Annotated in this window: 50 protein-coding genes and 1 pseudogene (1 of these 51 cut by a window edge); 38 read left to right on the top strand and 13 right to left on the bottom strand. The window is 50.4% G+C overall.

What is annotated here, in order from left to right; all coding sequences use genetic code 11:
• Window positions 1-478: 478 nt before the first annotated feature.
• Together alr and B9Z44_RS14800 are read right to left on the bottom strand one after the other, a co-directional pair.
• The gene (gene alr, locus B9Z44_RS14805) at window positions 479-1540 is read right to left on the bottom strand and encodes an alanine racemase (protein WP_108403031.1); all 1062 of its coding nucleotides are present in this window, start codon (window positions 1538-1540) and stop codon (window positions 479-481) included.
• 20 nt (window positions 1541-1560) lie between these two features.
• A complete protein-coding gene (locus B9Z44_RS14800; protein ID WP_108403030.1) occupies window positions 1561-2835 on the bottom strand; it encodes a D-amino acid dehydrogenase in 1275 nt (424 codons plus the stop codon).
• A gap of 233 nt (window positions 2836-3068) precedes the next feature.
• On the opposite strand from B9Z44_RS14800, the gene B9Z44_RS14795 reads away from it, so the two are divergent.
• The 4 genes from B9Z44_RS14795 (at window position 3069) to B9Z44_RS15105 (ending at window position 8988) form a co-directional block, all read left to right on the top strand.
• Complete coding sequence (locus B9Z44_RS14795; protein WP_245912851.1) at window positions 3069-4478, top strand: amino acid permease; 1410 nt, start codon at window positions 3069-3071, stop codon at window positions 4476-4478.
• Between the two features lie 907 nt (window positions 4479-5385).
• The gene (locus B9Z44_RS15110; protein WP_146180647.1) at window positions 5386-7671 is read left to right on the top strand and encodes a fimbria/pilus outer membrane usher protein; all 2286 of its coding nucleotides are present in this window, start codon (window positions 5386-5388) and stop codon (window positions 7669-7671) included.
• A 13-nt stretch (window positions 7672-7684) separates the two neighbouring features.
• The gene (locus tag B9Z44_RS14785; protein WP_146180646.1) at window positions 7685-8440 is read left to right on the top strand and encodes a fimbrial biogenesis chaperone; all 756 of its coding nucleotides are present in this window, start codon (window positions 7685-7687) and stop codon (window positions 8438-8440) included.
• A 212-nt stretch (window positions 8441-8652) separates the two neighbouring features.
• Window positions 8653-8988 carry a hypothetical protein gene (locus B9Z44_RS15105; protein ID WP_211308726.1) on the top strand — a complete coding sequence of 112 codons (336 nt, stop codon included), beginning with the start codon at window positions 8653-8655 and terminating at the stop codon, window positions 8986-8988.
• A gap of 510 nt (window positions 8989-9498) precedes the next feature.
• On the opposite strand, the gene B9Z44_RS14780 is transcribed toward B9Z44_RS15105, so the two are convergent.
• Complete coding sequence (locus tag B9Z44_RS14780) at window positions 9499-10659, bottom strand: DcaP family trimeric outer membrane transporter (protein ID WP_108403027.1); 1161 nt, start codon at window positions 10657-10659, stop codon at window positions 9499-9501.
• A 282-nt stretch (window positions 10660-10941) separates the two neighbouring features.
• On the opposite strand from B9Z44_RS14780, the gene B9Z44_RS14775 reads away from it, so the two are divergent.
• The 9 genes from B9Z44_RS14775 to B9Z44_RS14735 all read left to right on the top strand — a co-directional run bounded on the left by B9Z44_RS14775 (window position 10942) and on the right by B9Z44_RS14735 (window position 21170).
• Complete coding sequence (locus B9Z44_RS14775; protein WP_108403026.1) at window positions 10942-13269, top strand: bifunctional salicylyl-CoA 5-hydroxylase/oxidoreductase; 2328 nt, start codon at window positions 10942-10944, stop codon at window positions 13267-13269.
• Window positions 13266-14063 carry an SDR family NAD(P)-dependent oxidoreductase gene (locus B9Z44_RS14770; protein ID WP_108403025.1) on the top strand — a complete coding sequence of 266 codons (798 nt, stop codon included), beginning with the start codon at window positions 13266-13268 and terminating at the stop codon, window positions 14061-14063. Before B9Z44_RS14775 ends, B9Z44_RS14770 begins: the two co-directional genes overlap by 4 nt.
• A 27-nt stretch (window positions 14064-14090) precedes the next feature.
• Window positions 14091-14945 (top strand): enoyl-CoA hydratase family protein, encoded by an 855-nt coding sequence (locus B9Z44_RS14765; RefSeq protein ID WP_108403024.1) that lies wholly within the window; start codon window positions 14091-14093, stop codon window positions 14943-14945.
• Window positions 14946-14947: 2 nt separating this feature from the next.
• Window positions 14948-16144, top strand: a complete 1197-nt coding sequence (locus B9Z44_RS14760; RefSeq protein WP_245912850.1) for an acyl-CoA dehydrogenase family protein — start codon at window positions 14948-14950, stop codon at window positions 16142-16144.
• A gap of 8 nt (window positions 16145-16152) precedes the next feature.
• Complete coding sequence (locus tag B9Z44_RS14755; RefSeq protein ID WP_108403022.1) at window positions 16153-17811, top strand: AMP-binding protein; 1659 nt, start codon at window positions 16153-16155, stop codon at window positions 17809-17811.
• A gap of 10 nt (window positions 17812-17821) precedes the next feature.
• A complete protein-coding gene (locus B9Z44_RS14750; protein ID WP_108403021.1) occupies window positions 17822-18217 on the top strand; it encodes a RidA family protein in 396 nt (131 codons plus the stop codon).
• A 72-nt stretch (window positions 18218-18289) separates the two neighbouring features.
• A complete protein-coding gene (locus B9Z44_RS14745; RefSeq protein ID WP_108403020.1) occupies window positions 18290-19186 on the top strand; it encodes a DMT family transporter in 897 nt (298 codons plus the stop codon).
• Window positions 19187-19275: 89 nt separating this feature from the next.
• Window positions 19276-19866 (top strand): response regulator transcription factor, encoded by a 591-nt coding sequence (locus B9Z44_RS14740; protein ID WP_108403019.1) that lies wholly within the window; start codon window positions 19276-19278, stop codon window positions 19864-19866.
• 174 nt (window positions 19867-20040) lie between these two features.
• A protein-coding gene (locus B9Z44_RS14735) for an IS3 family transposase (protein WP_425437205.1) occupies window positions 20041-21170 on the top strand; the annotation gives its coding sequence in 2 pieces (ribosomal slippage) (window positions 20041-20296 and window positions 20296-21170; 1131 coding nt in all).
• 276 nt (window positions 21171-21446) lie between these two features.
• On the opposite strand, the gene B9Z44_RS14730 is transcribed toward B9Z44_RS14735, so the two are convergent.
• Both B9Z44_RS14730 and B9Z44_RS14725 read right to left on the bottom strand, forming a co-directional pair.
• The gene (locus B9Z44_RS14730) at window positions 21447-21800 is read right to left on the bottom strand and encodes a RidA family protein (RefSeq protein ID WP_108403017.1); all 354 of its coding nucleotides are present in this window, start codon (window positions 21798-21800) and stop codon (window positions 21447-21449) included.
• A gap of 108 nt (window positions 21801-21908) precedes the next feature.
• Window positions 21909-23312, bottom strand: a complete 1404-nt coding sequence (locus B9Z44_RS14725; RefSeq protein WP_108403016.1) for a replication initiation protein — start codon at window positions 23310-23312, stop codon at window positions 21909-21911.
• A gap of 1386 nt (window positions 23313-24698) precedes the next feature.
• Here B9Z44_RS14725 and B9Z44_RS14720 point away from each other — a divergent pair.
• The gene (locus B9Z44_RS14720; RefSeq protein WP_108403015.1) at window positions 24699-26090 is read left to right on the top strand and encodes an SNIPE associated domain-containing protein; all 1392 of its coding nucleotides are present in this window, start codon (window positions 24699-24701) and stop codon (window positions 26088-26090) included.
• Window positions 26091-26464: 374 nt separating this feature from the next.
• On the opposite strand, the gene dnaB is transcribed toward B9Z44_RS14720, so the two are convergent.
• Window positions 26465-27841 (bottom strand): replicative DNA helicase, encoded by a 1377-nt coding sequence (dnaB, locus tag B9Z44_RS14715; RefSeq protein WP_108403063.1) that lies wholly within the window; start codon window positions 27839-27841, stop codon window positions 26465-26467.
• A gap of 44 nt (window positions 27842-27885) precedes the next feature.
• Complete coding sequence (locus tag B9Z44_RS14710) at window positions 27886-29391, bottom strand: replication initiation protein (RefSeq protein WP_108403014.1); 1506 nt, start codon at window positions 29389-29391, stop codon at window positions 27886-27888.
• Between the two features lie 601 nt (window positions 29392-29992).
• Here B9Z44_RS14710 and B9Z44_RS14705 point away from each other — a divergent pair.
• Both B9Z44_RS14705 and B9Z44_RS14700 read left to right on the top strand, forming a co-directional pair.
• Entirely contained in the window at window positions 29993-31177 is a 1185-nt protein-coding gene (locus tag B9Z44_RS14705; RefSeq protein WP_170108522.1) for an AAA family ATPase, read from the top strand.
• Window positions 31174-32151, top strand: a complete 978-nt coding sequence (locus tag B9Z44_RS14700; RefSeq protein WP_108403012.1) for a ParB/RepB/Spo0J family partition protein — start codon at window positions 31174-31176, stop codon at window positions 32149-32151. Before B9Z44_RS14705 ends, B9Z44_RS14700 begins: the two co-directional genes overlap by 4 nt.
• Window positions 32152-33584: 1433 nt before the next feature.
• Here B9Z44_RS14700 and B9Z44_RS14695 read toward each other — a convergent pair.
• Window positions 33585-35339 carry a phage integrase family protein gene (locus B9Z44_RS14695; RefSeq protein WP_146180644.1) on the bottom strand — a complete coding sequence of 585 codons (1755 nt, stop codon included), beginning with the start codon at window positions 35337-35339 and terminating at the stop codon, window positions 33585-33587.
• A 494-nt stretch (window positions 35340-35833) separates the two neighbouring features.
• Between B9Z44_RS14695 and B9Z44_RS14690 the strand changes: the two genes are divergently transcribed.
• Together B9Z44_RS14690 and B9Z44_RS15500 are read left to right on the top strand one after the other, a co-directional pair.
• Window positions 35834-36409 (top strand): hypothetical protein, encoded by a 576-nt coding sequence (locus B9Z44_RS14690; RefSeq protein WP_108403010.1) that lies wholly within the window; start codon window positions 35834-35836, stop codon window positions 36407-36409.
• A 162-nt stretch (window positions 36410-36571) separates the two neighbouring features.
• On the top strand, window positions 36572-36742 hold the full coding sequence (locus tag B9Z44_RS15500; protein WP_108403009.1) for an HNH endonuclease: 171 nt from the start codon (window positions 36572-36574) through the stop codon (window positions 36740-36742).
• Window positions 36743-36762: 20 nt separating this feature from the next.
• Here B9Z44_RS15500 and B9Z44_RS15100 read toward each other — a convergent pair whose 3' ends face one another.
• Window positions 36763-37098 carry a hypothetical protein gene (locus B9Z44_RS15100; protein WP_146180643.1) on the bottom strand — a complete coding sequence of 112 codons (336 nt, stop codon included), beginning with the start codon at window positions 37096-37098 and terminating at the stop codon, window positions 36763-36765.
• A 308-nt stretch (window positions 37099-37406) separates the two neighbouring features.
• Here B9Z44_RS15100 and B9Z44_RS14675 point away from each other — a divergent pair, with 308 nt between their 5' ends.
• The gene (locus tag B9Z44_RS14675; protein ID WP_245912849.1) at window positions 37407-37811 is read left to right on the top strand and encodes a hypothetical protein; all 405 of its coding nucleotides are present in this window, start codon (window positions 37407-37409) and stop codon (window positions 37809-37811) included.
• A gap of 490 nt (window positions 37812-38301) precedes the next feature.
• Window positions 38302-38760: a type II toxin-antitoxin system PemK/MazF family toxin gene (locus B9Z44_RS14670; RefSeq protein WP_108403007.1), complete on the top strand. Its 459-nt coding sequence runs from the start codon at window positions 38302-38304 to the stop codon at window positions 38758-38760.
• Window positions 38761-39293: 533 nt separating this feature from the next.
• Here B9Z44_RS14670 and B9Z44_RS14665 read toward each other — a convergent pair.
• Together B9Z44_RS14665 and B9Z44_RS14660 are read right to left on the bottom strand one after the other, a co-directional pair.
• Window positions 39294-42431, bottom strand: coding sequence for an AAA family ATPase (locus tag B9Z44_RS14665; RefSeq protein WP_170108520.1), 3138 nt, complete (start codon window positions 42429-42431; stop codon window positions 39294-39296).
• Between the two features lies 1 nt (window position 42432).
• On the bottom strand, window positions 42433-44190 hold the full coding sequence (locus tag B9Z44_RS14660; protein WP_108403005.1) for a hypothetical protein: 1758 nt from the start codon (window positions 44188-44190) through the stop codon (window positions 42433-42435).
• 331 nt (window positions 44191-44521) lie between these two features.
• Between B9Z44_RS14660 and B9Z44_RS15495 the strand changes: the two genes are divergently transcribed.
• Window positions 44522-44593, top strand: a complete 72-nt coding sequence (locus B9Z44_RS15495; RefSeq protein ID WP_425437206.1) for a DUF4113 domain-containing protein — start codon at window positions 44522-44524, stop codon at window positions 44591-44593.
• A 267-nt stretch (window positions 44594-44860) separates the two neighbouring features.
• Window positions 44861-45454 carry a hypothetical protein gene (locus tag B9Z44_RS14650; RefSeq protein WP_108403003.1) on the top strand — a complete coding sequence of 198 codons (594 nt, stop codon included), beginning with the start codon at window positions 44861-44863 and terminating at the stop codon, window positions 45452-45454.
• A 145-nt stretch (window positions 45455-45599) separates the two neighbouring features.
• Here the strand turns inward: B9Z44_RS14650 and B9Z44_RS14645 are convergent.
• Window positions 45600-45833, bottom strand: a pseudogene (locus B9Z44_RS14645) (tyrosine-type recombinase/integrase); the annotation flags it as partial.
• Between the two features lie 300 nt (window positions 45834-46133).
• Between B9Z44_RS14645 and B9Z44_RS15225 the strand changes: the two are divergent.
• From B9Z44_RS15225 to B9Z44_RS14590, 10 genes are all read left to right on the top strand, one after another.
• The gene (locus tag B9Z44_RS15225) at window positions 46134-46508 is read left to right on the top strand and encodes a hypothetical protein (RefSeq protein WP_108403002.1); all 375 of its coding nucleotides are present in this window, start codon (window positions 46134-46136) and stop codon (window positions 46506-46508) included.
• A gap of 3 nt (window positions 46509-46511) precedes the next feature.
• On the top strand, window positions 46512-46805 hold the full coding sequence (locus B9Z44_RS14635; RefSeq protein WP_108403001.1) for a hypothetical protein: 294 nt from the start codon (window positions 46512-46514) through the stop codon (window positions 46803-46805).
• Window positions 46780-47256 carry a hypothetical protein gene (locus B9Z44_RS14630; RefSeq protein ID WP_108403000.1) on the top strand — a complete coding sequence of 159 codons (477 nt, stop codon included), beginning with the start codon at window positions 46780-46782 and terminating at the stop codon, window positions 47254-47256. The genes B9Z44_RS14635 and B9Z44_RS14630 overlap by 26 nt, the downstream gene beginning before the upstream one ends.
• A gap of 1141 nt (window positions 47257-48397) precedes the next feature.
• Window positions 48398-49102 carry a DNA methyltransferase gene (locus B9Z44_RS14620; protein WP_108402998.1) on the top strand — a complete coding sequence of 235 codons (705 nt, stop codon included), beginning with the start codon at window positions 48398-48400 and terminating at the stop codon, window positions 49100-49102.
• Complete coding sequence (locus B9Z44_RS14615; RefSeq protein ID WP_108402997.1) at window positions 49099-49521, top strand: hypothetical protein; 423 nt, start codon at window positions 49099-49101, stop codon at window positions 49519-49521. Before B9Z44_RS14620 ends, B9Z44_RS14615 begins: the two co-directional genes overlap by 4 nt.
• The gene (locus B9Z44_RS14610; RefSeq protein ID WP_108402996.1) at window positions 49514-49795 is read left to right on the top strand and encodes a hypothetical protein; all 282 of its coding nucleotides are present in this window, start codon (window positions 49514-49516) and stop codon (window positions 49793-49795) included. Before B9Z44_RS14615 ends, B9Z44_RS14610 begins: the two co-directional genes overlap by 8 nt.
• Window positions 49792-50181 carry a hypothetical protein gene (locus B9Z44_RS14605; RefSeq protein WP_108402995.1) on the top strand — a complete coding sequence of 130 codons (390 nt, stop codon included), beginning with the start codon at window positions 49792-49794 and terminating at the stop codon, window positions 50179-50181. Before B9Z44_RS14610 ends, B9Z44_RS14605 begins: the two co-directional genes overlap by 4 nt.
• On the top strand, window positions 50178-50402 hold the full coding sequence (locus B9Z44_RS14600; RefSeq protein ID WP_245912848.1) for a DUF6900 domain-containing protein: 225 nt from the start codon (window positions 50178-50180) through the stop codon (window positions 50400-50402). Before B9Z44_RS14605 ends, B9Z44_RS14600 begins: the two co-directional genes overlap by 4 nt.
• A 543-nt stretch (window positions 50403-50945) precedes the next feature.
• Window positions 50946-51554 carry a DUF1281 family ferredoxin-like fold protein gene (locus B9Z44_RS14595; RefSeq protein WP_108402994.1) on the top strand — a complete coding sequence of 203 codons (609 nt, stop codon included), beginning with the start codon at window positions 50946-50948 and terminating at the stop codon, window positions 51552-51554.
• 218 nt (window positions 51555-51772) lie between these two features.
• Window positions 51773-52024: a hypothetical protein gene (locus B9Z44_RS14590; protein ID WP_108402993.1), complete on the top strand. Its 252-nt coding sequence runs from the start codon at window positions 51773-51775 to the stop codon at window positions 52022-52024.
• 396 nt (window positions 52025-52420) lie between these two features.
• Here B9Z44_RS14590 and B9Z44_RS14585 read toward each other — a convergent pair whose 3' ends face one another.
• Window positions 52421-52729: a hypothetical protein gene (locus B9Z44_RS14585; protein WP_108402992.1), complete on the bottom strand. Its 309-nt coding sequence runs from the start codon at window positions 52727-52729 to the stop codon at window positions 52421-52423.
• Between the two features lie 583 nt (window positions 52730-53312).
• On the opposite strand from B9Z44_RS14585, the gene B9Z44_RS14580 reads away from it, so the two are divergent.
• From B9Z44_RS14580 to B9Z44_RS14555, 6 genes are all read left to right on the top strand, one after another.
• On the top strand, window positions 53313-53807 hold the full coding sequence (locus tag B9Z44_RS14580) for a JAB domain-containing protein (RefSeq protein ID WP_108402991.1): 495 nt from the start codon (window positions 53313-53315) through the stop codon (window positions 53805-53807).
• Between the two features lie 493 nt (window positions 53808-54300).
• Window positions 54301-54741: a single-stranded DNA-binding protein gene (locus tag B9Z44_RS14575; RefSeq protein ID WP_108402990.1), complete on the top strand. Its 441-nt coding sequence runs from the start codon at window positions 54301-54303 to the stop codon at window positions 54739-54741.
• 78 nt (window positions 54742-54819) lie between these two features.
• Window positions 54820-55041 carry a hypothetical protein gene (locus B9Z44_RS14570; protein ID WP_108402989.1) on the top strand — a complete coding sequence of 74 codons (222 nt, stop codon included), beginning with the start codon at window positions 54820-54822 and terminating at the stop codon, window positions 55039-55041.
• Entirely contained in the window at window positions 55010-55363 is a 354-nt protein-coding gene (locus tag B9Z44_RS14565) for a hypothetical protein (RefSeq protein ID WP_146180640.1), read from the top strand. The genes B9Z44_RS14570 and B9Z44_RS14565 overlap by 32 nt, the downstream gene beginning before the upstream one ends.
• Window positions 55360-55653 carry a hypothetical protein gene (locus B9Z44_RS14560; protein WP_108402987.1) on the top strand — a complete coding sequence of 98 codons (294 nt, stop codon included), beginning with the start codon at window positions 55360-55362 and terminating at the stop codon, window positions 55651-55653. Before B9Z44_RS14565 ends, B9Z44_RS14560 begins: the two co-directional genes overlap by 4 nt.
• 109 nt (window positions 55654-55762) lie before the next feature.
• Window positions 55763-57671, top strand: the 5' portion of a protein-coding gene (locus B9Z44_RS14555) for a DUF3560 domain-containing protein (RefSeq protein ID WP_108402986.1). The gene runs 140 nt beyond the window's last position; only the first 1909 of its 2049 coding nucleotides appear in the window; the start codon lies at window positions 55763-55765; the stop codon falls past the right edge of the window.

Raw genomic sequence — 57671 nt, 5'->3', positions numbered from 1 at the left:
GTCAGCACCCAAGCGGCTAGCATCTCATGATGTACGTTCTCTATACGAAAGTGGTGCCTGAACTACGCATGATGAATGCTAGCAAGGCGAACACAAACTTTACGGCATAGAGTTGAGCGTTTTCTCGCTCGAATTCGAAACCCCGCATCAAGCGCCGTGTTGCGCACATGGCTCATGCAGCACGCCTTGTCTATTTTTTCCAGGCGAGCGCGATAGGTTCATTGAAACGACTGTAATCGTGAATGAAATTGCGGTCGTGACGCGCAATGTTGCCGATTTCCAAATCACAGGTGGGGCAATTCTCAATCAATGTGAACACCAACTTATCTAGGTGTTGGCGGTCTCCACGTGCTGAACCCCATAGGTTACTTGGATTGCATCCAATTCAAAGCTAGGGCGATGTGCTGGACGCTGGGCTCTAACTTAGAAAAGAGTAGTCTTTTGCATTTTGCGGAAGTTGGCATGCCCGATACCATGTTTATATCGACAAGAAGCTCACCCTCTTAACGTTGCAAAGCAGCTCGTACGGAATTGTTCGGGCGTATTGCGCCACTTCTGCAACACGAATGTGTTTCCCCCACAACTCAACTTGGCTACCCTGACCTGAGTTCTCGAGATCGGTAATGTCAACAGCGAGCATATCCATTGATATCACGCCCAATGTTTTCGTGAGCCGCCCATCAACCAACACCGAACACCCCATCGCATTCCTTGGATAGCCATCTGCATAACCCAAAGCCACAATACCTACTCTAGAGTCTCTACTAACTCGCACGGTGCAACCATATCCGACACCTTCCCCTGCTTTGACATTCTTCACATCAAAGATTTGGCTTTTCAACTCCATTACTGGCTCTAGAGAAAACGAACTACCTGGCACAGGATTAACGCCATACATTGCAATTCCTAATCTGGCCCAATCTGAAGGTGGGCCTTTTGCGCTTAAAACTCCCGCAGAATTGCAAAAGCTCAACTCACAATCGAGCCCCCTCGTCGCATTCATTAGTTTTTCAATTTGCTTGGTTGAAAAGTCATCCCCTTCAACATCTGCACAAGCAAGATGTGTCATGAAACTCACTTTTGCTACCGCCTTGGTCGCGCACAGTCGCGCTATATATTCACACGCCAAAGAACCATCCAGCCCCAAGCGATTCATCCCCGTCTCAAGCTTGAGCCACACATTAAGTCCACGCATTGCACTAGAGCATTGCTCAATCATCTCCAATTGTTCATGTCGACTTACAACAACCCAAAAACCATGATTGGCCGCTTTGCGCAACTCCTTAACGTCAAAAACGCCCTCCAACAAGAGTATGGGCTTTTGGATACCTGCCTCTCTCAACTCGAGCCCTTCTTCCAGAAATGCAACAGCAAATGCATCTGCATCCATTTCTAACTTTCTCGCGCATCGCACAGCCCCATGACCATATGCATTCGCTTTCAAAACAGCAAATGCCTTTCCGCCATGAAACGTTCGCAATTTCTTGTAATTGCTCAAGAGCGCATTTAGGTCTATCAATGCTTGGCTTGGTCGCGTCATTTCTTTGTCTCCCTTTAGATTCAGATCACATTGCGGCTATAACGTCGCATCGATAATCCCTCTTGTCTGATTTGCGTCTCCCTTCCCAGAAGCAAATCCTTCACATACCGACCTGAACCACAGGCCATCGTCCAGCCCAGCGTTCCATGCCCGATATTCAAATAGAGGTTCTGAAAGAACGTTTCCCCCACAATCGGGGGACCATCCGGAGTCATCGGGCGCAACCCCGTCCAAAATTCTGCCTTCGACAAATCCCCACCAGGAAATAACTGTTTGACCACCATCTCTAACGTTTCGCGGCGTTGACTCAGCAACGTACGGTCTACACCTTTCAACTCGGCCATCCCCCCCACACGAATCCGCCGATCAAAACGTGTAATCGCAATCTTGTACGTCTCGTCTAAAACTGTAGATATCGGAGAACGAGAAGGATCAAACACCGGCATCGTCAGTGAATATCCCTTCACGGGGTAAACCGGCACATCTACTCCAACATCCAAAAGCGCTTGTCGAGAGTCAACCCCCATTGCCATTACATAACCATCTGCAGACAGCACACCTCGCTTTCCGCCTTTTTCATACTGAACCCCTGTAATCTTGTCTCCCACATTCAACAACTTCTCGACCCTCATACCAAACTGAAAGCGGACTCCCAACGCTCGCGCCATCCGAGAAAGTTCTTGCGTAAACAAACGGCAATCTCCCGTTTCGTCTTTGGGCAATCTCAACCCACCAGCAATCAGTGCGCTCGCTCCTTCAAGCCCTGGTTCAGCCCGAATCACTCCATCTCGATCCAAAAGCTCGAATGGAACTCCACACTCATGCAAAACACGGATATCTTTTTGTGCAGCATCAACCTGAGCCTGCTCACGGAAAAGTTGTAATGTCCCCGCACATCTGTGTTCATATGAAATCCCCGTTTCTGCTCTGAGTTGTTGCAAACAATCCCTGCTGTATTCCGAAATGCGCATCATTCGTTCTTTGTTACGCGCGTAACTCGACTCGTTGCAATTTGAAAACCATTGCAACATCCAACGCAATTGAAACAAACTGCCATCCCACCTAGCACTCAGCGGCGCATGCTTTTGAAACATCCACTTCAGCGCCTTCAAAGACATGCCTGGTGCTGCCCATGGCGTGGAATATCCAGGTGAGATCTGCCCTGCATTGGCGTAACTCGTCCCCGTAGCGACGTCTGGACCCGCCTCCAGTACGATGACATCAACACCTTCTCTCGCAAGGTAATACGCAGTACATACACCTATGACCCCTCCACCCAAAACAACAACTTGCATTACTTCCCCATTCAAAGTTTGTTCAAAGACTAGGGTAAACACCCCCGCTTATTAGTTTGTATTATTTACTAAATGAAACAATAATGAGTCTAATGGGTTATTTATCGAGTTAGCCTTCGGTCATACCCGTTCGGAGTTCTTCTGCACAAAAAGTGCCTACTGCGACGCGCACCGGTCCACAGGACCGAGCTGTCGCCATCGTTTAGCAATAAAACCTCAAGGAGTGAGACTGCATGAGCAAATCTATGGATAGCTTCCAGCAAATCGTCGAGCAAGAGCAAGGGCTCAAAAAAGTCCTGAGCGCAGGACAAATGGGCATGATTGCAATTGGAGGTGCAATCGGCACCGGTTTGTTCTTAGGAAGTGGATTGGCGATTGGTTTTGCCGGTCCAAGCGTGATCATCAGTTACGCTATTGGCGCGCTCATCGCCCTGATCCTGATGGGGTGCCTCGCAGAGATGACCATTGTTCACCCTACCTCAGGCTCTTTTGGTGCGTACGCAGAACACTACATGGGTCCGTGGGCAGGGTTCATGGTTCGCTATGCATATTGGGCATGCAATGTCTTAGCCATTGGAACTGAAGTAACGGCCATCGGCATTTACATGAAGTTCTGGTACCCAGATATACCGAGTTGGTTCTGGATTTCATCGTTCTCACTTGCCCTAGTGCTGATCAATGCGTTCAGCGTCAATATTTTTGGTCTGGTTGAATATTGGTTCTCGGTAATAAAGATCGTTGCAATCATTGCATTCATTATGATTGGTTCATATGTGGTCTTTGGTCCTGCCACAAGAGTTGGTGACGTAGTTCCTGGGCTCCATCATTACACTGAACATGGGGGCTTTTTACCGCAAGGGTTATGGGGAATGTGGATTGCAGTCATCGTCGCGATATTCGGTTACCTTGGAATCGAGATGATTGCAGTAGCTGCTGGCGAAGCACACGAGCCTGAAAAAGCCATCAAGAGCGCAGTTCGTACAACACTCATCCGCTTAGCGCTCTTTTACCTACTCACAATGGGTCTCATGCTTGCCATCGTCCCATGGACCCAAGCCGGCCATGAAGAAAGTCCATTTGTCAAAGTTATGACTGCGGTCAACATTTCTGGCGCCTCAGGCGTGGTGAATTTCGTTGTCCTTATCGCAGCACTCTCCGCGATGAATAGCCAGCTCTACATCACAACACGAATGATGTTTAGTTTGTCTTGCGCAGGTTATGCACCTAAGCAGTTGGGCCGTCTTAACAAACGTGGTATTCCAATGCTGGGATTGCTGCTCTCCACTGGCGGCGTTGCACTGGCAACCATTCTAAGTATCGTTGCTCCAAAGCAATCTTTCACCCTCATGATGGCCGTTTCAATGTTTGGTGCCCTGTTCACATGGTTCATGATCTTTGTCACTCATTTCTTCTTCCGAAAGAAGTGGGGCAATGAAAACTCACAAGCTTTGCCCTTTCGCATGCCTGGTTTTCCATACCTGACATTTTTGGGTGGAGCTCTCATGCTGGCCATCATGATCACCACCGCATTCACAAAGGAATTCCAAATGACATTGGTCTTTGGCATCCCTGCTTTGATTTTCGTTAGCGTTGTGTATTTTGTCTGGTATGCGAAAAAAACGGACATTTCCCAACACATGTAAACAATTTCACAGCACAGCTTGACTCTGCCTCTCAACCCCATGGCGCTAAAGGAACTACTTTGGAACGGCACACCGCGCCCGGTTAGTTGCAACCTTCGATGCGCAAAATTAAAGATTCTTTAGTATTGTTTTTCTTTCAGTTTGTAATAAAATAGATATGTCTTAACAGGAGTAATCATCATGCATTTCTTGAGAATGAAAGTACCCGCGACTGCGATTTGGTTGGTAGGCGTATGTCTTGCGAACAGCGCAGTGGCTGCCACCGCAACTGCTGACATTGGTATCTCGTTAGCCGTTAGTTCACCATCCTGCAAAGTGACTAATTCGAAAGGTGCCCTCCAATTGCCCACTGCAACAAATTCAACATTGTCACTAGGGAATTATTTGACAGCACATGGCATTACCACTCCTGGAGTTGGCATGTCCAATAGAGTTACGAGCCCAGCTCTAGAGATCACAACAACAATTACTTGTAGTGAGCCCACCGTAATAACCGGATTTCTAGTCGCCCCAGCACCTGGCTCGGTTCCTTGGGCAGCAGGGTGGGTGGCGACACAATTCTTAGTGGATTCATCCACTCCACCCGTCGCATTTTTCGGTGGTGCTGCGATGCTCGAATATGAGCAGGTATCAATTGACAAGGTCCCCGCTGGGTGGAGTTATACCAATTATTCAGGATTGACGAGACCTTATTCAACAGCTTTCTTGGCCAAAACGGCAAGTGCAAGTGAATTTATCTCAGAGGTGACATGGCGACCCACTTTTTACAATTCAAATTCCGCAGCAAAAGTGGGAAAGCCAACTGGAGATGTATTTACGGGAGCAGCAAGGGTTACTGTGGACTACTAAAAGGTGATGTAAAGATTTGAGAAGCTCACGAAGTGAGGGATTAGCGCTTGCTTTCTTAATGATCGCTCAAAGTGCGGTCTCAGAAACAGATATACAAGTTAGTGACAGGCTAATTTATCTCAATGAATCTCTTATGGGTGCATATGCAACATGTGTTCGTCATGGAGATGACTCCCTTTACTTAGAAGGATTGTTCTTCGAGCGCGTGAAACTCCAGAAACTTCCAGATGGACTAATTTGCGAAGGACGCCCATTTTGGAAAGCAAAGGTGAAAATAGAGAGATTGGACGGTAAAAACATAGGAAGGGCTCACGTGAGCCCTTCCGATTATGAGCCACAGGCTCCTAGGGAAACATCCATATCTAGCGAGTTGCGCCAGACTCCTCTTGGATCGCCCATAAACGTGTATGCCCTACAGCATGAAACTGGCTTTTGGTTCGAGCAGACTAAAATGACAAATATAACATTAGGAATAAGTGGGAAAAAATATTCCCCCTTTGGCCTATTCACACTAGACGGATACGCATCCAATGCAAATGGACGATCTTTCGGATTTCTACGTGATGCAAGTTGGAAACGCAGTTTCCCTGAGAAAAGGTTCACGGCCAAGTTCGGATTGAACGTAGTGAATAATACGGGTGCCGCGACTACTTTGTATGGACTGGTATTAGAATCAGAAGAGCATCGTCGCCCTAGAGATGAAGTAAGATCGATACAAGGGTTTGCTGATGTTCCTGGCAGAATTCAGATTCGAGTAAGGGGCGTTTTAATAAAGGAAATCCCAATTTCAGCAGGTTATTACAGCTTGCCTCTCTCCCATCTTACTTCCAACGCTTCTGATAATGGCCAATACGCCCTAACATTAGTCGACGACTCAGGACGTGAGGTTCGGACATGGAATGAATTTATACCAGTAACACCCCAATTGCTACCAACTGGCGAGGCGAACTGGAAGTTGTTTTTCGGGCAAATTAAAAACAGCACAAGATCCAACAATATCCGTTTAACAGAGATAAATAATATTGGAACCGGATTCCTTTATCGATATGGAATCAACAAATATCTAACAGGCGAACTATCAACAACACTTGGGAAGTATTCACATGCGAGGGGTCTTTCCTTCGATCTTATTCCAACGGCTTGGCTATCAATTGGCGCTGGTCAGAATCGTTCTATTGAGAAAGATTTTGTTAATCCTAAGAAAAATGGATATTGGGGAATCAACTTACATTCCGAGCATGCGAGTTGGTATTCCGGCCTTACACAGCAGAGTTGTCCTGCGTCAAATTTTCCAATAGGAGAAGAAAGCATATGCAGAAACATCCGACATAGTCTGCAAGTCCCAGCGGGAAGAGCCGGTCGACTCTCGTTCTTGAGATCATCATCAATCGACTCTCGCCCTATATCTTCGAGCTTCGGATTTAATTGGAGTGTCCCAGTCGCAAAAGGATGGGGAATCTCTTTATATGGAACTGAGCAACGCACAGACAACAACCGATCATTTGTTTTAGGTTTAATAGCAACGATTGCGCTAGATAAGGCTCATCTAATGAATAGTATTAGTCTAAATAACTCTGACAATCACAATGCAATGAGATCTTATTCAACCTCATATACGAATACGGCTAACAACGAAACGCAGTACTCAATGGGTGCGGATATAACGAAGCAACCGTATGGCCAATCTACGACTAATATCAATAGCTCCGTTAATTATTATCCATGGCATGGGGCGTATCAGGCCAATGTACGAATCAAAAATGATGGAAGTTACTCCCTAGGCCTCAATGAGTCTGGTGGTCTGATCTTTTTTGATGAAAATATTATTACGACTCGCACCGTCGAGAATGGCTTGGCCGTTCTTCGTTTGAAAGGGCTAAGCAATAGAACTGTAGAAGATAATAACGGAATCGTAAAATCTGTAACTAATCAGGATGGTTATGCAGTTATCCCAATGTATGGAACAAATATCACCCCTTCATTAAGAGTCGCGGCAGAAGAAATTCCGAACAACATTAAATTACCCAATGTATTGGTAGGAAGAAATCCAGACCCATGGACTGCGACATACTGGGAGCCAGAAGTCAAGAATGTGAGACAAGGGTGGATAAGATTGATTTTTAAGGCGGGTAATGTTGTCCCAACTGGTTCTGTCCTCAATCTTGGTGAACATGTGTACGTTCTAGAAAATGGCGAAGTCTTCCTAGAGGATTTACCTAACGATATTACGTCCATTCTTGTAACGATACCTAGAAGTAGGGAAAGATGTATCGTCCAACTACCAGCGGACCTAGAATTGAGGCCTCAATACAACGCAACGATGTCGACATTACAGTGCAATTAATTACGGAGTTCAAATGAATATTTCTTCTTGGAGATTCAAAATGTCTTGGAAATCTCGAATTTTTGGTCTAGCATTGTACATTTCATATTCTGCATGTTCGGCCTTAGGTGTGGATAAATTAGTTGGCGAGCTCAATGTTACCAAAGGGTTTAATAAAGTAATCACATTCACTCTATTTAACGACCGCGACGATACTATCTTCATCACAAGCAAAGGGCTTGCTTGGGACATGGACAAACTAGGAAATTTGTCAACCGTCCCTAGTAATGATCTAGAAATATTTCCACCAGTGCATAGGGTGAATCCGGGTGATAGTGCTGTCTTCAAAGTCAGATATGTTGGCGACTCGATAGAAGGAGAAGGTTTATATCGAGTTATGTTTAATGAGATTTTGATTCCAACTCCTGAAAAAGAAAATGAAAAACTCGCTGATATTAAAACTGTGACCCCGAATGTTGGAGTTGGTATGGCGATTACAGTCCCAGTCTATGTTTCGGACTTCTCGAAGAAAGAAAAGGAACTTGTGAAAGTCGTTGCATCATATAAACAAAATGGGAGAAAGTTGAGCTTGTTTGTGAAGAATATGGGTGACTCCCGTATTAATATCCGTCAGTATATCTTGAATGGTACTAAAATAAATGGATTAGGGACTGTCCTAGCTCGCCACGAGCGGTTATTCAACATCGATACGACAGAGGCCATCTCCAGCCTTGTTCTCCAAGTAGTCCATCATGACAAAATAGAGAACATCATCGTCATAAGGGAATGAATAACTTGGCTCAAATTGTCTACATTAAGAGTGCCATTTTGGCACAATTGAAACATGCCAGAAATTGTCTCTTTCTCCTAATTATAGATACAATAATACTTCCAAGCACAGCTTCAGCACTGTGTGTGATAGACGCTCCTGTAAGTCAAGTCCGAGCTAATGCATCCCTAATTAAGGGAAGAAATGATAAATTTGAGTTGAAGAACACACCGATGTCTACAAACATTTCTTTTAAATGCGATACTGACACGAATTACCAATTAGTTATCGCCCTGCAAGATTCCGACCCTATTACTAACGCATTGATATTATCTGGGTTTGGCACAGATAAAATACTAGTTCATCCAAAAATTAAAACCGTCAATGGTGGAGTTGTCGATAGGAATTTCAGAGATATGGTTGGTGGCTCTTATTCTGGGAGAGCTGTCTCAGGGGTAATTAACTACGTTCGAATTGAATTCGAACCAGTACAAGTTCATCTCCAAGGTAGTGGTGCAAGATCTAATGGGTATTTTAATGGTCGTGCCCAGTTCTTACTTCAGTATTAGAAATAGAAGATGCTCGGCGTAACTTACGCATTGCCGATTCCGAGCCTGCTCAGTTCGCGCAACAGCACTCGAGTAATTCACCTGTTACCGCAAATATAAACCATCATGTCTTGCAATAATCTTAGCACCTTGGGCTAACTTCTAATTCAGTGGTACGGCTAGTGGGGGCAGGTCAGATCAAGCAGCCAGCGGTGCGATAGCTGCGAGTGGTTTTGCGGTGATTCCGGTGATGCGGGCAATCTCACGCTATGGGGTGTCGCGCTACAGCAGCGTGATGACGGTGGCGCGTTAGTTGGGTTTCAAGACATTCTCCCCTTGGCCTTCCTACGGGGAAAGCCAGAACATGCGTCCTGCCCACAGGTGTCGGCGTTGAGACCCTGCCCCCGATCACTTCAGGTGTGGAAATTTGGGTGGACATCAGGGATATGTCTAAAGATTTGGGTGAGTGCCACTATTGGTAATGATAGAACCGACAGGCCCACGACTCCTTCGAACCGAAGGCCTGTTCTTTCAGAACATTGTTGTTAGTGCAACATTCAATCTCTTCTCTACTCCGTAGTTGTCACCAGTTGGATTCATCAACGTGCGTTTCCCGTAAGCATACTCAACACCAAGCTCTGTATTTTTAGCCACATTAGAAATTAAGTTGACATGCATTTGTGAAAGTTTCTTGTTACTCTCATTTCCAATAGCGTTAGGGTTATTGGCGAAGTTCACAACCGAATAAGCCAAATTAGAGCGTTGCGTTCCTGACCAGTTATGCGTGTACCCAACGTGGGATCCGTGCGATTTGAAAAGACTGATTCCGCTATTGGTCAACACAGCCCCTTGGAACAAAGAACCCCACGCGTAACGCCCCCCACCATTACCTGTAAATGCCCCATACACAAACTTGCCAGTAGGAACAACCGTGGAGCCGCTCAACCCAGCCTGGTAACCACGCGCACTATGTGTCACGCCACTGTTATCAGTGGTGTTGTAACCGACAGAGGCCATACGTGCAGAGACATGCCCCCAATCACCAGACTTGTTCCAGCGCGCAGTGACATCGACCCCCTTATCAAAGTCTGCACCCGAAGCTCCGCTCGTATAACTTCCCCCGTTTTCGACTGCAAAACTCAACTGCGAGGCTGGAAGATTGAACGTGTATCTGACCTGTGCTTGCCTCGGTGCCGCGGCAGTTAAAGAGGGATTGAACTGAACCGTCTCAGGCAAACCAGCAAAGTCTTCATAGTTTGACCATGTTTGTCCGACCAACCAATTATGAATCTCCACGTATGCGTGACGAATTCGCAAACCTGTCCCGTTGTTAGCCGCTCGCCCTGTTTGGCCACCCTCTGCTGTCGTACCGTTGAAATCACCTTCTAATTTGAAGCCTACAGTACCCCCTGCCAATTTGCCATCAAACCCGAATCTTGAAGTCCGCGCCGTTAAGTAGGTACCACCACGTTTCTTCGAGTCGATTGATCCTTCAATTGGTTGACTTTGCAAAAAACTTGCCCAATCACCATTCGCTGTGTTGTTGGATCCTAAATCGTGAGTTCCATCAAAGCGAACAAACCCATAGAACTTAATGTTGTTCTCACTCTGCACTGCCCCCGCTTCATTTGCATATGCAACCAACGGAAACACCAACCCTGTTGCCACTAAGGCTGAACAAAATCTCTTCATGTCATGCTTCTCCTCAAAAAGTGAATTAAAAATGCTTTCTCTTACGACTCAGCATGTTCATTAAGAAATACGAGTTCAAAAAAGACAGCCAAAGAGAGCATAACGAATGCTTTTAAATACGCAATTCGTTATCGATACGACTTTCTAGGTATTTACGAGTGACGAAACAACCGTGCGCCGATATGTAATCTTTTGGCAATCAAATTTCGGGGGTTTCCCATGAACCCTCCATAGCTTGTAGTATTTAATAATTTACTTCTAAAGTCTTATGAGGTAAATGTTATGAATATTGTCTGTCTTGGTGGCGGGCCTGCTGGTTTGTACTTCGGTTTGTTGATGAAGCTTCGTCATCCGCAGCACGACATTACCGTTGTCGAACGAAATCACCCGTACGACACCTTTGGCTGGGGCGTCGTTTTCTCAGATGCGACGATGGAAAACATGCGTGTCTGGGACACAACAACTGCGACTGAAATTCAGCACGCGTTCAATCATTGGGATGACATCGAACTACGATTCAAAGGCCAAACCCTGCGCTCCAGCGGACATGGCTTCGTCGGCATTGGTCGCAAGAAGTTGCTCAACATCTTGCAGAAACGTTGCGAACAACTGGGCGTTAAATTGGTTTTCGAGACCGAAGCCAACTCGGATAACGATTACCCCGACGCAGATCTAATCATTGCAAGTGATGGCATCAATTCGAGAATCCGTGATCTACACGTCGATGTCTTCAAGCCCGACATCGTCACGCGCCCCAATCGATATATTTGGCTCGGCACTAATCGCCTCTTTGACGCATTCACTTTCGATTTTCAGAAAACTGAACACGGCTGGTTTCAAGCGCACATTTACAAGTTCGACAGCGACACCACCACATTCATTGTGGAGTGTCCCGAGCATGTATGGCTCGCTCACGGTTTAGACAAGGCAGACTCAACGGAGTCCATCGCATTCTGCGAAAAGCTCTTCGCAGAATCATTGCAAGGCGCCCCTTTGATGACCAATGCTCGCCATCTTCGCGGCTCAGCTTGGTTAAGTTTCCAGCGTGTTGTCTGCGAACAGTGGTGGTTGAAAAACCAAAACGGTAGCCACGTTGTCTTAATGGGTGATGCCGTTCATACAGCCCACTTTGCCATTGGTTCGGGAACCAAACTTGCCTTCGAAGATGCCATAGAGCTAACCCGCCAATTTGATCAGTACGGCCACGACGCCTCGCAAATTACCAACGTGCTTAACTCATATCAAGAGGCACGTCGAATTGAAACTCTGCGCCTACAAAATGCCGCATGGAACGCCATGGAATGGTTCGAAGTTTGTGATGCTCGTTACTGCGAACAATTCGAACCCGAACAATTCATGTACTCAATGCTCACGCGAAGCCAACGCATTAGTCATGAAAATCTACGTCTACGGGACAAGACATGGCTTGAGAACTATGAGAAATGGTTTGCAGAAAAAGCGAATGTACAAACCGATGTTCCAATCCCTCCAATGTTCACGCCATACCAGGTGCGTTCCGTAGCATTGAAGAATCGCGTTGTTGTTTCTCCAATGGCGCAGTATTCCGCGGTTGATGGCATAGCTGGTGACTATCACCTCGTCCACCTCGGCTCGCGTGCACTAGGCGGTGCGGGTCTGGTAATGGTTGAGATGACGGCCCCATGTCCAGAAGGTCGCATCACACCCTATTGCCCCGGCCTTTGGAATGGCGTCCAACAACAGGCCTTTACCCGCATCGTATCTTGGATACATCAAAACAGTGATGCCAAGATTGGTATTCAACTCGGGCACGCAGGACCCAAGGGCAGCACCAACCGCCCTTGGGAAGGCAAAGGCGCTAACCATCCTCTCGAAGACCACAACTGGCCTTTGTGCTCTGCTTCTACTGAGCCCTATATGCCCAACGGCACTGCACCCGCCGCACTCACGCATGCAGGTCTAGAAGAAATCAGAAATGAGTTTGTACAAGCAACATGTCGAGCAGCTAACGCAGGTTTTGACTGGCTTGAGTTGCATTGTGCGCACGGATACCTTCTTTCTGCATTCATTTCCCCACTCACAAATAAACGCACCGATGAGTACGGAGGTAGCCTAGAAAATCGTTTGCGTTGGCCTCTTGAGATTTTCAAGGCCATGCGCGCGGTTTGGCCTAAGCACCTTCCTATGAGCATTCGCATTTCCGCTCACGATTGGGTTGATGGAGGTATCACACCTACTGATGCCGTCGAAATCGCTAAGGCTTTTAAAGCGGCAGGCGCAGACATGATTGACTGCTCATCTGGACAAGTGAGCGTACAAGAAAAGCCTATCTATGGTCGCATGTTCCAAACTCCCTTTGCAGATCAGATCCGCCAAGAAGCGGGCATCGCCACCATCGCTGTAGGTGCCATCAGCGAAGCTGATCATGTCAACAGCATCATCGCCGCAGGGCGTGCCGATCTCTGCGCCATTGCGCGCCCGCATTTGGCCAATCCTGCATGGACGCTATCTGAAGCCGCTCGTGTTGGTTACTCCAACATAGCTTGGCATAAGCCCTACCTCTCCGCGAAGCGTCAACTCGAAGCTAACTTTGAACGTGCAGCAACTCAATCTAACGCTCAAAAGAAATGACGATATCTATTGACTTATCCCATCAGCACATCGTCATCACCGGTGCTGCCCGCGGCATCGGTGCCGCTATTGCGCAACTACTTGCAACAGCTGATGCAAATTTGACCTTAGTGGGCAGAAACAAAGAAGCACTCCATGCAATGGCAAGCGACCTACCAGGACATGGTCGCAAGTTTGTTCAGTCGGTAGATATCGCCGATTTGCAACAAGTGAAAAGAGGATTTTCAGAAGCAATCCAAGCCATTGGCCCCATTCATGTTCTTGTTAACAACGCAGGTCAAGCAAAAAGCAGCTCCATTGACCAAACCAGTCCTGATTTATGGAACCAAATGCTAGCCGTGAATCTCACGGGAACTTTCAATTGCATACACGCTGCAATTCCATCTCTTCGAACAACCGGGTCCGCTCTCAATCCCTCCCGGATCATCAATATCGCCAGCACTTCTGGATTGCAAGGCTACACACACGTCAGCGCCTACACAGCCGCAAAACATGGCGTCGTTGGATTGACACGATCTCTCGCACTTGAACTGGCAAAAAATCACATCACCGTAAATGCTGTTTGTCCAGGCTATACAGAAACAGCGATCGCCGCACAGGCCATTGAGGACATCGTTCGAAATACGGACAAGACGGCTCAACAAGCATTTAGCTTACTCACGCGTCGCAATCCCCAACAACGCATGATTCGCCCTGAAGAAGTGGCTTCATGTGTTCTCTGGCTTTGCCAAACCGAATCTCGAAGCATTAACGGACAAGCCATTGCCGTTGATGGCGGCGAGTCTGCTGGTTAAACACGCATCGTTCACCAAAGACACTTCATGAAGCACCTACTTGGACAACCTCACTCTTTGCCACGTCATCGACTTTCCCTCTTTGACTACAAAGCACAACACTTTGATTTTTCTTGGCTAGCGCGTGTCGCCACCATCACTCTGAATCGCCCAGAGCGTAAGAACCCCATCTCGTTTGACTCGTACGCAGAACTTCGCGACTTATTTAACTCCATGTGCCTCGCAGATGATGTTGATGCGATCGTCTTGAGCGGAGCTGGAGAGAACTTCAGTTCAGGCGGTGATGTACATGAAATCATCGGCCCACTCACCAAGTTCGATATGCCGGGTCTACTTGCGTTCACTCGCATGACCGGTGATGTGATCAAAGCCATGCGCGCATGTCCACAACCTATCATCGCAGCAGTTGATGGCGTCAGTGCAGGCGCAGGCGCCATGCTTGCGTTAGGTTCTGATCTGCGCTTCGGCACAGCACGCAGCAAAACATTCTTTCTCTTCAATCGCGTCGGCCTCGCAGGCTGCGATATGGGGGCATGCACCCTTCTGCCTCGAACCATCGGGCAAGGGCGAGCCAGTGAACTCCTATTCACTGGTCGCGCCTTAAAAGGCGATGAAGCACAGCAATGGGGATTCTTTAATCGATTGTGCGAACCAGATGTCTTGCTTGAACAGGCACAGCAATTCGCAGTCGAGCTCGCCAGTGGCCCCACTTTTGCAAACGGCATGACAAAGAAAATGCTTAAGCAAGAGTGGAATATGGGCATCGATGAGGCAATCGAGGCCGAAGCTCAGGCTCAGGCCATCTGCATGATGACCAATGATTTTCACCGCGCGTACAACGCCTTCGTCGCCAAAAGCACACCCTTCTTCAAGGGAGACTGATTGTGAGTGCTGTAACACATACAACCTCCGCTTCATGGCAACAAGCGTTGCAGTGGCCATTCTTTGATCAGACACATAGAACATTGCACTCGCAGTTGCATGCCTGGGGACATAAACATTTGCTTAATGTGTCGCATGAAGATACTACAGTTGACAACGCTTGTAAGCAGCTGGTCCAAGTACTTGGACAAGATGGTTGGCTACGTCATGCTGTCGCAGGTACGCAATATGGCGGCATTGCCAATTCAATAGATACACGCAGCGTTTGTTTGACACGCGAAGTTCTTGCGTGGCACCACGGATTGGCAGACTTCGCTTTTGCCATGCAAGGTCTAGGCTCTGGCGCAATTAGCTTATTCGGCACAGATGAACAAAAAGAACGTTACTTACCTCGCGTCACGAATGGCAACGCCATCGCTGCATTTGCCCTAAGCGAACCTCTAGCAGGTTCCGACGTAGCCGCCATGCAATGTCAGGCACACATCCAAGCCGATCACTACGTTCTCAATGGCGAAAAAACTTGGATATCTAATGGCGGCATAGCCAATTTCTATGTGCTGTTTGCGCGCACTAATGAGGCCCCGGGCTCTCGCGGTATTAGTGCATTCATTATTGATGCTCATACGCCAGGCTTTTCTATCGCCGAACGCATAGATGTCATAGCCCCACATCCTTTAGCTCATTTGAAGTTAGACAATGTCTGCATCCCAATCTCGCAACGCTTAGGTGAATCTGGCCAAGGCTTCAAGGTTGCCATGGCGACTTTGGATGTCTTTCGCACTTCCGTTGCTGCCGCCGCGCTTGGCTTTGCTCAACGGGCTCTTGATGAGTCACTGCAATGGGCGAAAACCCGACAAATGTTCGGAACTAACTTGGCCTCGTTTCAACTAAGCCAAGCCAAGCTTGCTGATATGGCCATGCAAATTGACGCGGCTCGCCTCATGACATATCGCGCAGCGTGGATGCGCGATCAAGGTCAGCGCATCACTAAAGAAGCTGCCATGGCCAAATTCACGGCCACCGAAAACGCTCAACACGTCATTGACATGGCCGTCCAATTACATGGGGGCATGGGGGTGAAAAAAGGCTGCATCGTTGAATCCCTCTATCGGGAAATTCGTGCCCTGCGCATCTACGAAGGTGCAAGCGAAGTGCAACAACTAATCATCGCGCGCGAATTGCTCAAAGAAAGCGATTGAACCACACCATGTGTATCAACAACCTTCTCCCCTCCTCGCATGTCGACACATTTGCCCGCGATCGACTCCCGCCCAAGGAACAATGGCCTCTCTTTATCTTTGATCGTCCAGAAATTCAATACGCCGAACAGCTCAATGTCGCCAGCGAACTAGTTGATCGTCATGTTATTGCCGGGAACGGAAAATTGCCTGCACTTCACGGACAAAGTCCCCTCGGGCCATTCACGTGGACTTACGAACAACTGCAACAACAAGTAGATCGCATCGCCCATGTCTTAGTCTCCGACATGGGTTTAGTAAGCGGCAACCGCTTGTTGCTGCGTGGCGCAAACTCTCCCATGACTGCCGCTTGTTGGCTCGCCGGCATTAAGGCTGGATTAGTTTTGGTTCCCACGATGCCTTTGTTACGTTCTGCAGAACTGCAGAAAATCATAGACAAAGCACAAATCACTGCTGCACTTTGTGCCGCCTCATTGGCAGATGAGCTAGATCATTGCTTAGATCCTCTCCACCCGCACAACACTCCGTCATTGCAAAAAATTCTGCATTTTGGTGGTACGTCCTCAAATACATGTTTAGAAGAAAGAATGTTTCGCCACAATGCGGATTTCCAAGCATGCACAACCAGCCGAGATGATGTTTGCTTGATCGCTTTTACAAGCGGAACCACGGGAGTTCCCAAAGGCACGATGCACTTCCATCGCGACATCTTGGCAATGTGCGATTTGTTTCCACGTCACTTCTTAGAAATGACGTCCCGAGACATAGTGTGCGGCACACCTCCATTAGCTTTCACGTTCGGTCTAGGTGGACTCTTAACATTTCCCCTACGCTATGGCGCCTCTTCTATTTTGATCGAAAAATACACACCTCTGTCACTTCTAGAAACGATCTCGCAATACCGCGCAACTCAGTGCTACACAGCTCCTACTTTCTACCGCCAGATGGCACAAATTGCTCCGCAGTTTGACTTGAGCTGCTTACGCCACCCAATCTCTGCCGGAGAGGCGCTACCAGATGCAACAAGAGAGCTGTGGAAAAAAAGTACAGGCCAAGAAATCACTGACGGTATTGGCGGCACAGAAATGATTCACATCTACATCGCATCCGCAGGGAAACACGTCAGGCCCGGTTGTCTCGGCTACACAGTCCCAGGTTATCGAACGCAAATTGTTGATGACCAAATGAATCCTCTACCCCCTGGTGTCCCTGGTCGGTTAGCCGTTCGTGGACCTACGGGGTGTCGGTACCTCGATGACACCAGGCAACAGGACTACGTAAAAAATGGCTGGAATCTACCAGGTGACACCTTCATCATGGATGAACAAGGCTACTTTCGCTATCTAGCGCGCAACGACGACATGATCGTCTCCGCCGGCTACAACATTGCAAGTCCTGAAGTCGAGAATGCACTCCTAGAGCACCCTGCCATCTCTGAGTGTGGCGTAATTGGAACGCCCGACGAAGATCGCGGCCAAATTGTCACTGCCTTTGTTGTACTAAAAGAGGGATACGTTGGCTCTACACAAATGGAAATGGCTTTGCAGCAATTCGTTAAAGATAACTTTGCACCATATAAATACCCTCGGAAAATCATTTTCGTTAACCAGCTTCCCCGTACCGAAACAGGTAAGGTTCAGCGCTTCAAATTACAACAACTTGCTTAAGGAATAACACATGTGGAACGTACTTCAACCCGATGGATGGCTACCTCCTAAAGGTTACGTCAACGGCATCCAGACTCGAGGACAACAAATATTTGTCGCGGGCATGATTGGATGGAATGGTGACTGCCAATTCGAAACCGACGATTTCGTAGAGCAATGTCGCCAAGCCCTGCGAAACATCGTCCAGACCCTAGCTTGCGCCAATGCAGGACCAGAGCACTTAGTACGAATGACTTGGTATGTCAAAGATAAAGCCGAATATCTCCAGCACTCACGTGCGCTCGGAAAAGCTTATCAGGACGTCATTGGACGTCATTTCCCTGTGATGACTCTCGTTCAAGTCGCCGACCTACTTGAAGATCGGGCCAAGATTGAAATTGAAGCCACAGCCGTCGTGCCTGAGTAAAGTTGTCTCCACTACTCCCCGCCATAGGAGCTTGATGCTCCCCTTTAGCACCTTACATGAGCACCTTCGTCAATGAACTCTTCAAGTCTTTTTCGTTTGTTGCTTTTGTCCGCTATTTGGGGAGCATCTTTTTTATTCATGCGCATCGGCGCCCCTGTTCTGGGCCCCACTCTGTTGATATTTTGTCGTGTCGGCCTTGCCGCTCTTTTTCTATTCGCAATCAGTACTTACAGCAAACAAAACTTATTTGTTTCTTTGCACTGGAAACACTATTTGATCCTTGGCTTGTTCAATTCAGCCATCCCCTTTCTTCTTTTCGCCTACGCTGCTAAAACAGTTAGCGCGTCGCTTCTATCCATCCTTAATGCAACAGCCCCCATTTGGGCCGCAGTCATCAGTGCGCTCTGGTTCAGATCGCCGCTTACCATTAAAGCCACCTTAGGAATGACCTTAGGGCTCATTGGTGTTGGCGTACTAGCGGGTGTTGAAGCGCTCACCTTGCAAGAAAACGGGACTATTGCAATCGCCGCAGGATTGGCTGCAGCAATGTCATACGGGATTGCCACAACTTACGCAAAAACAGCGAAATCAGTTGCCCCATTTGCAAACGCACATGGCAGCATGTGGGGCGCCACACTACTTCTAGCCCCCCTCACGTGGCTGTCTGCACCTGTGATGGATCTCCCCCCTCTACGCATTGTCCTTTCTGTCGCAATTCTGGGCATTGTCTGTAGTGGCATTGCCTACCTTCTTTATTTCCGTCTGATATCCGATGTCGGAGCAACATCTGCTCTCACCGTCACATTTCTAATTCCTGTATTCGGTATTCTGTGGGGTTGGTTGTTTCTCGGGGAAAATATCGGCCTGCATACCGTTATGGGTGGTGCTGTGATCCTCATCGGCACCGCTCTAGTCACCAACTTCTCCATTAAGACTCTTTTTGAAACTCCGCGTCTCCCAACCATCTAGCAATTCCGAGCAATACTTTCTATTACTTCTCTCCTGCGTCCGTCTGTCATAGATGACACAATAGATACAATTTTGAGATTGGAGTAGAAATGAGTTTTTATGTTATCGACGACCATCCCATGATGCGTCAAGCCATTGCTATGTTGTTGCGTCGCGTATTTTCGGCAACAACAGTTGTTGAGCTCGGAAAACTCAGCGAGCTAGCCGCCGCCGTGATCAAACATGGCGAACCGAAACTTTTTGTATTAGATTTGTTACTACCAGGAGTCAAAGATACAAACGCAGTAAGAGAAATCAAGACGATGTTTCCCGATGTGCCACTGGCAGTGATGTCCTCAATGGCCGCAGGTGATGCCCAAGAGTCGTGCATATCGGCCGGTGCTGATCTCTATATCGAAAAATCCACATCTGTTAATGAGATCTCGGCTGCCATTTCTAATTTGTTTATGAGCAAACATGATGAGGGAACTAGCCGTTCTTCTGAAGAAGTAAAGCTCTCTAAACGTCAAAAGCAACTCATAGGTATGCTTGATCGTGGCCTAAGCAATCGCGACATCGCAGCTGAGTTGGACATCAGCGAACACACAGTTAAAGTCCACCTCTGGCGCTTATTCCGCCGATTAGATGTAAAAAGCCGTACTCAAACATTGCACTACGCTCGACTCAACGGCTTGTTGTGAACTTTTCGTTTCGGGCTTGCCATTTATCGACCATACCGCTCCGTACACGCTGCATTGAATCGCCCCGTGTCTTGAGCAGGCGCCGACCTTTGAGGAGATAGAGCTATGACCTGCCCCCTGCCAGCCGTACCAAAGTAATGGCAGTTAGTCCGCAAATTCTGGAGAATTGCGGATATGAAGACCACACGATTTACCGATGAGCAAATCATCGCTTTCCTCAAGCAAGCTGAAGCTGGCATGTCTATCAAGGAGCTTTGCCGCAGCGGCGGCTTCAGCCAGCCCACCTTTTACAAGTGGCGAGCCAAGTTCGGCGGCATGGAGGCTTCCGATGCATCCAGGTTGAGAGACTTGGAGTCCGAGAACACCAAACTCAAGAGGCTACTGGCCGAGGCCCATCTGGATATTCACGCGCTCAAGAGCGTGTTCGGCGTAAAGCGCTAGCCCCACAGGTCAAACGCGAGGCGATTGGCAAGATGGTCCAAGACCATCAACTGTCCGAGCGCCACGCCTGCCGTCTTGTGGGGCTAAGCCGCGACAGCTATCGCAACCCACCACAACCAGATCAACTCACCCGTGATCTGTGCGAACGCATCGTGGACATCGCCCATGTACGCCGCAGGTTTGGTTATCGGCGCATCCATGATTTGCTGCGCCCTGAGTTCCCGCATGTGAACCACAAGCGGGTTTACCGGCTTTACCGAGACGCCAACTTGGCTGTACGCCGTCGCAAGAAGGCCAAGCGGCCATTGAATGAACGCGTGCCACTGCAATTGGCGCAAACCGTCAACGAGGTGTGGAGCATGGACTTTGTCTCAGATAGTTTGTCCAACGGTCGCAGGATCAAATGCCCAACAGTGGCCGATGACTTCAGTCACGAGTGCGTTGACATCGCAGTGGACTATGGCATTTCAGGCCAGTACGTGACTCGTTTGCTGGACCAAGCTGCAATATTCAGGGGCTACCCGCAAGCAGTACGAACAGACAACGGACCTGAGTTCACGAGTCGAGCGTTTATGGCTTGGGCAACGTCGCATGGTGTGAGGCATATCTTGATTCAACCAGGGAGGCCCATGCAAAACGGTTACATCGAGAGCTTCAATGGGAAGTTTCGTGATGAGTGCTTGAACGAGCAATGGTTTCAGACCTTGCCCCAAGCTAGAACGTGCATCGCTGAGTGGCGCAGGGACTACAACGAAGTCAGGCCACACAGCAGCTTGGGTCGAATACCACCGGCTCAATTCGCGCAGCAGCATCGGAGTAATTCGAATGCTGCTGCAAATACAAACCATCAAGTTTTGGAATAACCTTGACCCCTCGGACTAACTTCTAATTCAGTGGTACGGCTAGTGGGGGCAGGTCAGACCCAATTCACCAGGGAATCTAATATTTTCAGTCATGGCTTACATATTACCCACGAAAGCATGTATTTGCAAGTCACGGCTTGCAATATTCGCAAGCATCGGTAAACAGATGGCCGCTAATTATTCGTAACGACTTAGACGGAGAATGCGCCTACTGCGCTCTGTTATTAATCAAGTTAGGGGGCGATTCAACCAACTTTCGCCTGTAGAAATATTTCTTTAGAGCGCCGCCGTGACAAGAATCTCGACCTTCCAATTCTTGTCAGCTAAGTTTGCTTGAATTGTTGCCCTTGCGGGGGGACTCAATGGCGAAACCCACTCGTCCCATGCCTGGTTCATTCCCTCAAATTCATTGATATCTTTTAAGAAAACCTGAACTTGAAGAAGTCTTGTTTTATTTGTACCAAGCCTGCCTAGTACATTGTCAATTTCACTCAGCACATCTTGGGTTTGTCCCACAATGTCCTTTGTAGTATCCGTTGGCACTTGCCCAGCAAGATACGCTACACCCTGATAACACACAGCTTCCGACATTCTCAGGGTAGGCTCTAACCTGGTTATTTGTTTATTCATTTACTTTTCTTAAAAATTTCATAAAGCGCCAATCCTGCATCGTGCGTTTTAAGCAAATCCTGAACTTCAAATGAGCCACGCAAAAGCTACATATCTACAATAGCAGTTCTATTGTTTGCCACTGTCTTCTGTCTTGATGAAGTTCAAAGCGAACCGGAACAAGACGTCATCATTCGGTGTCTTCCACCCTTCTCCAAAATAGTGTTCTGCTAGGCTTGTTTTCATTAGGCTTCTCACTGACGTTGCTTGGAATCCCTTCTGCTCGTAGAGTCGTTTTGTTGATTCAGGGCCTTTGTCAAGGACTTGCATCACAAACTGCTCGACCAAGAATGTCTTGTCGCTATCGTTGCTCTCTTGATACAACTCCCAAGCGGCTTGTAGTCGATTAGCGCGGTACTGTTCTAGAAGTTCAATACGCTTTTGTTTTTCGCGCGCTTGTTCTTTCTGTTTATCTATAAGCGCTCCAGTTTGTGCGTCAGTCGGATGGTTTTCCAGCACTTTTTCTAAATATTGTTTTGGCTTCTCAACAGAGCGTAAGCCAGGCTTAGCTATACGCTCGGCCAGAACATCAAGGCCCTTCGAAAGGGTGTTTTCTCCATGTTCATCAAAAAACAACTCCGCCTGTTTTTGTGTAATGCCAAGTGCGATGGCACGGCCAATTTCTTTGAGCCCACTTTCAGTATTGACATTTTGCAATGGGGGCTTGTAGTTCTTCTTTCGGGAGGCCCTGAATTGAAGGTCAACAACTTTCGCGCCTGCCTTGTAAGTGATTAGCTCCACATCCACTGTTGTCTTACTGTTAATTTCGTTTATTGCTTTCTTCACGTAATCTCGGTTGAAAACCTTGAACTCCAATACGCTGTTAACACTGTTCCAATTTCCCGTAAGGACAGGACGCCACCATTCCCAGTTACGACGGGGGGTCAATCCGGTTGCACTACTTAAATAACGAGTCACGATGTCATAAAGGGCCAATCCTGCATGCGTTTTAAGCAAGTCTTGAACTTCAAGGGAGCCACGTGCAAAGGGAAATGGATTAAGAATTTCAGTTCTAACTTTTGGAGAATATGACCATTCCAGTTTGCTACCTGAACGATTGCTCATGATTTCCGCATGAGCAATCATCCCGCTTACACCCCAATTTGAGCCCTCCCCCGCTGTTGGCGACTGCCAGGCAATCGCCGTGGTCGTCATCGAAGTCAAGGCTTCACGAATTAGCTTCATATTACGACTGTTGTAGTTCATTTTTTTGAGCACCTCGGCAAGTGGAGCTTGGAAACTTTCTTGCCCAATTTGCCAACCTTGGCGCTGTGCAAACCACATCAAAGTGAAATAAAGCTTGCGTTCAATGACATTTATTCGCCCTCCTTCAGCTGGCGTCATAGCCAACGTATCAACAGGTTTCTTCAAAACATTTCTAGAAGTAGCCAGAATGCTTTGTTGTTGTTCCCCCTCCTCCTTTACTACTTCCAAATAACTCATTTCCAGGTCGAGATTAATACATTGGTACATGAATTATTTTAGAGTAAGTTAGTCCGAATTAACAGTACCTCTTGGTGCACAAATTCACACACTTCTGCTGCATCTGACTCGCTCTACATCACTATTACGTAACAGTGGGATGCGCTGCAAAATTAGTACTTTTAAAATGCAAAATACGTTATTTAATTAATTCGTTAATTATGATAATTGTTAAATTGTGATTTTTGAACGTAAATTTTCAGTGCACATATCCACTCACCTTGTTGCACAAATCTTCTCACCATATTGCACATAAACACTCACTTTGTTGCACAAATCTTCACACTAAACCCCACATATCCACACACCTAGATTACCTTAACCTATTGATACATAACGGTTTTTATGGCCCTTAATCTTGTAAAGACTTTGTTAGATTAATTGTTAAGTTTCTTAAGCTCAGGATTGAAATAGTCAAAATGATCTGCTGCGTCACTGCCCTGTCAAGGTAATAGCAGTAAGTCTGCAAATTCTTAAAAATTGTGGATTCAAAGACCATCGTTGCCAAAGCGGCAGATTAAGTCAGCTCACTTTTTGCAAGTAATGGTCCAAATATGGCTGCCTGAAGGCCTCAGACGCCTCTAGACTGCGAGATCTGCAATCCGAGAACCCCGAGCAGCCTATTTACACATTCATGCGCTCAGGAGCGTTTTCAGAGTAAAGCACTAGCCCCACATTTCAAACGCGAGGAGATCGGAAAGATGATCCAAAAACATCCCACGATTGGACAGACCAAAGAAGGACACCTCCTTAATCAGAGGGCGCCTAAATTAGCAAGCCATTGCGCAAGTTGTGCATGAGCGAGCCACTTATGGTTGCCCTTTGCATGCCAAAGTTCTGTTGATGGCGTTCCAGTCACAACTTGCTAAAGAAGCCAACTACGCCTTCTCTACCACCATTGCCAGCAATGGCTAAGAGAGGTGCCGGAAATTGCACCAATAGCAGAAGATCTGTTTCATGCAATTGATTTGAATTGCAAACACTGGCGCTATCCATCGCCAGAGTGGCGAATGAAGGTCGTGATTTTTTCACGTGGGCGACCAACTTAGCATTCTCATGAAAAAGGGGAGAATTAATCGCCCCTCGCTATTCGGTAGCTGTCGCCCTCTACGCAAAAGCACTTTACCAATCGCTTGAATGTTGACCTAGTCTAAAAACGGACTTCTTTGTAGCGGTTGCTGCCGATTAACGTCAACAGTGCTGATGACTACTTTGGGCCACATGCAGTCACTGGCGAAAGACCGGTTCGGACGAGCCAAATTACGTTCAAAAAACTAACAGCTTCGACAGGTGCGAGTGTCGATGCCAATTCAGTGGCATCGACTGAAACTTTCAGCCCAGATATAGTCATCTCAATAGGAAGAAAGTGGAGGAACGATGGCACTCAGCGACTTCTGGAATGGAACAAAGCACCGGACCCGGGCCGAAAGACTAGAGCAAGATCTGAAGGCTTCGCAGTCGTCTGCCGACGAACTTCGAAAGCGCTGTGAGGTGCTGGAAGCCCAACAGCAGCAAAGTGGCCTACTGAGCTTGGCCGAAATCAAAGACCTAGTCAAAATGGAGGAAGACCGTCTGGCTCAGACCGAGGAGCATGTGACTGCGGCTCAGGCTGAAGTGGACGCAGCCCTTCGAAATTTGAATGACATCCGTAAGGCAATCCTAGTTGCAGAGGACACGGTAGAGCTGGAATCGTTCGCGTTGTATGTGCCCAAGTATCAATTCACCAACAGCGCCGACTACAAGGGCCAGCTGGATGTAATACGTGAGGAGCAGAAAGAGTCCGCCCGTCGATTGAGCAAGGAAGTCGAAAGCTGGGACCATTCCGGGGTCACGCTGACGAAGACTGAGTGGAAGCAGTTGCGCAAGGACGTCCTCAAGCTCTCGCTGCGCGCCTTTAACAGCGAGTGCGAGAACTGCATCGACAACGTTAAGTTCAACAATTTAGACCGCATGGAGGAGCGCATTCGCCGATCCTTCGACGCCTGCAACAAACTGCTAAAGCGGACGGAGTGCTGGTGGATGGAAGTGGTCCTTCAGCGCAAGTTGGCAGAGCTGCACCTAGCTCACGAATTTCAAGTGAAGCGTGCTGAGGAGAAGGAGATGGCGCGTCAGACTCGCGAGGACCAGCGTGAGCAGGAGAAGCTGAAGCGTGAAATCCGCGAAGCACGCGCCAAGATCGACAAGGAGCGTCGGCACTTTGCCAGTGTGATTCAGAAGTTACAACTTCGGTTGGCAAGCGTCCAGGACGACCATGAGCGTGGGGAACTGCAGGCACGCCTTATCGAACTGATGCAACAAAACGGGGCGCTTGACGAAGAAGAGCGCCTCTTGGATTACCGCGAGCAGAACGCTCGAGCCGGCTACGTATACGTGATCTCGAACATCGGCGCGTTCGGCGAAGGCGTCTACAAAATCGGAATGACACGACGTCTCGAGCCGATGGATCGAGTCGACGAACTAGGGGACGCCTCGGTACCATTCCGGTTCGACGTGCACGCGCTGGTGTTCTCCGACAACGCACCGGCGCTCGAGGTAAAACTGCACGCGCACTTTGCAGAAGGGCGCATGAACAAGGTCAACGGGCGTAAAGAATTCTTCCGCGCCGACCTTAAAGAGATCGAAGCGGTGATTCGTGCAAACTACGACGCAATGGTTGAAGTGGTGCACGCGGCGGCAGCGGAGCAGTACCGCGAGAGCCTTCGGATGGTCATGCCAGCGGAGTCCATCCAAGCGGCGGAACTGGCCGTGGCCTCAGACGCCCGCGGTTGAGCTTTTGGTTACCTGCGGAATCAGTAATGCTTGGCGTCATATTTTCGGAGATAAAGCACCTGGCGCGCAGCGGGCCATTGAACCTTAAGATCCGCTCGAGCTAATCTCTGATCGGCAGGTTAAAGGCGTCCAGTCCAAGCAACCCGACGGCTGGAATGGGTCGATAGCTGTCAATGGGAGCCCCCAATTAATTCACAGTTCAATGGTCACAACGATTGGACTAGTTGGTCACGTAGCTGGACTTACTGGTTAACATCACTGGAATACGCAACGGGCATCAACCACAAGCGGATTTATCACGTGATGCAATAAAGCATGAAGACAAAGTTGCCATTAAGCAAAGCAACGCGCGTTGGTGTTCATTTGGATTAGCGTTAAACATCAACGGACCCTAGCGATTCAAATTTTGTGATCGCACTTAGAAATGCCAACTTAATTTTCCCAACAGGACCACTTCTTTGTTTTGCAATGATTAACTCTGCAATACCAGGTTCTTTGGATTCCTTGTTGTAGTAGTCATCTCGGTAAATGAACATGATCACATCTGCATCTTGTTCAATCGCACCCGACTCGCGTAAATCACTCATCAGAGGACGCTTATCGGTCCGCTCCTCAACTTTGCGACTTAGTTGAGATAACGCAATGATTGGACAGTCCAACTCTTTCGCTAGAGCTTTCAACCCCCGAGTGATTTCTGCCAATTCATAAGCCCTGTTTTCAGCGCCACGCCCTTCCCCACCTCCAACCATAAGTTGAAGATAGTCAACCACTATCAAAGCGAGCCCGCCGGTTTGACGTGCAAGACGTCTAGAACTCGCTCTGAGCTGATTAGAGCTAAGCGCTGGCGTTCCATCTATGTGAAATGGTGCACGCGCTAAGCGCTCACTCGCCTCAGCAAATCTTGACCACTCATCGTCTGTCAGCTTACCAGTGCGCAATCGCGATTGATCAATGCGACTAACAGATCCTGTGGAACGGATCGTTAATTGTTGTTCTCCCATTTCCATCGAGAACACGACGACTGGTTTATGTTCATTCAATGCAACATGCTCAGCGATGTTGATGGCTAATGCAGTTTTGCCCATGCTTGGACGTGCCGCCAAGATGATTAAGTCACCGCCTTGCAAGCCGGAGGTAATGGAGTCAAGACCATGTAGGCCTGTCGATAAACCTGTGATCTCATCGCCTCGATCCGCCATTTTTTGCACGTGATCAATCAACTCAGGAATGAGCACGGACATGGGGCGAGGCCCCTGTTTCATCCGTGAACCTTCTTCTCCAATTTTGAAGATTTTTTGTTCGGCTTCGTCTAAGATCAGATCCACTGCGCGACCTTGGGTGTTCATCGCATTGCTAACGATCTCGTCACCTGCGGCCGTTAGCTTTCTAAGGATCGCACGTTCGCGCACGATTTCTGCATATCGACGAATATTGCCGGCACTTGGGACGTATTGCGCCAAGGCATTTAGATAGCCTAGACCTCCAACTTCTTCACCCTTGTCAAGTGCCTGCAAGTGCTCATAAACTGTTATTACATCCGCAGGACGGCTGTGACTAACCAATTCACCTATGGCTAAGTAAACCAATTTGTGCTCATGTCTGTAGAAATCACTGTACACAAGTACATCAGCAACATGGTCCCACGCACTGTTATCTAAAAGCAACCCACCTAAGACGCTGGACTCAGCCTCTACTGAGTGTGGCGGTACTCTGAGATTTGAGTAATCGATTTGCGAACTTGGCTCAGACATGTTTTTATCTTTGTTTTGTTGGTGGATTTCACTGGGTTGAGATTTCAAATATCGGCAACAATTTCGCCAGCTGTGTTGCTTGTAGAGATAGCCGCTGTTGTAATATTTTTATGTTTCCAGTTGGGGCCAAAATTTTCATAGGCATATAACGCCAAAGCTTCTGTCCCAAGCATTCCGGGCGTCCAACTGCCCTCCTCTATGCGCTCTAACTCTTTTGGAGTCACGTTCTGCCCTTTTTTGGTCAATTCTTGTTTTGCTCTCGTCAAAAAGGATTTGATTACTTGCTTTGGTTCTTTCTTAAGCTGGTTAAGAATTTCTTTACGAACTTCAGCTTCTTGCTTGATTTGTTCCGTTTCTAAATCAACTGATTGTTTTGTAATCTGGACGAAGCCCACACTTGAAATCGCCTCTTCGGTTTGACTAGACGCTAAATAGTCTAGGGGCAATGGTTTTTGATTTCCATTTTCTAAGCAGGTTTTTAGGAACGCGTAATTGCTACGCAATGGCGCAAGTGACGTGTTTCCTATGCGAGTGCGTAGTGTGAGTAACTGGACCTTAAAACTAGGCTCACCAAACTCTTTGAGCAACTTTAAGATTTTGGTTTCATTGATTCCGAGATCTTTACCTTCTTCGATCAGTTCAGCATCGAATTCTTGAACTTTTTCACCTGATTTGTCTTTTTGTTTTTTTGCAATCGTGAAGTAACAGCTCTGTGCTGCTTTGTTTTCCTCAAGCGTTAGATGTATGTCTGTCAATGAATTGATTTCTATGATGGCAGGCCCAATTGTTTCGCTTTTAAATTTACGCCACTCGCGCCGTGTTTCACCGAGCGGCTTGCCTGTTAATGAGGCCTGCCACCAATCATTGGGCTTCTCCCCTGTTCTATTGATACCTTTAAATTTCGAACAAATTTCATAAAGAGCCAATGATGTGTACGTTCCTAGTGCACTGATGGCCTCTAAGTTTATGTAGACATATTGCCGGTCAACTCCCGTATCTTTTGAGTTGAGCATTTCAAAATATTCGTAGACCTCACTGGCAAAAGACCAGCGAACAAAATACCTATCTTTGTCGTCAGTCATCAAACGACAACTTGCAAGCATGTGCATGAAGCCAAAGTCTGCACTTTGTTCTAAAAATTTCTGCTTCTTCGTTTTTTTGATCGAGCCGTCGATTTGCAATGGCTCGGTGTTTGCCGAGTTATTGGGACTTTCAAACTTAACTTTCCAGTGCTCCAGCTCTGCTATGTACTTCTTCACAATTTCATAGGAGCCACTCTTGATGCCTACCTTCTGCATAAGTTCTGAAAGATGGCACTCCATTGCCTCTGAAGCTTTATGAATTCCAAAACGCTCAATACGCTGTTGTGTATGCGCAAGCATGGCGTTATAGAGCTTTCTTGCGACAAGCGAGATTGTGTATCCAGGTGCTGGCCTCATCACGATAAGCTGGTGATGCTTTTTAAAGCCGACTTGGCCTAAGTTCGAGTAATTTCCAAACGGAACAGCGTCTTGTTCAATATGGTCTAAAGTCATTGGTTTTGGCTTCATTGTCCGAACTCCATTCGGACGGGACTGTACCACAACGATTGTTTTGTCCAAAGCACTTCGGACATATCGAGATTTGCGATCCCGTAGTTAATGACTCTAATTTACTGGACATTTTTGCGTGAACCTCATCGGATGTCTTCACAGCTAAACGCATCTGATTGAGCTTCCACAACCAGTTTTTATGCTGCTATGTTTCTATGAACCGACAACAATTCGTTTTTTGGTTTAAAAAGATGTCCAGCTTTGTAGAGTCTAGAAAGCTGGACATTTGACTCTCTAAGCCTGGACACGCGTGTCTAGAATAATGGACAACGACTCTATAAAGGTGGACATTTCTAAGCTAACGATCATCGTAACCTATTGAATTTAAACAGCTTATTGAGCGTTGCGACTTTCCTAAATATTTAAACTATGAAGTAAATTAATCTAAATAATCTCTGCACCAACAGCCCTTCTTTTAGATGCGTTGCTCTGAATTCTTGATGAGATCTTTCAGGTAATGACTACAAAACGCAATAAATGAGACCTGTCGTTAAAAACGTGTCGTTTCTTAAAACTGTGTTCTACAATGAGAACTAGTTTAACGTTGATTGGAAATGCTATGTCAGAGCAAGCCATTTTTAAGAAAGTCACTTTAAGTGACATTACCGCACGCGCAACGCGCAATGAACAAGTGCAGGCCAGAGTTCGCGAGGTCGTATTAGCTCCTAAGAACAAAAAGCCATCTCCCAGGTTTGGAACTGCTGATGTCATGTCGATTTGCGGACTTACGACAGGGACACTTCGCAGCCTGATCGCGTCGGGTGAACTACCTGGTGGTGAATTGGTGGGTGCTCGTCGTGAGTGGAGTCTTTCGGACCTTCAAACTTGGGCACGCGCCACCCGTCCTGATGCTTTCCGACCAGAAGGTGCCGATGCGATTGTGTTGACCGTCGCAAACTTCAAAGGCGGCGTTTCTAAAACAACCACCGCTGTTTCTCTCGCTCAGGGCTTGAGCATGCGTGGGCACAAGGTTTTATTGATCGACCTCGACCCCCAAGGGAGCGCAAGTACTTTGGCAGGATTGCTGCCTGTTGAGGTGTCATATGACATGACGGTCGCCCCTATTTTTGACGGCTCCAATGACAGTATTGAATCCTCGATTGTTGAGACATACTGGTCTGGACTTTCTCTTGTTGCGGCTAACGCGCAGTTATCTGGCGCAGAGTTTTATTTGCCTGCGCGCCAAAAAGCTGATCCAGGCTTTGAATTCTGGAGAGCGCTTGATTACGCGCTTGACCCGATTCGTCAACAATTCGATGTCATCATCATTGATACCCCACCCTCTCTAAGTTACACCACAATTAATGGCTTGATTGCTGCTGATGGTGTGTTGATGCCCTGCCCCCCATCTGCACTGGACTACAACTCTTCATGCGAATTTTGGAAGTTGTTGTCAGATTTCGCTGGGACGCTTTATGAAAATGCAACAAAAGAGAAAGAGTTTTACTTTTTCGATATCGTGCTTACACGTGTTGACAACAAAGTCAGCTCTACGTCCCTGGTTCGAGAATGGTTTAAGGCGGCTAATGGCGATATTTTGTTGCCTGTCGAAATACTTGAAACGGCAGCCTCTAAGAACTCATCTGCTGAACTTGGAACAATCTACGATGCTGCCAAGACAAGTATGTCATCGCGCACTTATGACAGAGCTAAGTTGGCCTATGACCAGCTCACAGAACTGATGGAAAACAAAATCCAACATTGCTGGCATGACCAATTACGTGCAATGGGAGAGAAGAAATGAAAAGCAAATTCAAAGGAATTGACTGGACTGCTCCTGCCGCTAGCACAGAAGTAAGTACTCCCGTAACCAAGCACAATCCATCTACCGCTCCTGGCGCTGAGTTTCAACGCGTTGCTGACACACGTAGTCAGATGCTCAAAGAAAATGAGTCCTTAAAAGCGCAAGTGGAACTCTGGAATGGCGCGGTCCCAACACGCAAAATCCCAACAAACTTGATTCTTCGTAGTAAGTACGCAAATCGTCACGAAACAAATTTTGAGAGCGTGGAGTTTGCAAGTCTGCGTGAAGAAATCAAAAGTGCTGGCGGGAATGTCCAGCCAATTAAAGTACGTCCGATAGAGGGCGGCAGATTCGAAGTGATTTTCGGTCACCGTCGCCTTGAAGCGTGCAAACAAAACAAGCTTGATGTTTTGGCGATCGTTGAAGATCTTGATGATCAAGCGCTCTTTGTTGAGATGGACCGCGAAAACCGAAGTCGTAAAGATCTTTCACCTTGGGAGCAGGGTGTGATGTATCAGCGCGCGATTCAGGAGGGTTTGTTCCCATCGATCAGAAAATTGGCTGAAGCTCTGGGCGTCGACCATGGCAATGTCAGCAAATCCCTGACCCTTGCTGAGCTACCCAATGAATTGGTCGATGCTTTCGCATCACCTTTGGACTTGCAGTATCGCTGGGCTAAACCTTTGCGCGAAGCGTATTTGGCCAACCCGGAGGCGAGTATTGCATCAGCAAAGAAATTAGCTTCGATGAGTCCTAAACCGACGCCTGCAGCGGTATTTGCAACCCTAATATCTATAGATGTTGCGAAACCCAAAACTGCAGCTAAGGCTACAAAAATTACCGCAGGCAAAAGGGCCGTTGCCACAATTACCCAGGGTAAAACGGGTTCAACGGAGGTTCATTTTCAAATGCAACTTTCCGACAGCAAGATAAAAGTCCTTACCAAATTCATCCAAGAATTAATGAATGATTGAGTTTTTAACGTAATGCGAAGGGGTGCTGTACCGTACACCACCCCTTTTTCGTTTGAGACTAGAAAAGATCAGTCTCCAAATTTTGATTCGGTCCAATTTTTTGTCTTCATATGTTGGCCTGAAAGTGTCGTTCTCTTGGCTTCAGGTGAAAAAAGACCGTTGCTCTATGCCCAGCACAGGAATGATGCTAGGGTGGTGTACGGTACACCACCTCTTTTTTGCCTGAGGCCAGTAATTACCAGCTTCCTAACTTTGACTCGAAACAACACTTCGGCCACTGATATTGGCCTGGAAGTGCCGTGTTCTCCAATGCATTGAATCGCCTTAAAGAGTCTTCAAATCGAGTGCTGTATTCGTCTTGCCCTGTGGCAGTACAACATATGACAAGGTGCACTTTTCTCGGCTTCAGTTGAGAACAGGGCTGCAGATGTGTGTCTGGCACACGAATGTTTCTAGGGTGGTGTACCGTACACCACCCCCTTTTTTGCCTGAGACTGGAAAATGTGAGCTTGCGAATTTTGCTTCGAGTCAACGATTCTTACTCTGTTGTTGGCTTGAAGGTGCTGTCCACTCCAATGCTCTGAAACCTATTTAAGTGACTTCAATTGTTTGCCATATTCGATTTTTAGCGTGACAGTGCAACATAAGACAACTCGCAGCGTTCAGTGCTTTTGTTGAAAACACGACCCCAGACCCGTGTCTGGCGCACGAATGATGCTGGGGTGGTGTACGGTACACCACCCCTTTTTTCGGCTGAAGCTAGAAAGTATGAGCTTGCGCTTTTTGCTTCCGGCCAGCGCTTCTTGCCCTGATGTTGGCCCAAAAGTGCTGTGTTCTTCAATGTACAGAAGACCGTTTAAGCGTCTTCAAATGGATTGCCATATTCGACTTCCAACGTGACAGAGCAACATATGACAGGTCGCAGTGTTCTTGGCTTTAGGTGAAAACACGACCGCAGATCAATGTCTGATACACGAACGATTCAGGGGGTAGTGTACGGTACACCATCTCGATTTTTACCCTGAACTAGGAGATATGAGCTTCTGAATTTTTGCTTGTGGCCAACGCATTCAAGCGCGGTTAAGCGGCGTCAAAAGGATTGCTGTTCCGTGCAGCACAGCATAAGACAAGTCACAATCATGTCGGCTTTAGGTTAAAAATGAGCTCAGATCTATGTCTGGCGGACGAATAATTCGGGGGTGGTGTACCCGTACACCACCCCATCTCCGGCGCAATGATCTGATGCGCAAGGGGCGCTTAGTGTGCGTCTGTTGGGAGGGGTAAGCGATTTCGTCGGATGCTAGGCGGGCGGGAGAATCACCGTGCTAGGTCGCCAATTGCTTATATCTCAGGTGCGGCAGTTCTTGCGCGCTGGTATGTCCAAGAGGGGGAAGGGAGGGGTGTTCAGCTCTTTATCCGCCATTCCATGGGCATTAGCGAGCTTCAAATACTTTGGAGGACTCGTCCAAAATTCTCTTCTGTTCCGCTTGTACATAAATGGATGTGGTGGCCAAACTGACGTGCCCAAGAATTTTTTGAAGTACGTCGTGAGGAAGCCCCTGGGCGATGGTCGTCGTCCCAAAAGTGTGTCTAAAAGCATGGGCGCTTGTTTGTTTCAGCTTGATGATTTCTTGGGGCGAGAAGTGACCCGAGTCTGCGATTTTTCCAAGGGTCGAAACCACAAGTGTGGCAAGGCCGCCAATGCTGTACCCAATAGATCCGTCTTTATGTCTCTCTTGGGCTATTGGTGTTCTTGGGATTCGAAGCGGACGAAGAATGGGTGAGCTTGATTCGGGCGTACTCGCGGGGGAGGGGAGTCCATGGTTGTCTAGATCATCCCAGTGCGCTTGTATTGCTTCATATGTCCGCAAGCTAACTGGGACCATTCGCCATTTGCTTCGTTTTCCGAGCACATCCAGTCTCCAAAGCTCAGGGTTATCGGTCGGTCGAAGTTTGCTGGACAAGGCTCTCGCTGCTTCACTTCGACGAAGGCCGGATTCACCCATTAAAAGAATCGCCGCCCTGGCGGTTCGCAGCTGGCTGGCAAATTGATCCGCGCATAAATCGTTCAGATGAGCAATTGTCTTTTCCCATAGGGAGGAGGGGAGGGCCCTGTCGATTTGCATCGGGAGTAGTGCTTGTTCTGTGGATGGGTCACGAACGGCTATCCAAGGATTGCCGCCCAAGTAGCGGACGTTCACAAGCCAGACGAAAGCTGTTCGAATAATCTGTATGGCTTGCTTTTGGGAATTGGGGGAAAGTTGGCCTGCAAAGGGCTTCCAGCGAGCGGTGAAGCGCCCCTGGCGCGGCCCGACAAGTGCTGGGTCTGGGTTGGCGATGAAGTCCTTGTAGGCTTCGCAGTCGTCGACGAGCATTGAGGAGAGGGCGGTTTTCCTGACTAATACACACCAAAGAACGAGCCGTTCGAGTTCTCGTTGGTAGGCTCTGAATGTGTGGGCTTGGTGGCGGAATTTCCCGAGATATGCGTGGACAGCCTCTAGGTCATTTCTGGCACGAATGAAGCAAAACGCGTTCGCCCGATTGCGTCCATCATGTCCGTCCAGATTGGAGGGCAGGGTGGCGATTCGCTCAAGGGGGAGGGGGCTTGTTGTGAGCTCACTTTTGTGACTTTGGTGGATGTCATCTTCAGCGATTGTCAGCTGCGTGTGAGGGGCGATGGCTGTGTCTTCGTTCTTGTTTAGCCATCGTTCGATGACTCGTGCGCGCTGCTCGCCAATTCTAGGAACGGGGCGCCACCAGGTTGGGCCTCGTTGCTCTATGAATAGCTTCAAGTCTGCGAGTGTTCGAAGGCTCTCCCCGAGCAGGACCTTTGCGGTGCCGGGGCGGAACCATTGAGCGACTCGATCGCTTGGCACTGGGCGGCTGGGTCTTGCGTCTGCCGCTTTGACTAGCGTGTCTAGGATTCCTACGGTGATAGCGCCGCCGGTTCGCGCGCGCGCAAGTCCTTCCGCGAGAAATGGATTACAGACGATGGCGCGTTCTATGAGGTCATGCCTCATGCGTGTCAGGAATTTCTCGAGTCCGAAACGTATTTGCGGTGCGTCATCGGTGTAGTAAATCCTCTCGATGCGTTCAATTGGAATGCGCTGAACCCATGCGCGCAAGGCGGTGAAGTCGGCCCTTGTGTATGTCTGGGCTTTGAATATGACGTCGCTGTTTTGTGCCAAAGCCAGTCTCCATGCGGTTTTATGAACGATCGACACGCCAGATTGGGCTATTTGACAGTATAAATCATTGTACGATAATAGACATTATCGTACAAGACAGATGGATCCGACGAAAGGTTAGGGCGGTGGTTTTCGCTCACACAACTAAAGTTGATGCTACTTTCCAACTTTTAGGGTTCAATAAATAGTGACAAAACAGGTGATTTCTTGTCCGTGCCTTTCTGGAGTTATTGATAGATTCATATATGAAGACAGCCCAGAGGGGCTCGTTCTGAGCCTTCCATGCAAGTGACAAACGCATAAGTGCTTGATTTTGCTTGAGATTTCGGAAATCGATGCTATGTTTTTCCGTACCATACGGTTTTCCGTATCATCTGTCGCTAAGTGTTGACACTTGTAGGATCTTGACGTTAATTCTCGAATCGCCTCCTCCAAAGGCGTCTGCAGTTGTTGTCTAAGCCCTTGATTTCATTGGGTAGCCACTGACACTATTTGTGGAACCCTACGGAAACCAAATTTTTGCCCGTCTGGAGCCTGTTTTGCCATCAGTCATTAATCGCAGCTTATTTTTGTGTGCCTTGCTCTCCGCCGCGCTTTGCCGCTCTGTGTTGGCGCAGCCTTCACCAGCAGATGGCCCGCTTTTGGTCTACGCAGAAACACCCATCACCGTCGAAACACTTAAGCGTACCTATGGTGAATCGGTTGTCACAAAAGTTGGTCCTGGGTTATGGGTGGTGGATAAGCGGCTGCGGCTTGGTGAGTGGTTTGACTCCTTCAGCTACAAGGAAAATGAGCGCGGGGAAATGGTTGAAATGACTGGCTTTGCGATGGGAAAGTGTGAAAGCGTGCTTCAGACGTACTTTCAGACCCTGGCCCCTATTCAGAACGGCCAGCGCGGCAGGCCCCTACAGACAACTGCCTACTCCGATAGCGTAAGGATCGATGTGCCTCCTACACCTGACCACCCGATTGCTCGGTTTGGAGGGCAGTCTGTTGGGCTGAGCTTTGACAAACGACATCCCTCTGCTCCTTGCATGATGACCTGGACATTCAAGAGAAAGGACGCGTGAGTGGATGGGGTGAGACGCGTGTAAGCGTGGCCGTTCAATTTGGCGATTGCGCTTAGTCTGCGAGGCTGTTCCAAGAGCTAAACCTTGTAGGATGTTGAAAATTTTGCCAATAAAACCCAAAAACCCAAAAACCCAAACAAGGCCGCAAAGCAAATCGTTCAGATGGTTAACTATGAGCGCCAAAAGGGCGTTTGCCCTGCATGTGAAAAGAATTATGCGATTGGCGAAATGGAGGCAGATCACATCATCCCTTGGAGTAAGGGTGGAAAGACAACCATCGAAAACTGCCAAATGCTTTGTCGGCTGGATAACCGGACGAAGAGTGGTAAGTAGGCCTTTGGTCGATGGAGCGGTCATAGGGCATACCCAGTCTTAACTTCTAGATGTTTTTTTATATCTTTAAATTCTTGGGCGATGCTGGTCCCTAAGTCTGCTGAAACTAGGCGGGCATGTTCTGTAAGCAGTAACCGTATGACCTTGCTTGCTCGCAAAGTAAATGCGTTGGGCGTTCCCAATCCGACTGCAAACGAATCAAAATCTTCTGCCCCCCAAGATTCATGACCCGGAGGTAGGGAGAAAATTTGCCCTGATGAAATCAGCATGCAGGAGGGGTGACCGGAAACCATTTGTTGTGGGATGTGTTCGACGCCGTGGAGATTGCCTAGGAAGTTCATGATTCGATTTTTCATTTGACGCCTCTTGTTTGATTAGCGAATGGTTCGGATCTTTCGGTTGCTGCTGTCAGAAGTAAAAACGGTTCCGTTTGTTCCTATGGCGATACCAGTGAGTGGGAATGCAAACTTGGCGGTGCTTGCGGGGCCATCTGATGAGCCGGACGAAGACGTTCCTGCAATTTGCGCTGTGATGAAGGGTGATGCGGTGCTCATCTGGATAGAGTTTTCCAAGAACTTATATGTTTTGGCGCGCAGAGAGTCAGTGAAGTAAATGTCACCATTCGCGGCGCTTGTCAGTCCGCCGACGAAAGTTGGGGTGGCGAATGTGTAGCCAGTTACACGGGTGCCCGGTCATCCATGAGTTGAATGAGAAGACGAAAGATGGACGCCCCGCAGAAGAGTTTCTATGCGCCCAAGCGATTGACGCACATACAGCCGTCAAGCATTGGGTTCGCAACATTGAACGTCAGCCGAAGTTCTCGTTCTGGTTGCCAACTTCGACGGACTACTTTTATTCCGACTTCGTTGCCGAGCTGAACGATGGTCGCTTTCTTGTCGTTGAATACAAAGGCGCAAACCTCAAGACCAACGACGATTCACGCGAGAAAGATCAAATCGGCCACCAATGGGAGAAAGCCAGCCGGGGTCGCTGCCTATTCTTGATGGCCGTCGCGAAAGACGATGAAGGGCGTGACGTTTTCAAACAGATCGAGGCGAAGCTGAAATAAAAATTCTTGATCTAGTTGAATTTCACCAAAAAAACCATTAAACTCCATTTATACTCATTTAAACCACATTAAAGTGGTCATTTTGGAGGCTAATGGTGGCTAATGAACTTTACTCAAAAATAGTGGCTGGCGAGATTCAACTACTCACAGCCGAGGATATCTGTGGCCGTCTGGGTGTTTCGCGCACAACATTTGACCGCTGGGTGAGAAATTCCTCAACACGGACAGAGGGGGGTCTAGGCGCTATAGCTCGTCAAGGTCTTCCATTACCAACAACTACAGGATTTCAGCGCACAGTTGGAATAGGCCTATCTGACGCGTCAGGGGGCATTGGCGCTTTGGGTGCTGCACTAAGTGATGGGGCGTTGAACATGGCAGAGGGGAAAATTGAATTTCCTCTGCCGGATGTTCGTATTGGTCGAAGTCCTCGCTGGACATTTGAAACTGTCGTAGCCTGGCTCGAAAAAAACTCAACACTCTAAAGTGACACATGCCAATTAATTTCAGCCCTAAAGTCGGGCAAGTCCTTGAGTGCAATTTCGGTGAATACACACTCGACGCCAATGGCCAGCCGACCAATGCGCCCGATCACCACATACCGCCAGAAATGATTAAAAACCGCCTGGTGGTCGTGCTGAATGGAAAAGTGTCTGGTACTTCGTGCTTGGTGGTTCCGTTATCAACAACACACGATCTACAAAAGACACACAAAGGCTGGCACGTCGAAATACCGGAGGGCGAAATACCAGAGTTGAAATACTTTGTGCAAAGCGTCCGATGGGCGAAAGCCGACATGGTGCAACAAGTCAGCAGGCTGCGACTTAACCGTCCTAGAACGAACCACGGTCGCGACGAGACAAAAATTCCGTTTGAGAGTGTTGACAAGATTCAGCGGGCCGTTATCAAGGCCATCAGCGCAGCTAGTTTGCTGCCTGCTATAAACACCTAAGCTAGAAAGGCGAAAGCCCAGCATAGCTGGGCTTCGCGGGTCCCTCAAGGGGAAAATACACAATGGCCTCTAAGGGCAACAGCCGAATAATATCACATACGTGAAGTTTTTCAACCGTTTGTTGAAACCACTAATGGTTGAAAGGTCAAAACAAAGGAACGTTTAAGGGGTGCTTTTGCACCCCGTTAGGTGCCGCCCATGAGTCCTAACGCATGCAGCAAGACTTAAGGTAGCAATGGGTCTGAGTTCTGCATACACATTTCAATAATCACGACTGACTTACAGGCTGGTAGCGGAAGTTCACCAGAGACTGCTTGCTGGCACCTCATTGCTCGACAACTGAGCCCTGACGAACGCGAGCGAGGACTCCGGCTTATTGACGCCTTTGCCCTTGCGCACACAGCTGGACGGTGAAAGAAATCAACAACCTTCACGCGCGGACCCGGCACCTCCGATAGCACCGCCGAACTATCTTGACGCCCAGCCGCGGCCTTGCACTGCGCTGCGTCTAGCAACGCGCCCCGCAAAGGGCGTCAGCCTGCCGCAGCGGCTTGCTCAACCTGCGGGCTGCGCACCAGACTGATGGTCTTAAAGGACTCTCCCAGGAAGCTGAACTTCTTTGAAAACAGAGATGCCACTCGTGTGTCTGCGGTGGCAAAGAAGATTTGCCGACCCGAGTTCACAGCCAAGTCGCGCAGGTAGTCAAGGAAAGACAGCGCGTTGAGGTCGTCGATGTGCGCGATAGGGTCGTCGATGAGCAGGACCGGAGGCGCCGACTCGGCCGTTCGATTCCTGGCAAGGAAAATGGACAAAGCAAATGCTGCGCGCTGCCCGGTGCTGACCTGGTCCAGCGTGCGGGGGTCATGACCATCCGCGGTCCGAAGAAGAACACTCGGGTTACCGACGTACTCGTACTCTCGCGGCGAGTGGATGCGCGAGAACACTTCATTGATTTGGTCACCGATGGCATCAAGCGCCTCCCTCGTTGCGTTCTCCAGAGAAGCGTTTTCAATGAGGTCATCCAATACCTTGCCGGCTTCTAGGAGCGCCCTCTCCTCGCTGCGATGCTTCCCTAGGCTGAGATTCCAGTCCTGAATCTTCTTCGGCAGGTCCCGCTGCTCTGCCGATCTCTCCGAATCGCTACGCGACGCTTCGTCAGCGTGCTTGAACGCGGAGGCCACGGCTGCGATGCGTGCCTGAACCTCGACGAGCGGATTATCGTCGTCGACAGCAAGGTAGGAACGAAGCCCAGCAGCATTGGTTGTAGCAGCAAGGAACTCGTCTTGCAGCGCAACAAGCGACGCGAAGGTGCCGCTTGGCTCGACGCGCGTCACCCAGCCGTCAACGACGACAGACCGCGCGAAGCCCCGGATGGATTCAACAAAACCTCCCATGTTGCTGCGGCACTCACCCAAAGCCTTTCGCGTCTCTTCCACTGCGTCCGACTGACACCGCCGCTCGCCCGACGCAATGTCGGCGGTGAGATTGCGTGATTCGAGCTCGAATAGCCCAGCGATTCGGTCCCACACCAAATCGGCTTCGTTGCTGGAGAAGCCCGCGTTGCCAAGGTCCTGCCCTTCCCTTTTGACGCGCTGCAGCTCCAGCTGCGCTTGATTGGCCCGCTCGCGCAGTCCAACCAGTTCTTCAAGGATCTCCTGGGCCGTGGTCCCCTTCAGCTGCAACTGCGCTGCAAACTTCTGACTGAGTTCAACAGCATCGGCCCATCGCCGTGCCTCGCTCGCCTCATCCCCCGCCAGGCGTAGAGACTCCGCAAGTCCCTTGACCTCCTCGGTGGTCTGCGGCCCTGAGGTGAGCTCCTCGATGAGGTGCATCAACGCGCCGCTGGCATGCACCGTGCGGCAGACCGGGCACACGTCCGCGCTCTCCGACGACTTGAGCGCTTCCTTCGCCGCGTCTTTCAGCTTCGCGGCCGCAGCAGCGCGGGCCGACGCGACCTTGCCGTGAAGGTCTAGGGCTTGCTGAGCGCGGGTGAACCTCGCGTGGGCAGCAGTGGCTGCTTCGCAAGCAGCCTGCTCGGCGGCTTGCAGTTGAAGAGTGGCGTACTGCGGCGGCACCTCGGGCAGATCGCCGGCGACCAGACCTCCAAGGCGTGTGGCCAGCTGTTCCGAGACTTCGCGGGCCGACTTGTATCGCCGGCGCACGTCATGAAAACCCGCGGACTCATACGCAATCCACCGGTCCAAGTTTTTGACGTTGGATTCAAGGGCCTCCATCTTCGAGACGAGTCGCTTCTCATGCTCGATGGTCTCAACGAGCTGCCTGTTTACTGGCTTTGCATTGCTGACTGCAGCTTCCAGTTGCGCCGAGCGATGCTCGACATCCTTGATGGTTCGCGCTGCGCCCCCAAGGGAGATCAACGCTTGCACGTGTGCCAGCGCGGCGAGAAGCCCCCGACCTTCCTTCGGCGTGGGCACGCCAGCCTCAACTAGCCTCTGCCAACCGAGGCCTGCAAGCGCGGCGCGATACGCGTCCGTCAGTGTTTTCGCCGTGGAGGGCTTGGCTTGAAGCTCCTTCAGCCGCCGCTCGAAAACGGTCAGCTCCGCCTGCAGCCCATCGGCGCGGCGCTGAGCCTTGTCCCAGGCCTTGTCGATGTCGGCGCGAATCTTTTGCAAGTAGTCGAACGTCGTAGCAACTGACGAGCCCACCAACAAGCGGCTCAACTCATTCGTGATGTCATCCGGCTTCAGGTTGCCGGACAGGCGATATGCGGCATCGGTGTCGAGGAAGTTGTAGAGCGAGAAGCTGTCAACGATGTCAGCAACGTTGTACTCCTTGCGGTTGTACCAAGCAAGATTTCGAGCCTTGATGCGAGGACCATCTGCTGTGGATGAGAGTTCGACGAGGCTTCCGCCCGCGCTTGGCTGCAGCTTTCCTTTGAGACGAACTGGCCCAACAGCAGTGCTTCTGCGGTTGTTTCCGCAGTAGAAATACTCGACAGCCTCGAGCAGAGATGTTTTCCCGCTTCCGTTCGCGCCTATGAGCAGCGTGACGTCACCGAAGTCATAGCTCTTTCCGTTGTGTATCGGCCGGAACGCAGCAATGTTCAGGCTGCGCAGCTTTGCCATTGCCAGCGGCATGTCGGAGGCGTTCAGCTCCTTCACCTGCTGCTTCCCGTTAGAAGCCGCGCCTGCTGCACGCTGGGAAATCTTCTCCACCACGGTAGTGCGAGGGGTAGGTGCGTCGAGCAATAGCTCGAGCCCAGCCGCTGACAGTCGTTGCCGCCAGTCCGTTAGCACGTCATATGTGCTGCCGTGCTCCGCTGCCTCGAATAGCTTTGGCCCTCCCAGCAGGGATTCGAGGTCGTCCTGCGAGATGACACGCTTACGCGCGTAGTCCTTGTCAGCCTCGATTGCAGCCTTTGCAGCAGCAAATTGAGGGTTCGACTTTGAGTTGGGGCCAGCGACGATGTAGAGGTACTTGTTCCAGCGCAAGTCGCCTGGTGCGTCAAAGAAGTCGTCAGCGAGGATGCGTTCCTGGAAGTCGCGCAGGTGGAGTGAGCGCTCCACCACTTCATCAGCGAAGTCCACGTAGGCAACAGCGTAGGTCTGCTCACCCAGCTTCTTCTCACCACGCACGACCGAATCGTCGACGTCATGAAGCCCAACCAGAAGGTGAGACAGCGCTTTACGCGAAGCTTGCATTTCAGGCATGTCACTGGCCCCCTGTGATGGACGCCATGCTGCTTCCATCGTATGTAATGTCAGTCTGCTGCTTGATGTCGGCGAACTTCGTGACGCCAGCGACCGTGCGATAGCAGATGGCCACGCGGTCTTTGTGGCCCTTGTTTTCTTTTCGCAGGAGCTCGAACGCGTTCTCGCCAATACGCTTGACTAAATCCATCGGCGGGTTATCGCCGAGGTAGGCTACCAGTGCGGGACGCGCACCAAACTTGATGACATTGGTGTTGGGAGAGTCGGGAGACCACGTTATCGAGGCATCGCCACCGGCAAGGTCCTTGATTTGCGGGGGCAATGTCTCCGTCTGAAGGATGTGTCCCAAGATCGCAACGCGGGTTATGCGTTTATGACGTTCCTCGGAGGCTGCGACGTCGCGGTCAAGATGAAGGGTGGCACGGGCTACGACTTCAGACTCTGGGATTCGGCACACGTCTAGGTTGTCCACGCGGTGCCATTGGTCCTTCATGCTGTGAGGACCACATGAAAGCGAGATGGCCCGCTCGATGTGCAGCCGCTTCGCGATGTTCTGCAGGTTTTGGAACGCTGCGGTGACTTCAGGGTTGGCGTTGATGACGTCGCTCCACCCGGTTTCCGGACAGCTCGTGCTTGCCAACCATGCATCAGCGTCGACGTCCCAGGCGAAGCGCGCATCTAGCTGTGGCCCGATGAGCACGTCATGGACCGCCGGGCCATCCTGCATGACTTTGGGAACAATCAGCGCGAAAACGGCCTCATCGTAGTGGAAGTGCAAGACGTGGCGCCGCTTCTCATGCCAGGTGTAGTACAGGCCCTTGGCCTCATTGTTGGCAACCTCGTCATCCTTCACTGAGCAGCGACGCTCGGGCACATACCACGCAGAACCGCTCTCGTTTTTCCAGGCGTTTGCGAGGGCAGGCGAGTCGTGTTGGACGACGTTGTGAGCCCAGTTTAAGCAGATGATGTCGCAGTCGGTCGCGCCCGGAGTGCGCCGGAAAACCTCATTGCGGTACCGCCGGTAGTCTGTGTGCTTGGGCTTCGGGTTCAGCTGGATATGGATGAGAACGGTTCTGTCCGATAACTTCTTGTTCGCATCAGCGTCCTCACCAAGGTCCAGCGCGTCCGAGCAGATGATTGTCGAAAGCTTGATGTAGCCGTCTTTGCCCTGGAACCGGTAAATGGCGCGGCCGCAGCGCAATTGCTTGTTCTCAAAGCCATGATCGTCGCGTGACGGCGCGGTCTTGAACTGGAACAAGACGACCCGCTTGAAGTTCTTGTCGGCGGCCCGGGTTACGAAGCAGTAGGCGACAGGGTCGAAGTAGTTGCCCTGAACTGCCGGAGTCGGGTCCTCTTCGTAGATGACGACGCAATGCCCGGCGCACTCCTCCTTGAAGCTGGCGAGCTGAACGGGCGTCATGCTTTCGCACCCAAGCACCCAGATAGCGCCCTCAGCGGGGAAGGGCCCACCCTGCGCCGCCTTCGCCAGCGAACTAACCGGAAGGAAGTACTCAGGTGTGACCACAAGCTGGTCGCCGCGCTCCGCAGCCATTGCAAGGAAGCTGTCCGCCCGGATGGCGGCGGCAGCCAGGTCTAGGTGGCCAATCCGCTTGGTGTCTGCGAAGATGGGCCCCGACGGCTGAAGAAGCAGCGCACGGTAGCTCTGATGCGTTGCCTGGAGCATCGCCAAATCGGGAGTCTCCAGACCCCGCAAAGCAAGAACATGCTCGACGTCACTGATGAATACAGGCACAGCCATATACCTCCGTATGGCGGTGTCCGCCCTTTTTGGGAAGATAGTAGCAAATTGTTGCTAACAACAGATTACGCCTGAGCGTCTGGAAGCCGCTTCCGGCGAAAAGCCTCTGGACAACTGGCGCTGGATCGCCAAGTCCTCGCGCAATGTCGCCGCTCGCAGATCACCTTCAACGCTGAGCGTCGGCTTCTGGTCTCTGAGTTGGTCGAGTCGATGGACCGCAAGCGCTGCAAAACAGACCCTGCATGGTGGCATCAAGCTGGGCGACATTTCACCCGTTGGTGTTGTGCAAGCTGATTTACTTGAGCCTGTGACGACCAGTGACACAAAGCTGATGCGTGCCATTGACGGACTAAACAGCCGCTTTGGTCGCGGCACTATCAAACTCAGCACAGGTGAATTTTGACCGCGAAAATGTTAAGGCCGCTGCAAGTGCAGGCTTCCCATCAGACTCACTTGGAAACACAGCACCCAACGAATTTGCAGAACTGCACTCGCTGATTTTGAAGCTTGGAAAAGGTAATGTTAAGCGTGGCATAAAGATAATTAGTACGTTTAAGTGTAGGTGACCATTTATGCGCATACTCTTAGAAATTGAAAACCTTGAATTTTCAGGCTTCCGTAGCATCGTCTGGCTTGCAAACAATTCACCTTAGACAAACAGCGCGCAATAATGACCACTCCCGCACAAAACACGATTCATCTTCTGTTGCCCTCGGAAGTGATTTCCAAATCCCTTGTTGAATACCGATTGATTGAAACTCGACTTCAACATTTTCTTGAATCAATTAAATTCTTTGTCGATCACATTGGCGTTGTCATTAACCCAGATGAGTCCTATTTCGCTTTTGCATCTGAGTCAGATGATCCGGTCGATGGATTTATCGTAGTGCCATCTTCGGCCTTGAATCAAAATTTATATCAGGGGTTGCTTCCTCCTTACGCACTTGTTCCAAACGTCGAAACAAAGATTGGCTCGGCGTTTTCTGAGTTCATGCAAGAACTCACAAGCATGCATCAAGATTGCTGTTTGGCATTGCTGGAGACGTTTCTCGACTTTGATAACGAAATCTCTTCCAAGTTGAGGGGCTCAATTCATCTACTAGAAGACAGCAGACTTGTTGCGAGCATCAATTACAAAAACGCTCCCGAGAGTGCAGTGCTTGAAATGATCAATGCGAAATGTATCAACATCACTCAATGCCGTATTAGTGGTGACATAGCTGAAAGTTTGGCTAAATCTACAGAAGCAAGCTATGGCTTCTAAACCATTCGGTCATTCGAAGCATTGCATCCAGGTTTCGACCGACAACAACACCTTATGGGCTAAATGTGCCCAAGCCCCGAAAATCGGACACTTTGTAAAGCCTCTGTAGAGCGGCGTGTGACGAACGGCGAATTCGTTCTGAACATCAACCGTTTAGCGTTCCGAAGGCCTCTCTCATTTGCCGTGCCCGCTTGGCCTGATCGGTGTGCAGGTACACCGAGGTAGTGGACACCGATGCATGGCGGAGGTTGTCTCTGACCGTGTTTAATTCAGCTCCCCGCGCCAACCCGTGCGTGGCGTGGGTGTGCCTCATCCAGTGGGGACTTGCCCGGCGCAACTTCTCAGCCGTTTTCGGAGACTCCGCCTCTTCCGCGTGCGCTTATCAAACAGCATGCGAACATACTCATGGCTAACGCGGGACGGACTTTCATAGGCTTCCTCTGGAGTCGTACTGAAGTAGTATTAAATATACGATAAGGCTGGATTATTTGGCCAGAAAGTAAATATAATTATTTACTTTGTGCCGATTAGTTCTTACGTGCGACATTAAAAGAGTGAGGGCACCTCGTAGATTGGTCCGATAAATGGACTAAAATGGCATCAGTATCATGAAATTAGTGCTGCCCGAGCCAGTCGGTTACTGGATGGCCCAAATGTTGGCCGCTTACCTAGAGAAATCATGGGCCACGGAGATCGAAAACAAATAATCGCAGAGGACGGCAGCGTCTACGAAGTAGAGGCGGTTCACATTCCAAACAGTGTGATGACTCATGCGCTTGTCGTTAATGAAGAAATGAGAACCAAGGCTGCTCGTCTTCTTCCGGTTGCTCAAAGAATGGCTGAGTCGCGAGCGACTCGTGCCTCCTTTTGCCGCGCTTACGCCGAAGCCGAAGAGGCTGCTCGCGAATCACGCGAGTACGCAGAGTCCCTTTATTTGGTGGCTAAGGGTTTGTCGGTTGAAGGAAAGCGGGTTGTGACGGTGGAGCTGTGGCGAAAAATCATGGCTTGCTTCTACCAAGACCTCGCACTCGGCGCATTGATGGTGAAGGGGTGAGCTATGTTTGAAAATACGATGAACCTCAATGTTTGGTTGGGGTGGTCGGGTGCCTTGATTGGCATCATGGGCGCTGGTTTGCTGGCCACTCATAGTCGCGTTGCCAAATACGGTTGGCTTTGTTTCCTTTTTGCCAATCTACTTTTTATTGCCTGGGCGCTCCGCATTGGCGCGACAGGTCTTCTCGTCCAACAAGTCTGTTTTACTTTGACTAGCTTGTTGGGCATCGCTCGGAGCGGGTTCCTCCCGTCGAATCATGTCGAAAACAAAAATGAATCAAGCAGTCCTGCGCGATGAGCGTGAGGCTCGTGGCCTAACCAAGCCCCAAATGGTCGACATTCTGGGCCTTGATGGTATTCATGCAGAGCAAATACTGACAGACTTTGAGGCTGGGTTTCGTGAGCCAAAGGCCGCTGTGCTCCGCATCTATGAATCGCTCAATCGTCAGCGGTGGGGAGCTTCGAAGCTGCTGGATCTACCGACTTGGTCGCTTTCTGATGGTGGTCGCGTGGTTCATCACAACGACTGGCCGCGCTTTGTTGGTGTGGCAATTCCAGAAAGCGAGCATGCGCAACAGTGGCAATTCAAGATGGCAGGCATGCCCGCCTTCTTGCTTAATGGTGCGGGTGGCTTGAATCAAATCATCTTCACGATGATTGATCATTTGCCTGGCGAGATTGATGCAGAGGACTTGTTTGCGGAGGCCGTGCGCCTTGTCGAAAATGAACTGAAAGACGGCAGTGTCTAAGGCTAACAACAATTTCCGCTACGAGGGTGATCCTCAGGCATTGAGGGCGTGGCAAAAAAGGATGGAGTACACCTATGACGATGCAGCCGCTGCCCTGGGCATGTCCAGATCTGGATACAGCTCGTTGATTGCTAAATCAAACCCTGTTTTTATTGATCTTCGCACTGCGCTTGCCTGTGCTGCCATAGAGCTGGGCGTGGAGCCCCTTCCGGGCAACCTTGTGCCTTACCAACGCGGCACAAAGTGGCCGCCTAATTAATAGGCAATCTAGCGCGAACCCCTTGGAAGCAAGGGGTTTTCGCTTTTATTGACGACTTATCCACATTTTTGCCCAGAGGTTTGTTTGATAACTTCATGGGCAATGTCAGTGCCCGCGAAGGCGGGTCAAGAGTGACGATCAGAGCGGCCAAGGCCGCTAGGGGCGCTTGCCGCGCAGGCTTTGTGATTCGCTGTGCTGTCGCCTGTCGTTATCTCCGTCTTGCCCTCCCCTCGGGGCCTTTTTCGTTATCGCACACGGTGATAAAAATTATCGCGTTCGGTGATGAGGCTTTGTCGTTTCTCGTTCATTGCGATATTTTCTCGGCGTCTTCGGTAATTTCTCACGCAGAGCGATAAGACATTCAGCGGGTGTTGAGTGGCTTCGCTGTCATCGTCTTTGCGCTGTCGCGCAGCTGGTTCGGAATCGTGGCACCAGTGTTGCGCCTTGCTTCACCTGGTGCGGGAATGTTGACGCGCTTCATTCGCGCTTGAAACATTTAAGTCTGTGGCGTGCGGGGAGTGAGCGCACGCCCGAATCTTCCCCCCATTTGTCGAGGGTCGGCGCGTCGGCCCCGTTGGGTCCGTCTGGGGCGACAAGTCGCGTCATGACTGCGGTGAAGTTCATTCGTTTGAATGGCAAGCCATTTTTTCCAAACGCCTGCCCTCCCCCTTGCCATGTCCCCAGCGCCTCACAAACCCAATGCGGCATAAAGCCGCGCGTGTCGTCCCGTTGGGACCCACTTGCTATTTATACGCATTGAATTTGTGCCCCTTCGCCCTCTGGGGGGCTGCTTCGGTCGTGCGCTCACTTGTTGATGTTGGCAGGGGCGCATGGTGATACAGCCGCAAGGCATCGCCGCCGACACCTCTAGGAGAAAAATCCATGACTGCTAACAGCATCCTGTTGGGCGACTGTATCGAAGTCCTCAAAACCGTCCCCGCCAATCACGTTGACTTTGTGTTGACCGACCCGCCTTACCTTGTCGGCTACAAAGACCGCGAAGGCCGCTCAATCAAAAACGACATTGAAAGCGACTGGCTAAAACCCGCCTTCCGTCAGGTTTTCCGAGTGCTCAAAGCCGACAGCCTTTGCGTCAGCTTCTACGGTTGGAACAAAACCGACCTCTTTTTTGATGCTTGGAAATCCGCAGGTTTTCGCATCGTGGGTCACATCACTTTCCCCAAACGTTACAGCTCAACCACACGCCTCATGCGCTACTCGCACGAGGGCGCTTACCTGTTGGCCAAGGGAAATCCAAAGCCCCCGGTTCACCCTATCGCCGATGTTATTGAGTGGTCTTACTCGGGTAATCGCTTGCACCCTACCCAAAAGGGAACGGCCTCACTTACTCCGTTGATTGAATCGTTTTGCCCCCGTGGCGGTTTGGTGCTTGACCCCTTCGCAGGCTCGGGCTCTACGCTTATTGCTGCTCGCTCAATCGGACGCCGCTATCTCGGTATTGAACTCGACCCGCAGTTTCACGAAGTGGCCACCAAGCGTATGCAGGGCTACACCAAACGCTTAGGCGAATACGTGGACTTTGAACGCGAAGCCGCGAACGCCTCAAGCATGGAGGCCGCAGCATGAACACCATGACCGTCACCGCTAAAGCGTGGACCGTCACGGTGCCCGCTGGCCCCTATTTCTTGGGCGACCCTTGCTATGCAGTGCCTAACGAGTACTGGATGCCCTTGCTTGAATCGTGTGACTTCTTTGATGGTTCACCCGTGGGCCAAGCCAACGGAACGCAAGTGCTCGCCTTTGGCACCGCCTGGGGCGATGGAACTTACAACGACCAGCACGGCAACAGCTACCCCGTAGACGCTGGCCTTATCGGCTTGACGCCGATAGCCCTAGCGCAACAACACCCAGACTTTTCAACGCTCGAACGCTTGGGGCGCATCGTGGACTTTGAGCGTCCTACGACCTGCACCAAAGAGGCCGGCGTTTTGACCTTCGGCAAATACGCCATTGATACAGACGAAAGCGACACAGACCATGACTAACAAAACACCAGGTCGGGCCATTGACCCGAAGACACTTGCCGTCCAGGTGGGCGACTACGTCCGCGGCTACGGGCGCAACAACACGGAGGCCTTTGCCTCGCTCATTGCATACCGTCAGTGGGCAGTTATGGCACAGCGAGCGCTTGACGCTCGCGCTGCGCGCATTGTCTCAGTGTTCAGCAACGATGAACTAGAGGCCATTGCGCGGGGAGATGTGAGCCTGTCCGAAGTGGGCCGCGAGGTCCTAAAAGAAATCGAAGGGGGCAAGGCATGACCTACTTTGCTCAAGCAACGAATGAGGCAATCACGCTGCGCCTGGCATTTGAACAAGTCACGTTTAAGATTAACGGTCAGGACGTGGTGATGCAAAAGCTGCCAACGCCTTTGCCGTTTTCACGCAAAGCCGTTAACTTGCGCGATATGTCCGGTGGTGAACTGTCCACGGTCTATGTCTTCAAGCGCATCGAGATGGACCCGCTCGGTTTCGATGACTTCGCTCGAAACCTTTGCCGCGATACCGAATGGCTCAAGGGCCAATGTCACGCGCTCCCCATCGCAGACGCTCGGGCTTGCGTGATGGCGGTGGCCACAGGCCGCCCCATTCTTTTTGTTGATACTCAGGGCAGCGACTATGCCCGTTATGTAGCGAGGTTGGGATGAATAACGTTGATGACAGCATGCAGTCGGACCCTTGGCAAAACTTGAGCGATGACGAGCGCGCAGCCCTTGCCCTGCTGGCAAAGCAGCGCCTGGGCTTCGTGACCTTTGAAGAACGAGGCGGCGACCGCCTGGACTTCAAAGATGTTGCCGTGTGGACCGTGCGCGATTCACTGGCTCGCGCATACCTTGCGGGTGTGAACGCCAACAAGTCCAAGGGCTAACGGCTCACCCTGTCCGGCCACTCGCCGGGCAGGGTGTAACCAGTCGCTGCGCGAGTGCTTCGGTCCGGTCGATCGCGGCTTCTGTGATTCGCTTCGCTACTCCAGTCGCTGAATGTGGGCGCGGCTTAACGCACGCGCAAATTTTTTCCGTCTGTGGTGTGCGTGGATTGAGCGCACGCCCGAATCTTCCCCCCATTTGCCAAGGGGTCGGTGCGTCGGCCCCCTTCGGGTTCCGTCTGTTGCGCCAAGGCGCGTCACGCAACGCAATCAAGTCCGAGTTTTGATGACAAGCCATCATCTCAAAACTCAGCCTCGCCCGCATTACGTGTCAACAGCACCTCACAAGCAAATCAGGTAATGAACGGCCTCCTCCACCACGCCCTAAAGGGCGCGGGTCCCCTCCATTAAATGCCCGCTTCACTTGTGCCCCTTGTCCTCTGGGTGGCTGCTCCGGGCGTGCGCTCAATTCTTGTTTCGGTGTGAGTGCATGGCAGGCAAAGACTAACAAACTCCCCTGCCGCCGAACTCTCTAGGAGATTCGTTATGCCTAACTGGTGCCACACCTCTTTGTCCGTCACGGGCAACCCCACCCGTGTCGCCGAATTCGTTGAATTCGCCAAGTCCAAAACCAACGATTCGGTTTTGTCCTTTGAAAACTTTGTGCCCATGCCGCCAACGCTCCAAACGAACGCAGGTTCAGATGGTGACATTGGCTTCGCTGCATTTCATTCTGAAACCGAATGGCAGGTCTACTTAACTTACCCTTGGGCGAAAGACCACAACATTCACGATCGCAAGAGCTTGCAGGAATACGTTGAAAAGCATCGCCCTGATGCCAAAGCCCAAGGGCAAATCTACGCAGACAACTTGACACAGCATGGTGCAAAGCACTGGTATGACTGGAGCATTACCCATTGGGGAACCAAATGGGATGCTTGCAGAGCTACGCTGGAGCATCACGAAGATGGTGAGGCAGTCATTAACTTCGAGACAGCGTGGTCTCCCGCCACGCCTGTCTTACTCGCCATTTCAGTGAAATATCCCGACTTGACGTTTGAATGTTCATTTCATGAAGAAGCGGGCTTCTTTAAATTTGAGGCAACGTGGCTCGGTGGTAAGCAAACGTCCGAGGTGAATTTACCTAACGATTGATTGTCTCGGCTCGGCAGGGTTGCTCCCTGCCCTTGCCGCGCCGCTCGGCGGGTCTCCTTCGTCGTTACCGCCTGCGCTTTGCCTTCGGCTCTCGGGTGCTAGTTGGGCGTCATTGCTGATGCGCCCACGCTACCACGCCGTTCTCGCAGTAAAGGCCCTTTCGCGCATGAACGGGTACCCCGCCGCGCCTGTGGGCGCGTCGACCCATTAATTGCACGGTGGCCTTGACTGCTGCGCTGCGCCGTGGTGCTTCTGCGCTAGGCAATGTCGCCTTGCAACCTGTTGCGCTTATGAAAAACAAATTCGACTTCCCAGCGATTAAAACCGCGTTTCGTACCGCTGGTGCCTTGATGATTGGCAACGCTTTCGTGGCGCCATTGCTCTTTGACAATCGCAACTGGCTCGGTGTCGTCACCTTGCTGGTGACGGGCACTTGCGCTATAGTCTTGACTAGCTTAAAAGGAGATTGACATGGACTCGGCAACTTTGCAAATTCTCGCGATGGGCACGTTTCTCCTCGCCGTGATTGGCGTTGTCAATTGGCTTGAGCGCCGCGAGAAAAAACAACTCGATACTGACTGCTGAAACAAGCTCCGTCAAAACAGCGACCTTCGGGTCGCTTTTTTTTGCCTGTCGCGGTTTTCTCGCCTCGCTCCGCATCGTGCTGGCAATGAAATGAGCCTGCGGCTCTTCGTGTCGTGGTCCGCTCTTGGGACGGTGCTTGCGCACTCTCCCGCCGCTAGGCATCCCTAGTCTTGCGCCCGCATCGCTGCGCGATACGGGCAACCCTTCGCTTGTAACCGCACAGCTTCTCGCTTCGTTTTCTTTGCTCGCCGGGCGATTTTGTGCAGCTTTCCGATTGCCCTTTATTTGCTCGTTTGCGTTTGCTTTAAGGCTTCGATTCCGACTTGCAGGGATGTGAATTTGATCGAGTAATTCGTCTCGGTTTTGAATATCCGCGCGCCGATTTTTTCACAGGTCTTTTCGAAGGTTTCGCTCGTGTTTTCTATGTTTTTGACGCGCACAGTTAGTCCGTCTTGCCAGTCAATTCCTAGTATTTGCAGTTCCGTTTTTTCGTCTGGTTTTTGTCTTAGGGCTTGGGTGTAGGTGATCTGCAAGAGCTTGATGAATTGCTCTATTTTTCCGAGTTCTTCGCTGATTTTTTCGACAGTCATTTAGGCCATTTGTTGTTTCAAGAAGGGCTCTTGTTTCGGTTCATTTTAAGGTTGGGCGTCTCCCCGCAAGCGGGGGCGGGCTGTCGTGAATCAAGCCACGGGGCAAGCCCCGCGTCTTGACCCTACGGGCTTCCATCCCTGACGCAAAGCACGAGCCCGAAGGCTCGTGCTGTCCATCACTTCAAGTAAGTGATGGCGACCCAGACGATAAGTATCGCCACGGCAAACAACTCGTTATTAAGCATGTTGTGCCCTCCTTTCAAGAAGGGATATGTCGTTGACGAATTTAATTCCGACCTTATGCCCTTCTCGTTCTTCGCCTAGGGCTCGAACCTCGGGCTGGGGTCCGTCCGCTGAACGCTGGACGAACAACCTTCGGCACTCGTAGCAGGGCTGGGCTGTCATTGCATAAACACCGAGGCTACCAGACCGTTCTCGCAGTAAAGGCCCTTTCGCGCATGAACGGGTGCCCCGCCGCGCCTGTGGGCGCGTCGACCCATTAATTGCACGGTGGCCTTGACAGCTTGCGCTGCGGTCTGGTCCTTCTCGGCAGGCAATGACGCCTTAAAACTAGGAGAACCTCATGACTACATTCGCTTCCCCCCTTTTCGTGTGTGAAGACGCTGGCGTGTACCGCGTCGCCACCGCTGAAGAAGTGCGCGGCAGCGCCATTGCCCTTTTGGCTGGCGACTTAAACGAACAACCCGTGATGAATTCGCCGCACAAAGTCAAAGACTTTCTGCGTCTGCACATTGGCGACTTGCCGCACGAAGTGTTTAGCGTGCTGTTCCTGGACCCGCACAACCGGATGCTCGCCTACGAGCAAATGTTTCGCGGCTCCTTGTCTCAAACGATGGTTTATCCACGCGAGGTGGCTAAACGTGCGTTGGAGCTGAACGCCGACAGCGTCATCTTTACGCACAACCACCCAGGGGGCAGCACCAAGCCATCGCAGGCTGACATTCGCCTCACCAATACGCTCAGGGATGCGCTTAATTTGGTTGGCGTCACCGTTCGCGACCACATCATCGTGACGCGCGGATTGACTTGCTCGATGGCTGAAGAGGGCCTCATGTGAGGCCTGGGGCTTTGCCCCTTTTGATGATCAGAGCTTTGCTTGTGTGAAGTCAGTTCACATGCGCTTTGCGCGCACGTTCAATCATTCAGTATTGATTGTTTTTAGTCAGATCGGCATAACGCCTCACACCGCTAGAGTTGCGCGCAGCGCAACTAGAACTGATTGAGTTGACGCGGGCTATTCGCCCGCTGGCGGCTTGCGCCGCTGGTTTGTCTTTCAGGGCGCGAAGTGAGTTTTGTGGTTTGCAAGGGTGAGGCTCGCGGCCATTGAATTGGCTGGCGTGGCACCTAGTCACCATCAGGGGCTACGCCCCCGATACCCCAATTTATAGGGGCTTAAATTCTTAACATTGCTTAACAAAAAAAGTGAGTGAGGGTTGCAAATAGTCCATTAAATAGACTATAATAAAACCCATGCAAACGAACAAGTTTGCACCCGAGCCAGTCGGTTACTGGATGGCCCAAATGTTGGCCGCTTACCTGGAGAAACCACCATGACATCTTCACTCAACAAAGTTACTTTGATTGGCAACTTGGGCCGCGCCCCTGAATTGCGCTACACACCACAAGGCAAGGCCGTGGCCACTTTGAGCATTGCAACAAGCAACCGCCGCAAGAATAAACAAACAAGCGAATGGGAAGATGAAACCCAATGGCACCGCGTCACGGTGTTGGACAAACAAGCCGAATATGCAGGCGAGAAACTGACGAAGGGCCGCACGGTTTACGTCGAAGGCTCGTTGCGTTATGGCTCATATTTGAACAATGATGGCGTGAAAATTCCGACTGTTGAAATTCTGGCTTCACACATTGAACCCTTTGGCGCGAAGAAGGCAGGCAACCAAGAAGGTGGCGAAGCTGGCCAAGGCGAACAGACCCCGCCAGCCATGACCCCAGAGAATGAAGCTTGGGCGCGAGAGTACGACCAAGGCTAAAGCTTCGGGCTTCTGGTTTGTATTGCACGAAAGACCAAGCCGGAAGCCACTTAACACCTAATCACAATCAAAGCAGACATGAAAAACTTTAAACATCAATTCACTTTGTTTTACATCATCAAAGCGGCTTTGTGCTTTGCGGGCTTTCTTTATCTGCTAGTGGTTGAAGGTCAAACCTCAAACCCATTAGCTATGGGTGCAATTTTGTCGGTTATTGCTGCGCCTTTTGTGGCTCGGCTTGAATCTAGTCAGCGATACATCGGCGAACGTGAAACAACAACGACACAGAAGGGCGCTTAATCATGTCGCAACATTTTTTAAGACCACACATAAAGGCGATGCCATCACCGTGATGATGGGATGGGATAAGCCGTTACAGGGTTTTTTTATGGTCATTGAAGACAAGACCAACAAAGAAGATGGCTTTATTTATTCCAACTTGGAAGACCCCGAACTCGCCCAAGCGGGTGGCTTTGCTCAAACCATTGAGCCGTTTGTTAATAAGCTGGATGAATTGGGTATTGATGTACCCATCGAAATGCTGGAAGGTGTAGAGATGGATGGCATTTTTAATGTGGGCAACAAACAGGCCCACTATGGCATCACGGGCCAAGCATCATGAGCAGCCATTGGGCGTGGGCGGAAAGAGTCACCGCAGAACATGACAGAGACAAACCATTCGCACCAGAAAACGGCCAGCCGTTACGCTTTGCGATTGGTGACCATGTGATTTTTACGAATGACAACGGCGTCGAGTTTGAAATGCAAGTGACGGGCTTTTTTCAGAAACCCGAGGCGCCTTGTGGACTGTATGCGCGAGGTTCACGCTACCTTGTCAATTCATCCTCTCCGTGGTTTCCGGTCAAAGAATCCAGCCTTCGACCAAACACCGCAAAGCAAACAGCCCACTAAACCCAACAGCCTGATGCACTGCGAGCAGTGCATTGGAGTGTTGAGCAAACACCCGAGCCAGTCGGTTACTGGATGGCCCAAAGTTGGCCGCTTACCTGGAGAAGAAACCATGACAACATTTAGCGCGACATATTCGCCCGATGACAATAAATTGCGCCTTTCGGCTTCGCAACGCTTAGACGCGGAAACTTACGAGCGCGTCAAGGCGGCAGGGTTCAAGTGGGCACCAAAACAAGAAATTTTCGTGGCTCCGATGTGGACGCCAGAGCGCGAGGATTTGTGCATCGAACTGGCTGGAGAAATTGAAGACGATGACCGCTCATTGACTGAACGCGCAGAAGAACGCGCCGACCGCTTCGAGGACTATTCAGACAAGCGCGGCAAAGAAGCCGCAAGCGCACGGGAGCACGTGCAAAGCATCACCGAACACATCCCATTCGGTCAGCCCATCCTAGTGGGACACCATAGCGAGCGCCACGCTCGCAAGGATGCCCAGCGCATCGAGAATGGAATGCGCCGCGCCGTGCAACTTTGGGAAACGTCAGCCTACTGGAGCCGACGCGCCGAACGCGCCGTGGCTCATGCCAAATACAAAGAGCGCCCCGATGTGCGACACCGCCGCATCAAAGGACTGGAGGCCGACAAGCGAAAGCAAGAAAAGCACATCACCGAGGCCGAGCAGTTTTTGGGCTTTTGGCTCAAATGCGAAGCCGAGACAGACCCCGCCAAAAAACTGGCAATGGCTCTCAAAATTTCAGGCTACCGCAACCACCAAATGCCTCGCAAGGAAGGCGACCGCGAAGATTGGGACCAGTTGCCAAGCGCCTACACGGTTCTAAATAACAGTCATCCGAATTTGTACGCGCCCCGCACCGTTGAAGAAGTCATCGAGGAGGCGAAAAGACAATTTCCTGCAAGCACTGAGCGAGTGCGTCGCTGGCTCAATCACTATGAAAACCGCATCGCCTATGAGCGCGCCATGCTGGGCGAAGATGGTGTGGTCAAGGGTGAAAAGTTCGACATTCAAGTCGGTGGCCGTGTCTTGATTGGCTCCGAGTGGTTGGTGGTGCTTCGCGTCAACAAGCGCGAAGGCCGCATTTTGAGTGTTCGCACGAATGCCCGATTTGTGCCAGTTCGCGGCATCGAGGAGGTGCAGGACTACAACGCCCCAACTGAAGAAGACGCAAGCAAGGCCAAGAAGGCCACAACGCTGGGGCCGCTGGTGAACTACCCAGCTGAAGGCTGCATCGAAATGACAAAAGCCCAATTCGACAAGGTGCCAAAGGATTACCGAGGCACCGAGAAAACCAAAGCCACCTCAGAAGTCGCCGCGCATCGCGTCCGCTGTGCGATGGGTTGCTTTGTGAAGAAAACCGGCAACGAAGGCCACCATTATTTCAATGTTTTTATCACTGACGCCAAGCGCGTGGACCCACCCAAAGCCGAAGGCCAAAACCAAGATGCCGCGCCCGTGACTTTTGACCGCCGAATTGAAATGCCAGTATCTAAGCCCGTGGCAAGTGATGCACAAAACCACACACCAGCGCAACAGGCCAAGCAAGCCGAAGCCGACCAAATCGCCGCCATGCGTGAGACGTTGAAGACGGGCGTTCAAGTCGTGACCGCTCCGCAACTATTCCCGACCCCCGCCCCGTTAGCTGCTGAAATCGTGGAAATGGCAGAGATTGAAGCGGGCATGACCGTGCTGGAGCCAAGCGCAGGAACGGGCAACCTCTTGCAAGCAATCCGCGAAGCGACCGCAGGCGAGGCAGTCCGCACCGCCGTTGAAATCAACGGCAAATTGTGCGAACAGCTCAAGGCGCAGGAATTGGGCGCAGACATTCACCATGCCGATTTTTTGACCTTGAATCCTGACACTTTCGGGCGCTTTGACCGTGTGGTGATGAATCCCCCCTTTGTCAACGCCGAGGACATTAAGCACATCGAGCACGCCCTCAAGTTCTTGAAACAAGGTGGCCGACTGGTGGCGATTTGTGCAGGTGGCCCCCGACAGGCTG

The sequence above is a fragment of the Limnohabitans curvus genome, assembly GCF_003063475.1.
In the GTDB taxonomy this organism is placed as follows: domain Bacteria; phylum Pseudomonadota; class Gammaproteobacteria; order Burkholderiales; family Burkholderiaceae_C; genus Limnohabitans; species Limnohabitans curvus.
Note: the sequence above shows the minus strand (reverse complement) of the source record. Positions and strands in the feature narration are given on the sequence as shown.

Bases quoted from the DNA above. Each gene is read 5' to 3' on its own strand.
- B9Z44_RS14740 (WP_108403019.1), top strand. From the start codon at position 19,276: ATGAGTTTTTATGTTATCGACGACCATCCCATGATGCGTCAAGCCATT.
- B9Z44_RS15500 (WP_108403009.1), top strand. From the start codon at position 36,572: ATGGTTAACTATGAGCGCCAAAAGGGCGTTTGCCCTGCATGTGAAAAG.
- B9Z44_RS14750 (WP_108403021.1), top strand. From the start codon at position 17,822: ATGTGGAACGTACTTCAACCCGATGGATGGCTACCTCCTAAAGGTTAC.
- B9Z44_RS14570 (WP_108402989.1), top strand. From the start codon at position 54,820: ATGAAAAACTTTAAACATCAATTCACTTTGTTTTACATCATCAAAGCG.
- B9Z44_RS14755 (WP_108403022.1), top strand. From the start codon at position 16,153: ATGTGTATCAACAACCTTCTCCCCTCCTCGCATGTCGACACATTTGCC.
- B9Z44_RS14730 (WP_108403017.1), bottom strand. From the start codon at position 21,800: ATGAATAAACAAATAACCAGGTTAGAGCCTACCCTGAGAATGTCGGAA.
- B9Z44_RS14720 (WP_108403015.1), top strand. From the start codon at position 24,699: ATGGCACTCAGCGACTTCTGGAATGGAACAAAGCACCGGACCCGGGCC.
- B9Z44_RS15110 (WP_146180647.1), top strand. From the start codon at position 5,386: ATGATCGCTCAAAGTGCGGTCTCAGAAACAGATATACAAGTTAGTGAC.
- B9Z44_RS14800 (WP_108403030.1), bottom strand. From the start codon at position 2,835: ATGCAAGTTGTTGTTTTGGGTGGAGGGGTCATAGGTGTATGTACTGCG.
- B9Z44_RS14780 (WP_108403027.1), bottom strand. From the start codon at position 10,659: ATGAAGAGATTTTGTTCAGCCTTAGTGGCAACAGGGTTGGTGTTTCCG.
- B9Z44_RS14660 (WP_108403005.1), bottom strand. From the start codon at position 44,190: ATGGCTGTGCCTGTATTCATCAGTGACGTCGAGCATGTTCTTGCTTTG.
- B9Z44_RS14705 (WP_170108522.1), top strand. From the start codon at position 29,993: ATGTCAGAGCAAGCCATTTTTAAGAAAGTCACTTTAAGTGACATTACC.
- B9Z44_RS14585 (WP_108402992.1), bottom strand. From the start codon at position 52,729: ATGACTGTCGAAAAAATCAGCGAAGAACTCGGAAAAATAGAGCAATTC.
- B9Z44_RS14635 (WP_108403001.1), top strand. From the start codon at position 46,512: ATGTTTGAAAATACGATGAACCTCAATGTTTGGTTGGGGTGGTCGGGT.
- B9Z44_RS14710 (WP_108403014.1), bottom strand. From the start codon at position 29,391: ATGAAGCCAAAACCAATGACTTTAGACCATATTGAACAAGACGCTGTT.
- B9Z44_RS15100 (WP_146180643.1), bottom strand. From the start codon at position 37,098: ATGAAAAATCGAATCATGAACTTCCTAGGCAATCTCCACGGCGTCGAA.
- B9Z44_RS14700 (WP_108403012.1), top strand. From the start codon at position 31,174: ATGAAAAGCAAATTCAAAGGAATTGACTGGACTGCTCCTGCCGCTAGC.
- B9Z44_RS14575 (WP_108402990.1), top strand. From the start codon at position 54,301: ATGACATCTTCACTCAACAAAGTTACTTTGATTGGCAACTTGGGCCGC.
- B9Z44_RS14795 (WP_245912851.1), top strand. From the start codon at position 3,069: ATGAGCAAATCTATGGATAGCTTCCAGCAAATCGTCGAGCAAGAGCAA.
- B9Z44_RS14775 (WP_108403026.1), top strand. From the start codon at position 10,942: ATGAATATTGTCTGTCTTGGTGGCGGGCCTGCTGGTTTGTACTTCGGT.
- B9Z44_RS14580 (WP_108402991.1), top strand. From the start codon at position 53,313: ATGACTACATTCGCTTCCCCCCTTTTCGTGTGTGAAGACGCTGGCGTG.
- B9Z44_RS14765 (WP_108403024.1), top strand. From the start codon at position 14,091: ATGAAGCACCTACTTGGACAACCTCACTCTTTGCCACGTCATCGACTT.
- B9Z44_RS14610 (WP_108402996.1), top strand. From the start codon at position 49,514: ATGACTAACAAAACACCAGGTCGGGCCATTGACCCGAAGACACTTGCC.
- B9Z44_RS14620 (WP_108402998.1), top strand. From the start codon at position 48,398: ATGACTGCTAACAGCATCCTGTTGGGCGACTGTATCGAAGTCCTCAAA.
- B9Z44_RS15105 (WP_211308726.1), top strand. From the start codon at position 8,653: ATGTCTACAAACATTTCTTTTAAATGCGATACTGACACGAATTACCAA.
- B9Z44_RS15225 (WP_108403002.1), top strand. From the start codon at position 46,134: ATGGGCCACGGAGATCGAAAACAAATAATCGCAGAGGACGGCAGCGTC.
- dnaB (WP_108403063.1), bottom strand. From the start codon at position 27,841: ATGTCTGAGCCAAGTTCGCAAATCGATTACTCAAATCTCAGAGTACCG.
- B9Z44_RS14650 (WP_108403003.1), top strand. From the start codon at position 44,861: ATGACCACTCCCGCACAAAACACGATTCATCTTCTGTTGCCCTCGGAA.
- B9Z44_RS14675 (WP_245912849.1), top strand. From the start codon at position 37,407: ATGTGTAGCCAGTTACACGGGTGCCCGGTCATCCATGAGTTGAATGAG.
- B9Z44_RS14665 (WP_170108520.1), bottom strand. From the start codon at position 42,431: ATGCCTGAAATGCAAGCTTCGCGTAAAGCGCTGTCTCACCTTCTGGTT.
- B9Z44_RS14725 (WP_108403016.1), bottom strand. From the start codon at position 23,312: ATGTACCAATGTATTAATCTCGACCTGGAAATGAGTTATTTGGAAGTA.
- B9Z44_RS14770 (WP_108403025.1), top strand. From the start codon at position 13,266: ATGACGATATCTATTGACTTATCCCATCAGCACATCGTCATCACCGGT.
- B9Z44_RS14745 (WP_108403020.1), top strand. From the start codon at position 18,290: ATGAACTCTTCAAGTCTTTTTCGTTTGTTGCTTTTGTCCGCTATTTGG.
- B9Z44_RS14785 (WP_146180646.1), top strand. From the start codon at position 7,685: ATGAATATTTCTTCTTGGAGATTCAAAATGTCTTGGAAATCTCGAATT.
- B9Z44_RS14560 (WP_108402987.1), top strand. From the start codon at position 55,360: ATGAGCAGCCATTGGGCGTGGGCGGAAAGAGTCACCGCAGAACATGAC.
- B9Z44_RS14600 (WP_245912848.1), top strand. From the start codon at position 50,178: ATGAATAACGTTGATGACAGCATGCAGTCGGACCCTTGGCAAAACTTG.
- B9Z44_RS14615 (WP_108402997.1), top strand. From the start codon at position 49,099: ATGAACACCATGACCGTCACCGCTAAAGCGTGGACCGTCACGGTGCCC.
- B9Z44_RS14605 (WP_108402995.1), top strand. From the start codon at position 49,792: ATGACCTACTTTGCTCAAGCAACGAATGAGGCAATCACGCTGCGCCTG.
- B9Z44_RS14670 (WP_108403007.1), top strand. From the start codon at position 38,302: ATGCCAATTAATTTCAGCCCTAAAGTCGGGCAAGTCCTTGAGTGCAAT.
- B9Z44_RS14630 (WP_108403000.1), top strand. From the start codon at position 46,780: ATGAATCAAGCAGTCCTGCGCGATGAGCGTGAGGCTCGTGGCCTAACC.
- B9Z44_RS14595 (WP_108402994.1), top strand. From the start codon at position 50,946: ATGCCTAACTGGTGCCACACCTCTTTGTCCGTCACGGGCAACCCCACC.
- alr (WP_108403031.1), bottom strand. From the start codon at position 1,540: ATGACGCGACCAAGCCAAGCATTGATAGACCTAAATGCGCTCTTGAGC.